This window comes from Sphingomonas arvum, from assembly GCF_026013565.1.
GTDB lineage: Bacteria > Pseudomonadota > Alphaproteobacteria > Sphingomonadales > Sphingomonadaceae > Sphingomicrobium > Sphingomicrobium arvum.
On sequence record NZ_JAPDOB010000002.1, the window covers coordinates 663,998 to 719,502 of the forward strand.

The window sequence follows — 55,505 nt, forward strand, 5'->3', positions numbered from 1 at the left end:
CGCGATGCCGTCGTGCACGTGCGCACGCGCTAGGCAAACAAAAAGGGCGGCCCCGGTAGGAGCCGCCCTTCCTTGTTCGTCGACTAAGAGTCGAAGAAGCTTACTTGAGGTCGACGGTGCCGCCGGCATCCTCGATCTGCTTCTTGATCTTCTCGGCCTCGTCCTTGTTGACGCCTTCCTTGATCGGCTTCGGCGCACCCTCGACGAGGGCCTTCGCCTCACCCAGGCCCAGGCCGGTGATCGCGCGGACTTCCTTGATGACGTTGATCTTCTTGCCACCGTCGCCGGTGAGGATCACGTCAAACTCGGTCTTCTCTTCGGCGGCCGGGGCAGCGGCGCCGGCAGCGGCCGGAGCGGCGGCGACGGCAGCGGCGGCCGAAACGCCCCACTTCTCTTCCAGTGCCTTGGCGAGGTCAGCGGCCTCGAGGACGGTGAGCGCCGACAGCTGGTCGACGATGTTCTGAATGTCAGCCATTTGTTACTCCTGTGCGGGCCAGTCGGCCCGGCTTGATCGTGCGTTGAGGGTAGTGAGTGCTTAAGCCGCTTCGGCGGTGTCCGCCGCGTAAGCGCCGAAGACCCGGGCCAGCATCGCGCCCGGCTCGTTGATGGTGCGGGCGATCTTGCTCGCGGGTGCCTGAATCAGGCCCACGAGGGTCGCACGCAGCTCGTCGAGCGAGGGGAGCGCCGCAAGCGCCTGGATCCCATTCACGTCGAGGACGGTATCGCCCATCGCCCCGCCCAGAACCTCGAACTTGTCGGTGGTCTTGGCGAAATCCACGGCGACCTTGGCGGCCGCAACTGGATCAAGCGAGGTGGCGATTGCAGTGGGGCCCTTCAGCAAGTCGCCGATGGGCTGGTACTGCGTTCCGTCCAGCGCGATGAGAGCCAGCCGGTTCTTCGCAACCTTGAACTGCGCTCCGGCGTCGCGCATCCGCAGGCGCAGATCGGTGGACTGCGCCACCGACAGGCCGAGATTGCGGGTGATCACCACCACGCTGGTCTCGGCGAAGACCTGCTTCAGCTCGGCAACCAGATCCGCCTTTTCATTGCGATCCATGCCAACTCCAAACGTTTCGCCCGAAGACAAGCCTTCGAGCGAGGTTCAACCAACTCCGAAGGGGCAAGCCGCTCCGAAGCACTTCAGTCCGTGGGGTTGGGAGGTGTGCGTCTCAACTCAACGCACGACAGGTCCGCGCAAGCGGCCCTGAAGAAACTCTCTTCCCCGTCTAGGCTGCGGATTAAGGGGCGAGCCCCGGCAGCTGTCTCGGACGGCGTTCCGGCAAGCCGGGACGTGGGCGGGCCTATAGCGAAGTTCGTGCGACAATCAACCTCTTGCCCGCGCCGGTCCGCGCAGCGCTCGCTTGGGCTCGTGCGTTTGGGATGGCGGATCAACGCTTTGAGAGGAGGAGCAGATGGCGGGGTATCGCGGTGATGGATACGGCGTCTACGGCGACCACGGGGACGACGATTTCAGGTTCGGCGACGATCGCGGCCGCGATCGGGATATCCGCGGCGAGCGCGACCGGGGACGTCCCGAGGAGCGCGGCTTCTTCGAGCGCGATCGTGATGATGACGGACCTCGGCAGGGTGCGACGCACGGCAACGTGATGGGCCGGGCGGAGCAAGCCGTGCGCAGCTATGTCGAGGGCGGCGATCATGGCAGCGGGCGTGGCCACCAGTTGTCGGACGACCCCCGGGCGGTTCGGGCCGCGGGCGACTGGAACCGGCAGCATGGCCGCGAAGGATATGAGGGCAGCTATGCCCAGCACCCGGACCCGTACCAGAGCTACCGCGAGCGCCACCTGGCCGAGATGGACCGCGACTATGACGACTGGTGCCGCCAGCGTGAGCAGCAGTTCCACAGTGAGTTCAAAGACTGGCGCTCGCGGCGGCAGATGTCGTCGGGCCAGGTCGGCCAGGTCCAGTCGCAGATGTCGAGCCAGCAGGGCGACATGCCGGCGCTTGAGCTGAGCGACGCCGCCCACGCCACGGCGCCGGACGTCCCGGTTACGGCCGAGCAGCCATCGCGAGCAGGTTCCGGAGCATCGCGTCGCCGTGGGTCGTCAGGATCGACTCCGGATGAAACTGCAGGCCAGACTGGCGGGCAACAGGATCGCTGAAGGCCATCACCATGCCATCGGCCTCCCCGTGCACGGTGAAGCGCCCGGGGAGGTCACGGGTGCACAGCGAATGGTAGCGGGCGATCCGCAGCGGACTTGGGAGGCCGACGAAGGGACCGGCACTGTCGTGCTCCAGCAGCGTCGCCTTGCCGTGCACCGGGTCGGGTGAGCGGGTGACCGTGCCGCCCGCTTCCTCCACGATCGCCTGGTGACCGAGGCAGATCCCGATTACGGGTACAACTCCTTTGGCCTGGCCAATAAGGTCGAGGCAGCATCCGGCGTCCTGCGGCGCGCCAGGCCCAGGCGACAGCATGATGGCGGCACCGGTTCGCTCCGCCTCGGCAATGGCCTCCTCGGCTGCAACCGTGTTGCGCAGCACACGTACTTTGCTGCCGAGGCGCTGCAGGCTCTCCACCAGGTTGAATGTGAAGCTGTCGAGATTGTCGATCAGCAGGACCGGCGTCATGCCGCCACCCGCGTGTCGGCCGGCGCGGCGAGCACGCCAAGCAGCGCGGAGGCCTTGGCCCGGGTCTCGGCCGCTTCGGCCAGGGGATCGCTGTCGTGGACCACGCCTGCGCCTGCCCGGACGAAGGCCGTCCCGTCGATCACCAGCGCCGAGCGGATCACCACCGCCGTGTCCATCAGCCCGGCGCCGTTCACCCATCCGACCGCACCGCCGTAAGGGCCGCGGCGGGTGCCCTCCAGCTCTCGCAGCAGCTGCATGGCGCGGATCTTGGGCGCCCCGGTCAGGGTGCCGACGTTAAGGCAGGCAGCGAGCGCGTCGAAGGCGTCGAGCCCGATACGCAGCTTGCCCGTCACCGACGAGACCAGGTGCATAACCCGCGAGAAACGTTCCACCGTGAGCAGCTTCGCCACCCGCCGCGTGCCTGGCAGCGACACGCGCGCAACATCGTTTCGGGCAAGGTCGACCAGCATCATGTGCTCGGCCAGCTCCTTGCCGTCGAGCCGCATCTCGGCCTCCAGCCGGTCGTCCTCGTCGGGAGTGGCGCCGCGTGGTCGAGTGCCGGCGATCGGCTTCACCTCGACCGTCAGTCCACCTTCCGGACCGCGGAACAGCCGGACCGAGGTCTCTGGGCTGGCACCGAGCAGCGTAAAGCCGACGCCCGCCAGGTAGAAGCGGTAGCTCGAAGGCTCGATGGTGCGGAGACTGCGGTAGGCGCGCAAAGGGCTGGGGCAGGGTGCGGAGAAGGTTCGGGACGGCACGATCTGGTAAACCTGGCCCGCAGCGATCGCTTCCTTGGCCCGGCGAACCACCGCGGCAAAGGCCTGATCGTCCAGGTCGGCCGTGGGAGCCGAAGACGATCCTGCTCTTCCGTCTGCAGACGGCTGGCGATCAAGCGCGGCAGCGGCGCCCAACAGCTGCTCGAGGCGTCGCGCGGCGTCATTGAGCTGGCGCTCATCATGGCCGAAGGCGGGACAGAGGAGCCGGGCGCCGCCACTCGGTTCGACGACCGCGAGGCTCTCCGGTACCCAGAACAGATAGTCGGGAAAGTCGAGCGGGTCGCTGTGCGGCGGCGGTAGGTCCTCACTAAAGCCGGCCTGGTCGAAGCTGCTGACACCCAGGAGCAGGGCGCCGAAGGGATCAGCCTGCGCGCCGGCCGCTGCGAGCAGGTTGCGGAGGGCATGCAGCGGGGCTGGTGCGACCAGCCGCTCTTCCGCGTCGGCACTCTCCGATGGGATGTAGTCCAGCACCAGCGTATGGCTGACCGCCATCCCGGCCCGCCGCGCCACGTCGGCCAGCAGCGCGGCGCCGTTCGCGGTCAGCGCTTCCAGCGTCACCCGGCCAGCCCGCGCGCTGGCGCGCACGGCGGCGGCGGCCATCACCAGCGTCCGACCGTCGTTCGCCTCGAACAGGCCAGTGTCCGGGCGAGCCCCGCCGTCGCTCACCACCTCGTAGAAGGCGAGCGGATCGAGCGGTGTGTCCAGCCGGCGCTGAACCAGCCGGGTCACAGGCTGCGTCCGACCGCCGCCGCCAGCGGCTCCAGCCGCCGCATGAGGTCGGCGAACTGGTCGGGGTAAAGCGACTGAGCGCCGTCGGACAGCGCCTTGGCCGGGTCGCGGTGCACCTCGATCATCAGCCCGTCGGCACCCGCGGCGACGCCGGCCAGCGCCATGGCCGGAACCAGCTCCCGCAGGCCGGTGCCGTGGCTCGGATCGACGATGATCGGCAGGTGGGTGCGCCCTTTCACATAAGGCACGGCGTTGAGGTCGAGCGTATTGCGGGTGGCGGTCTCGAACGTGCGGATGCCGCGTTCGCACAGGACCACCTGGTCGTTGCCAGCGCTTAGGAGATATTCCGCGGCCAGCAGCCATTCCTGGATCGTTGCGCTCAGCCCGCGCTTCAGCACCACCGGGCGTCGGGTCTGGCCGACGGCGCGTAGAAGGGCGAAATTCTGCATGTTGCGGGCGCCGATCTGCAGTGCGTCGGCCTGCTCGGCCACGACGGAGAGGTCGGCGGTGTCCATCACCTCCGTGACCACCGGCATGCCAAGCTCGTCCGCCACCTCGCGCAGGATAGACAGTCCGGCCGGCCCGTGTCCGGAGAAGCCATAGGGGCTGGTCCGCGGCTTGTAGGCGCCGGCGCGAAGCAGGGTCGCGCCGGCCTGCTTGGCCGCCAGCGCGCTGTCGTACAGCTGGTCGCGGTCCTCGACTGCACACGGGCCGGCAATCACCGCCAGTCGTTCGCCGCCGACCGGCACGCCGCCGATGTCGACCACCGTGTCGTGGGGGTGAAGCTCGCGGCTGACCAGCTTGTAGGGTGCTAGAATGGGCTTGACGCTCTCCACTGCCGGGTCGCCGTCAAGGGCGAGCTCGGCCAGTACCCGTTCGTCGCCGAGCGCGCCTAGCACCACCCGCTCGCTGCCCGGCATGTGCAACGGCTTGAGGCCGGCGGACGAGATGCGTTCGAGCAGCCGGTCGGCGCTGTCTGCGGGAGCGTCGGGCTTCAGTACAATGATCATGGGAGAATGGTCCTGCGGTCGGGAGAGGGGAGCGGCAGGCCAAAAAAAACCCGCCAGAGCGGCGGGTCGGATGCGAACTCGTGAAGGAAACGAGTCTAGGCCGGCACGCCGCAATCGGAATGCCAGCGCCACCAACGGGCGATCAGAGTCGGCTGGTGAGTCATCTCCGCCAGCTTAGGCGTGCCCGTCGGCGCGTCAAGCGGGCCGTTGCAACACTGCGCGCTCGAAAGCGTTGTCGGACAAATGGATTTAGCAGCAAAGTATCGGGCCGAGCGCCATCGGCGCGCGGCGGAGGACAGTCTCAAGCTCGCGATGCGGGCCAGCGGCGAGGGCTCGCTGGCCTTGCTCATCGACACGGCAATCGAAAGCCGGCGGCAGGCAAGGGAAAGCGAGCGTGAAGGCTCGAACTTGACGCAGCAATGATCGTCAGGGACGGCCGGGCAGGACGGCCGCCCGCGGCGATGCTCATTGCGCGGAGCCGGCGCTGACGCTGATCGCGGCCACCGCCAAGTTCGCTGTACCTGCCTGAGCATAACGCTCAGCGGTGGCGATCGCCCGCGCCATTTGCGGCCGCGCGCCATCCCAGGCGGTCTCAACGCAGCGCGTGTAGCTGCGCGACAGTGCGCCTTCACGATGCGGGTAGCACACCTTCGCCACGGCGAAATTGACCCGCCGGTTCAGCGACTTCTTGCCCTGCGCTGAGGCGAGCTGAAGATCGCCAATGTAGACGGCAGCGCGCGGCACATCGTCCGACACGGCCGCCCGGACCGTCACGTCTCGTGCCTGTGCAGGGCCCGCCGCGGCCATCACCGCGACACTTGATACGCAAAGCGCGGCTGCGCCCATCAGCAACTTGGTAGCATTCATGGTAACACTCCCTTTCACGTCCCCCGACAGGAGTGGGGTGGGCAAGGAATGCACCGGTGACGGCCGGTGGGCACGTCAAGTTCGCCGGACCCGTGGCCGGTGCTCGGCTGAGCGACGAACGGGCATGTCGGCCATAACGAAGGTGCGCTTGGCTTCGACCGGCGGCGGCGGGGCTGCTGATGGGCGGTGATGAGTCGACGAACGGCGGCGACGGCGGACCAACGCACAAACGAACTCCCCCGCGACCAGGTCGCGGGGGAGCAGGTTGATCAGGCGATGGCGAATCAGAAGCTGGAGGTGCCGCCCCCGCCGGTGCTCATCTCGTTGTGGCGCTGGCCGCCGCCCATCGGGCTCTGGCCGAACTGCCCCATAGACGGGTCGTTGCCCTGCGCCCCGACCGACTCGCCGGACGTATAGGCGCTGCCGCCTTCGCGATCGTTCTGGCTGCCCATCCGCTGCATGCTGTCGTCGTTCATCGAGGACTGGCTGCCGCTCATGGACGAACCGCCGCTGCCGCCCATTGCACTGCCGCCGCTCGAGCCGAACTGGCTGAAGGCACTGCCGCCGCTTGAGCTCGACGTGCCGCCCTGACCACCCTTCATCAGCTGATCGTGGAGCAGCATCTTCGCTTGGTCGGCCAACTGCCGCTGCATCTGCATCGCCTGCTCGAAGAACTGGCGGAGCTGCTGCTCGGTGTTCGCATCGCTCAGATAGGTCTGGCAGGTGTCGGCGCCTTTCAGCGCATGGTAGAGCACGGATACGACGTCATACGTGCTGTCGCGGGTGCCGGTGCTGCTGCTGCTGCTCGAGTTCTGGTCCATGAAAAACTCCTCCTTCGGATGCCCGCGCCTTGGGGAAGGCCCGGTCGGAAGGTTAACGCGCCAGGGGAAGCGAAGGTGCTCGCCCTGGCGCTGATTTTCACGGTCTGACCGGCACTTACTGGCCGGTGAGCGGCAGGCTGTCGGTGCGGCCCGAATCGCCGCCGCCAAGTTCGCCTTCGGGCTCTGGAGCGCCGCTGCCGATGTCCATGCCCGCCCCCGCGCCGATCGCGTCGCCGATGGTGTTGTCCGGGTCGTCGCCGGTGCCTACGCCAGCCGCGTCAGCCAGGCTGCCGTCGGCCGGCCCGAGCGCCGCCATCTCCCGGGCGATCGCCGCATCGGCGGTCCCGGCCAGCTCGCCAGGACTGGCAAGCGGATGCTCGTTGCTGAACTGGACGTCGTCCTTGCCGGACGGGTCGCCCGAGCCGGCGAACGCGTCCTCATTCTCCGCTGCAGCGCCTTGAAGCTGGCGCTCGCCCAAGCCTCCGCCGTGATTGTCGATGTTGCGCTGGTCCATGCTGCTCTCCTTTGGGGCCTCAACGCACGAGCGGGCGGCTTGTGGCGTTCCGGTTAGATCGCTTGCGCGGCGGCCCAGCCGCTGGCCCATGCCCACTGGAAGTTGTAGCCGCCGAGCCAGCCGGTGACGTCCACCGCCTCGCCCACGGCGAACAGGCCCGGAACCTTGCGCGCCGCCATGGTCCGGGAGGACAGGCCATCCGTGGCGATCCCGCCGGCGGTGACCTCGGCTTTGGCGTAGCCTTCGCTGCCACTAGGGTTGAAGCGCCAGTCGGCCAGGCGGCGTTCAGCGTCGGACAGGATGCGGTCTGGCGTATTGGCCAGCTCGGCCGTGAGCCCAATACGCTCGGTTAGGGTCTCGGCAAGGCGCCCGGGTAGTCGGCGGTCGAGTAAGCTGGCGAGGCGCGCACGCGGCTGCTCGCGCTTGGCGGCGAGCAGCCAGCCAGGTGCCTCCTGCGGCAGGAAGTCGACGGCGACCTCGCGCCCGCGCCGCCAGTAGCTCGACACCTGCAGGATCGCTGGGCCGCTCATCCCGCGGTGGGTAAACAGGGCGGCTTCGCGGAAGCCGGCACCAGCGCAGCGCGCCTCGACCGGAGCGGCGACCCCCGACAGGCTGCGGAACAGCGCTTCGTCTCCGCCGAGGGTCAGCGGCACAAGGGCGGGACGGGGTTCGACCACCTTGAGCCCAAACTGGCGGGCGATGTCGTACGCGAAGCCCGTGGCGCCTAGCTTGGGAATGGAGGGGCCGCCCGTGGCGATGACCAGGGCCGGCGCCTCGGCCACGATCTCGCCGGCGGCGACCCGGAAGCGGCCGTCGGCATGGTCCACTGAACTGACGGGCGCGCCGAAGCGGAAGCTCACGTCGCCCTTGGCACATTCGGCCATTAGCATGGCGACGATCTGCCGCGCGGATCCGTCGCAGAACAGCTGGCCGAGCGTCTTCTCGTGCCAGGCGATGCCGTGCGCCTCGACCAGCGCAAGGAAGTCGTGCGCGGTGTAGCGCTTGAGCGCTGACACGGCGAAGTGCGGGTTGGCCGACAGGTAGCGATCGGGCGCGGTGCCGAGGTTGGTGAAGTTGCAGCGCCCGCCGCCGGAAATCAGGATCTTGCGGCCTGGCTCGTCATTGTGGTCGATCACCAGCACACGCCGGCCACGCTGTCCCGCGACACCGGCGCACATCAGGCCGGCGCCGCCGGCGCCGAGCACGATCGCGTCGAAAAAGGAGGGACTGTCCACTTTGTCCACTTCAACAAAAAGGCCGGGGCGTCGCCGCCCCGGCCCTCATGCGGCCAGTGCCGGAAGGCGGCTTACGCCCCAGCAACTTCCTCCAGCGCGACCTTTACGCCCGGGCCCATGCTCGAGCTGACGGCGGCCTTCTTGAGATACTTGCCCTTGGCGCCCGCGGGCTTGGCGCGGACGATGGCGTCGACAAACGCATCGAAGTTCGCGCGCAGGTCGGCGGCGTCGAAGCTGGCCTTGCCGATGCCGGCGTGGATGATGCCCGCCTTCTCGACGCGGAACTCGATCTGGCCGGCCTTGGCGTCCGTCACCGCCTTGGTGACGTCCATGGTGACGGTGCCAAGCTTCGGGTTCGGCATCAGGCCCTTGGGGCCAAGCACCTTACCGAGGCGACCGACGACGCCCATCATGTCGGGGGTGGCGATTACGCGATCGAAGTCGATCTGGCCGCCCTGGATGGTCTCCATTAGGTCCTCGGCCCCGACCACGTCCGCACCGGCGGCAGTGGCTTCGTCGGCCTTCGCGCCTTTGGCGAACACCGCCACGCGGACGGTCTTGCCAGTGCCCTTGGGCAGGTTGACGACGCCACGGACCATCTGGTCGGCGTGACGGGGGTCGACGCCCAGGTTCAGCGCGATTTCGACCGTCTCGTCGAACTTGGAGGTGGCGAGGGTCTTCACCAGGCCCAGCGCCTCGTCGACGCCGTACAGCTTCTCACGGTCGACCGAACCGGCCTGGGACTTCTGCTTCTTGGTCAGCTTGGCCATGTTCAGCCCTCCACAACCTGAAGGCCCATGGCGCGCGCCGAGCCTTCGATGATCTTGGTCGCGGCCTCGACGTCGTTCGCGTTGAGGTCCTTCATCTTGGTTTCCGCGATCTCGGCAAGCTGCGAGCGCTTGATGGTGCCCGCGCTGACCTTGCCCGGCTCCTTCGAGCCCGACTTGAGGCCCGCGGCCTTCTTGATCAGGAAGCTCGCCGGCGGCGTCTTGGTCGCGAAGGAGAAGGAGCGGTCCGCATAGACGGTGATCACCGTCGGGATCGGCATGCCCTTTTCCATCTCCTGCGTGGACGCGTTGAACGCCTTGCAGAATTCCATGATGTTGACGCCGCGCTGACCCAGGGCTGGACCGATCGGCGGGGAGGGGTTGGCGGCGCCGGCCGGCACCTGCAGCTTGATATAGCCGGTAATCTTCTTGGCCATGTCACTCTCGTTTTTGTGGCACCTGGGCTGCAACAGCAGCCAGGCGCGCGCAGTTTAGCGGTTCAGACGAGCACCGAGGCACTCTCCCGCAGGCTTTTCCAGTGCTGTCTGGAAGGGCGCGCCCTTAGCGGACGAGCACGCCGGGCGCAAGCTCAGGCGGGGTCGACGGCGAGCCAGTGCGACAGGTCGCGCCCCAGCAGGCCGCCGAGCTTCGCCACGTCCGCGGCGAAGGCGTCGTGCAGTTCCTGCCGCAACGGACGGCTGACCCGGATCTCGGGCGAAGGCGTGCGGTTCCACTTCAGCAGGCGCTTGCGCACCCGCATCAGCGCGCGGACGGGCGGCGGTGCCGGCTTTTTCGGCTTGGCCGCGACGCGAGTGCGGAATTTCTCGCCAGCCAGAACGGAGGTGGCCACTGGCGGGCGCTTGAGCAGGCGCTGCAGCCACGGCCAGCGGGTACCGGCCGCCTCCCGCTTGGGCTTGAAGTCGGTCCGGCCGTCGTGCGGCAGGCCGAGAAAGGCGAGCAGGTCGGCGTAGACCTGCGGCGGGTCGCGGACGAGGTCGTCGTGCACCACAACGTGGCAGCGCGCGCGTCCAACGGCGGCGAAGAACGCCTCCACCGCATCGCCCAGCCGCCCGGCCATGTCGTAGCGGAGCAGGCGCGGGTCGAGGCAGCTGCGCGGGATATGCCGCCCGGCCGCTCGCTCCGGCACCAGGCGCCAGGCTTCGGCGAAATCGGCCACGTCCTCGTCGCCGGTCACCAGGTAGCGCTGGTGCAGCGAGGGGATCAGCTTCAGCGGATCACGCACGCCGATGATGAACCGCGCGTCCGGCCACAGCCGCAGGATCGCCGCCATCTTCTCCGGCCCATACAGGTAGGAGACGGATCCCTCGGCCAGCCACTCAGCCGAGCGCCAGTGGTCCGGAAAGTAGCGGCCGAGATAGCCGCCCTCGACTGTCGCGCGGAGCTGTTCGTCATCAAGGCCGTCTAGGTCGTGGATGGCGAAATAATGCGGCTCCTTCGGCCGGGAGAAGGTCACGGCCGGATGGCGCGCCAGATAGTCGGCCAGGCTGGTGGTGCCGCAGCGCGGCGCCCCAACGATCACCGCCAGGCGCGGCCAGTCGGTCGGCGGCACGCTCATGCGCCTAGCGGAAGGCGTGCAGGCGCGCGTTGTCGTCCAGGATGTACAGCGTGCTGTTGGCTACCACTGGTGAGAGGTGGACGCCGGCGCCGACATTGGTCTGGCTCTGGAAAGCGCCGGTGGCCGGGTCGACGTTGATCAGCGCACCATTGGAGCCCGCGACGATCAGCCGCTCGCCGGCCAGAATCGGGCCGACATAGGTGATCGCGCCCTTGCGCGACTTGGCGTTACGCCAGGCCGGCAGCTGGTTGATCCAGCGGATCTTGCCCGTGTTGCGGGCGATCGCGACCAGCTTGGCGTCGTCCGTGGTGACAAATACCCAGTCGCCCGCGACCCACGGAGTCGAGATGCCGGCAAGGTTCAGTTCCCAGATGCGCTGACCGGAGAGCAGGTCGATCGCAACCATGCGGCCGCCCTGGCCAACCGCGAACACCTGGCCGTTGTCGATCACCGGTGAGGCGTCGATGTCCGACAGGGTGGCGACAGAGGTCGAAATGGAGGTGCGGGCCAGCGCGTCCTGCCACACGGTGCGGCCATTCTCAGCGCGGTAGGCGTTGAGCTCGCCCGAGCTGAAGCCAGCGACGACCGTTGACTGGGCGATGGCCGGGGCACCGGTGCCGAACACGCCGGCGATCTCCAGCGCGGCCGGGTTGGACCAGTTGGTCGCCCCGTCCGCTGCCTTGAGCGAGAATATCTGGTTGTCCTGGCTCATCACGTAGACCGTGGTGCCATCCACGGACGGAGCGCCGCGCAGCGGGCCGCCGAGGCGGACCTGCCAGCCGATGCCGCCGTTGCCGGTGTCCAGCGCGGCGACGAAGCCGAGCCCGTTGGTGGCGAACACGCGGCCATTGGCCACAGCCACGCCGCCGCCAAACAGCGATGCGCCGTTGCCCTTTTCGGTGCCGAATTGGGTCGCCCACAGCTGGCGACCGCTGGCCGCCTCGAACGCACGCACGGTCGAGGTCGTATCGATGGTGAAGACCTTGCCGTCCGCCACCACTGGAGCCGAGGCGAGCCGCGCCTGAGGCCGGTCACCGGCGCCAATGCTTGCGGTCCAAGCGTTGCCGAGGGTGGCGCCGAGCGCCAAGTGTCCGAGCGACTTGGCGGGGTTGCCGCCTGGTTGGGCCCAGTCCGGATTTGCAGCGACGGCCGGAAGCGAAAAGGGCAGGGCGGCGGTCTCGGGGTCAACCGCGATGTCGAGGTCCTGCGTCAGAACCGACACCCGATTGCCGACCACGGGCGTCTTGGGCCGCGAGCGGTTGAAGGGGTTGCAGGCGCTCAGCAGCGCGGCTGCGATCATCACCCCGGCGATTCGCTTGTTCATTGCTTCGATGTCCTCGAGAAACCTGGCGTTACTGGCCTGCCGGCAGGCCGGCCGTCGCATCCACCCCCAGCGAGCCCGCGATCTGCAGCGCTCGCGCCCGGATCGATCCGGGTACATCCTTGGCGTCGGCGATTCGCCCGAACAGCTGGCCCGCCTGCGCCTTCCGCCCGGCCTTGAGCATGGCCATGGCGGTCAATTCCCCCGCCGTACCGAACCACGGGCTGTCCGGCGTGGCATAGGGCTGCAGCCGGGCAATGACCTGATCGGGGCCGAGTTGGTCGAACTCCAGCGCGGTCTGCCGCATCAGCGCCGCGGTCCGCACGGATTGCGGCTGGTCGTCGTCGTTTGCGACTGCCTGGAAGCTCGTCACCGCCTTGGACCGGTCACCGTTCTGCAAGGCCAGCGCGCCGACGGTGAGCCGGGCGAGGCCGGCCATCTCACCACTCGACTCGGCGGCGATCGCCTGGAGCTTCTGCTCGACGGGCTTGCCGGTGCGGCCGGTCGAGATGTCATTGAGCACCGCCGCGAACTGCTCGCCCTGCGCGGCCGCCCGTGCCCGCTGCCGCTCCTGCCAGTAAAGGTACGCCGCGGTGGCGACCAGAAACAGGACCAGCGCGGCGATCAGCCACTTGCCGAAGCGCTTGAAGAAGTTCTCGGCCTGGCTGCGGCGGAGGTTCTCGTCGACCTCACGAATGAAGGTCTCGTGCGTTTCACCGGGAGCCAAAGCCAAGGAGTACAACCTCTAGTAAGATCGAGCCACAAGCGGCACCCAGCCCTGGTCCATACGGGATGAACGGGAGCTTGGCGCGGTGCGTCTAATGCCTTTTGCCGGCCGCGCAAAGCCTCACGCTTTGGGGCGGTAGGTCTGGTCGGGGGTTGGAAAGCTGCGGTTGCGGACTTCGCCGGCATAGGTCTCGACGGCGCTGCCGATGCGGGTGGCGAGGTCGTCGTAGCGCTTCACGAAGCGCGGCGTGCGCTCGAACAGGCCCAACATGTCCTCCGTGACCAGCACCTGGCCATCGCATTCGGCCGAGGCGCCGATGCCGATCACCGGCGGTTCGACCGCGCCCGCGATCCCGGTTGCGACGTCTTCCAGCACCCCTTCGACCACGATGCAGAAGGCGCCCGCCTGGGCAACCGCGCTGGCGTCCGACTTGATCTTCGCTGCCTCCGCCTGGTTGCGGCCGCGCGCGCCATAGCCGCCCAGCGCGTTGACCGCCTGGGGAGTGAGGCCGACGTGGCCGATCACCGGAATCCCGCGCTCAGACAGGAAGCGGACGGTCGGCGCCATCGCCTCGCCGCCCTCCAGCTTCACCGCCGCACAACCGGTCTCCTTCATGACGCGCGAGGCGCTGGCGAAGGCCTGCTCGGGCGAGCCTTCGTAGCTGCCGAACGGCATGTCCACGGCGACCAGCGCGTGCCAGCTGCCGCGAACCACGGCCGCGCCATGCGCGCACATCATGTCCAGCGTTACCGGCACGGTTGAGGGCAAGCCGTAGATCACCTGCCCCAGGCTGTCGCCGACGAGGAGCAGGTCGCAATGCGGATCCAGCAGCTGGGCCATCCGCATGGTGTAGGCGGTCAGCATGACGATCGGCTGCTCGGTCCGGCCATCGACCTTGCGGCCCTTGAGCCCGGGAACGGTCATGCGCTTGCCCGGCACCGGGGAGGGCGTCGCCCGGCTGGTCGCAGTATCGAGGGTGAAGGTGCTCACGGGCCGGGCGTCCTTGCTGTGGAAGGCGCGGCTATATCGCGGGCAGGCACGGGTGGGAACGGGATCGCAACCATTGGCGTATTATCAGGAGCAAGCAGACGAGTCGGAGAGGAGAATGCGCAAGGGTCTGGTTACTCCGGAACTGCAGCTCCAGCTGGAAGGCTATGGGCTGAGCCTGGTCGAAGTGCACTACTACATGCCCGACCATCCCAGCCTGCTGCAGCTATTTTCGTTCCAGCAGTATGATGTTGCCCCCAGATACCCGGCCCTGCAGCACTTCCTGGATCATTGGCGGCGCGAGATCGAGGCCACCATCCACTCCATCCGGATGAACCATCAGGCGCTGATCGGCGCGGGCGAATGGCGGCCGGTGGATACGGAGTGGCTGATTAACTGAGCGGATGATTAGCCGCCCTGTTGCAATAGCTTAACCCAGGTGAGCGCGCGTCTTCGACTTGTCATGGAATGTGCCGACAGTCGAAACAAGGAGGCGCTACCGGGGCACTATGACGGACGACATTGCCTACCATCGCAATCGGGCTTCCCGTGAACTGAACCTCGGCCTGGCCTGCGGGTCGCTGGCCGCCGCGCGAGCGCACCTGCGGCTCAGTTCCCTGCACTTCCAGAAAGCGCGCGACCTGGAGAGCCCGCGGCAAGCCGAACGGCCGCCGTTCGTCCTCTAGTCGGCGGTCAGCCCTCGATCACGACCTTGGTGCCAATCTTGGTCAGGCCGTAGAGCTTCTGCGCGAACTTGAGCGGCAAGCGCACGCAGCCGTGGCTCGCCGGAAAGCCGGGCAGGGCGCCGGCGTGAAACGCGATGCCCTTTTCATCATACATCTGCATGTAGGGCATCGGCGCATTGTCGTAGCGGCGGGAGAAGCCCTTCACCTGCTTGCGGAAGACGGTCCAGAAGCCCAGCGGCGTCTCGCGGCCCTTTTTGCCGCTGGAGATGGTCGACACGCCGACCAGTTGCTCACCACGATAGACGTAGAAGGCCTGGGTGAGAAGGTCGATGACCACCTTGGCGTCACCCTCCGGGATGGCCGGGGTCCAACGGAAGTCGCCCGGTCGCAAGGCAAGCGGACCGAAGGCGGCCAGTGCATCCTTGTGCGCCTGCGCGGCGAAGCCGTTGGTCCACTTGTACGGCAGCTCGGCGGCTTTGGGCGGTGGCGGCGGCGGCGCGAGCGGCTGCCGCGGGGCGGTGGAGCAGCTGGCGAGGAGGAACCCGGCGGCGAGCAGGCCGGACCTGAGGATCGTGCGCATGGCCGCCGGATGCAGCCGACCCGCAGGCGTTCGTCAATCCCTTGGTTAACAGCAGGTTAGCGTTAAACCGCGGACTAATGAAGCATATGGAAGTTGCGGAAGATGAGGATGCCGAGATCGGCCAGGAAGGCGAGCACGACGAAGCCGTGGAAGCGGGCGCTCCGGCTCTGCATGGCGACGATCATCAGGACCGAGCGGACCAGCACGGAGACGAAGTACAGCCAGCCGAGCCCGACCAGATGGCTCCAGCCCTTGAACGCGCTGTCGAGCAGGTCGAACAGGCTGAAGGCGAGCAGCAGGCCGAACAGCCAGCGTCGGCGGGAGAAATAATAAGCGCGGTAATCCGCATAGTTGCGCAGCGTGGACGGCACCAGCACGGCGCAGATTAGGTAGAGCAGCACCGCGAAGCTGATCACGAAAAGGTAGAACTCGAACGTCCAGCCGGGCCGCCGCGACAGACTGAACTGCCACCACCACCAGAACAGGGCATTCAGGAACATCAGCCCGATCCAGGTGCAATGCACCCAGTAGAGCCGCGGCCGGTCGGGATCCTGGATCAGCTTGGCGACGCCCTGCAGCAGGTGAGTCACCGCCAACCCGATGATCACCGAGGCGAGCACCATCACATAGTTGAAGAAGTCCATGCCCCGCCCCCCGCCCGCAGCTTGGGGCAGGGTGCGGCCGAGTTCAACCGATCGGAAGCGTCAGAACCGGTAGGCGACGCCGACCGCGGCCTCGACGTCGGGAGTGTCGCGGGTGAGGCCAAGGTCGACCTCGGCGTCGAACTGGAGGTTGTCGGTGGACGGCGGTGCCCAGGCGAGGGACAGGTCGGCGCTGGCCTCACTGCGGTGCCCGGCCGGGTCGCGGTCGAGGCTGGCCCAGAGCTCGGCCGAACCTTCAACTCCGCCGCCCAGGTCATGGCTGAGGCTGGCAACGCCGATCCACGCGAGGTGGTGCCCGCGGCCGTCCTCGTCGCCGCGCCAGTCCACTTCCGGGTCGACGGTCATGCTGAGCGCGGCCGGCAGCTCGAAGGAAACCGGAACGATCAGCCCGCCTTCCCACGCACCGCTGCCGATCCCGTCCTTGCCGAGCGGAGCGCTGACGAACAGCTGGGCCGCCACGGAGGTGCCGTCGCCGGCGGGATTGAGGAAATTGTACTTGTAGGCGGCGGTAAGGTCGCCTGCGCCGCGCACCGTGCCCCGCTCGCCGGTGGTCCCGTCACGGTCGTGCAGGATGGTGTAGGGCGCGAAGCCCAGTTGCACTTCGCTCCGATCGGTCACCCCCACTCGCACCAGGGTGTCGGCGATGCTGTAGCTGATCGTCCGGTCCGCGCCGTCCTTGTCCCGGCTGTACGCCACCGCGCCAACTTCGACCACCGCGTGGCCGACATCGGCGATGCACGGCGGCGTATCCTTGCCGGGCCGGTCGACGCACAATTCGCGCAGTTCCTCGGCGGAAGCCGGCGCGGCGCACAGCAGCGACGCAGTCGCCAGGGACAGGACGCCCCAGCGGAGCAGGATCATTCCCACTCGATCGTCCCCGGCGGCTTGCTGGTATAATCATAGACCACGCGATTGATGCCGGCGACCTCGTTCACAATGCGAGTGGCCACCCGGCTGAGGAATTCGGCAGAGAAGGGGTAGACGTCCGCGGTCATGCCATCGACGCTGGTGACCGCGCGCAGCGCGCAGACGCTGTCGTAGGTCCGGGCGTCGCCCATGACGCCGACGGTGCGCACCGGCAGGAGAACGGCAAACGCTTGCCAGATCGCGTCGTACAGACCGGCGTTGCGGATCTCCTCCAGGTAGATCGCGTCTGCTTTGCGCAGGATGTCGCAGCGTTCCTTGGTGATTTCGCCCGGAATGCGGATGGCGAGGCCAGGGCCCGGGAAGGGGTGGCGGCCGACGAACGCCTCCGGAAGGCCGAGCTCGCGGCCGAGTTCGCGCACCTCATCCTTGAACAGCTCGCGCAAAGGTTCGACCAACGCCATGTTCATGCGCTCGGGCAGGCCGCCGACATTATGGTGGCTCTTGATGGTCACGGACGGGCCGCCGACGAACGACACGCTTTCGATCACATCGGGGTAGAGCGTGCCCTGCGCCAGGAAGGCGGCGCCGCCGATCTTGTTCGCCTCGGCCTCGAACACGTCGATGAACGTCTTGCCGATGAATTTACGCTTCGCCTCGGGGTCGGAGACGCCGGCCAGGCCGCCGAGGAACAGCTCTTCCGCTTCAACATGGATCAGCGGGATGTTGTAGCTGTTCCGGAACAGCGACACGACCTGCTCCGCCTCGGCCGAGCGCATCAGGCCATGGTCGACGAACACGCAGGTCAGCTGCTCGCCAATTGCCTCGTGAATCAGCACGGCCGCGACCGCCGAGTCGACGCCACCCGACAGGCCGCAGATCACCTTGCCAGAGCCGACCTGAGCGCGGATGTCGGCGATCTTGGCGTGGCGGTAGGCCTCCATGCTCCACTCGCCCGAACAGCCGCAGATGTGGCGGGCGAAGTTGGCGAGCAGCTTGCCGCCGTCGGGCGTGTGCACCACCTCCGGGTGGAACATCAGGCTGTAGCGCTTAAGCGTTTCGTTGGTGGCGATGGCGAACGGCGCGCCCTCGGACGCCGCGACGACCGAAAAGCCCTCGGCCAGGCTCTCCACCCGGTCGCCGTGGCTCATCCACACCTGGTGGCGCTCGCCGACCTGCCACAGCCCGTCGAACAGGGCGGAGGGCGCGACCACTTCGATGAATGCGCGCCCGAATTCCTTGCTGTCGTGGGTCACGACCTTGCCGCCCAGCTGCTGGTGCAGCGTCTGCTGCCCGTAGCAGATACCGAGCAGGGGCAGCCCGCTGTCGAACAGCACCTGCGGCGCGCGCGGGCTGTTCTCCCAGGTGACCGAGGAGGGGCCGCCGGAAAAGATGATGCCCTTGGGCGCCAGCCGCTCGAACGCTTCCTCGGCGGCGTTGAAGGGGGCGATCTCGCAGTAGACGCCGGCCTCGCGCACCCGGCGGGCGATCAGCTGCGTGACCTGACTCCCGAAGTCGACGATCAGGATGGTTTCGGCCGGCTGCACGGTCACGTTGGCCCTCTCGCGCGCAAAGAAAAAGTGCGCGGACCCCTACGGCCCGCGCACTCCCTTTGTCTACGTGTCAGGACCGCTTAGTAGCGGCGGTAACCGTAGTTGCCGTTGATCCGGTCCAGATCGATGTCCGTGATCCGGCCGCTCGACCGGCTCACCTTGCAGCTGAACCGGTAGGCCGGGACGCCCTGCTGGTTATACCCATAGCCGCCGTAAGGGGCATTGTAGCCGCCGTAGCCACCATAGTTGCCGCGGTAGTAGGCGCTGGTGACCAGGCCGTAGACGCGGAAGTTCAGGTTGCGGGTCCGCTCCACCCGGTCGATCTGGGCGACGCGCAGGCCGGCGTTGTTATAACCGTAACCGCCATAGCCTCCGTCGTAGTAGCCGCCATTCACGCGCTGCTCGGTAGCACGGGCGCACTGGTCGACTGCCCAGCGCTCGTTGGCGTAATCATACCCGCCATTGTAGCCACCGTAGCCGCCGTTGTAGCCGCCACGCAGGATGTTGTTGAGGATGGCGCCGACGAGAACGTCGCCGCCGCCACCGGGGTAATATTGCGCAGCGGCGGGAGCCGCGATCGCCACGCTCGCCGCAGCCGCAGCCGCGCCGCCGAGGAGGAACTTGTGAACAGCCTTCATGGCCACTCTCCTTCTAAGTTCTGGCGGGCTCTCCCGCCGACGATGGCCTGTTTGCCCGATTCGGGCTGCACCTGGACTGAAGGCTCTGTTGCCTTTCGTTCAGCCCGTGCAACGACATGCCGACTGCTGCTAAAGTCCGTTCGAACCCGTTTCGGTTCCGACCGTTGTGGGGGTGGAACGGAACTCCGGGGAGCTGCCGATGCGAGCGTCCTTGCTGTTGAGCGGACTTGCGATCGTCTGGAGCGGGCCGGCGCTGGCCCAGGCCGGCCGGCTGGTCGCCGCCGACCCGGTGGCGAACACGCCCGCCGGCACCCAGGCGTGGAAGGTGCGCTATCTCACCACCGACGATCGCGGCCACCAGCGCGAGGTCAGCGGCATGGTGGTCGCCCCGCGCGAGGCGGTGCCGGCCCGGCCGCGACCGGTGATCGCCTGGGCACACGGGACCTGGGGCACGGCGACGAGCTGCGCGCCCTCGCTGAGCCCGCGCTTCTTTGAGCTGACGCCGGCAATTGCGGCGGTGCAGCAAGGCTATGTGGTGGTAGCGCCGGACTATCCGGGGCTCGGCAGTGCCGGGCCGCATCCCTATCTGGTCGGCACGGCAACCGGTCGCTCGGTGCTGGATGCGGTGAGGGCCGCGCGGAATATCCCTGGCGCGGCGGCAGGCAAGCGCTTCGCCGTGTGGGGCGAAAGCCAGGGCGGTCATGCGGCGCTGTGGACCGGCCAGTTGGCGGGGGTCGATGGAGCGGGTCTGCAACTCGTCGGGGTCGCGGCGGGAGCGCCGCCGACCAACCTCGCCGCCAATTTCCGCCAGGCGAGCGACGCCAATGCCCGCGCCTTCCTCACCGCGCTCGCGACCGACAGCTGGTCGCGATACTATGGCGTGCCGTTGCGCATCGGGGCGCGGCGCACGCCATGGATCATCCAGCGAATGGCGCGCAATTGCGTGACGGTCGACTCGACGCCCAGACTCGGCACGTTGCTCGGCATTCTGGCGCTGCGGCAGGACCTGCGGCGGGTGGACCTGGCCACCACGCCGCCCTGGGCCAGTTACGTCCGCGCCAACAGCCTCACGCCCCTGCAGCGCGCGCCCGTGCTGATCGCTCAGACGCGGGCCGATCCGCTGGTCGCGCCGGCGGTTACGCGGACCTTTGCGCGGCGGCTGTGCGCCAACCGGGTGCGGGTGCGGTGGATCGACCTGCCGGGCAAGGACCATGCGACCACCGCACGGCAGAGCGCCGCCGCCACCATCCAGTGGATCAGCGACCGCTTCGCGGGTACCCGCGCGCCGAGCGATTGCGGGCGCATCTGAAAAGGAGAAGAGCGATGATCCGGACTGTCTTGGCCTTGTCAGTGACCCTGGCCGCAAGCGCTGCTACCGCGTCGACGCCGGAGGCCTGGGCGCAGATGAACAAGCGGGCCGCCCGAGCTTGCGTCGCCGAATCGGGGCTGGCGCGGCCGCAGCTGCTCGCCGCCCGGCTGAGCTACACGGACGAGGTACCAGTCGAAGTGCGGCTGATCCGCGGTAACGACCGGCAGGGTCGGATGCAGCGACTGGTCTGCGTCTATGACCGCCGGACCGGCCGGGCGCAGGTGCAGCCCGCCCCCAATTGGAACGCGCCGACGACCCGACCTTAGCGGCGGAGCGAGTCGCGGATCTCGCGCAGCAGCAGGATTTCCTCGGCAGTCGCGTCGGCTTCCTCGCGGCGGCCGATCATCCGGTTGGCGGCTTTCACCAGCAGGAAGATGATGAAGGCTAGGATCAGAAACTTGATCACGGCGGTGACGAACGCGCCGTAGCCCAGCAGCGGCACGCCGGCCTTCTTGAGCGCGGCATAGTCGGTCGGCGAACCGGCGTAGTTCGCGGGGATCTCGCCTAAGCGCACGAAGTAGCTGGAGAAGTCGAGCCCGCCGAGCACCCGGCCCAGCACCGGCATGATGAGGTCGTCGGTCAGCGAACTGACGATGGCGGCGAAGGCGGCGCCGATGATCACTGCCACCGCCAAGTCGAGAACGTTGCCGCGGGCGATGAACGCCCGAAATTCGCTCAGCATGGTGCCCTCCCGTTCCGTGCGACGGGCCCTTTGTCACGGCCGCGGCGCGGAACGGAAGAGGGGCCTTATGCCTACTTCACCGCCAGGCCGGTGTGCTGCGCGAGGAAGGCGTAAACATCGCTCGCCTCCTCGATGATCTTGTCCGTCGGCTTGCCCGAGCCGTGGCCGGCGCGGGTCTCGATGCGGATCAGGTGCGGCTGGCCGTTCGGGTCGGCCTGCTGCAGCGCCGAGATATACTTGAAGCTGTGGCCCGGAACGACGCGGTCGTCGGTATCGGCAGTGGTCACCAGCATCGCCGGATAGCGCACGCCCGCCTTGATGTTGTGATAGGGCGAATAGGCCAGCAGGGTTTTAAAGTCGGCTTCCTTGTTGGGGTAGCCGTAATCGTCGACCCAGTAGCGCCCGGCGGTGAACCGGTCGAAGCGCAGCATGTCCATCACGCCGACCGCCGCATTGGCGGCGGCGAACAGGTCGGGCCGCTGATTGACCACCGCGCCGACCAGCAGGCCGCCATTCGACCCGCCCTGGACGGCCAGGCCGTTCTTGGGCGTGACCCCGTTGGCGATGAGGTATTCGCCGGCGCCGATGAAGTCGTCGAAAACGTTCTGCTTGTTGGCGAGGCGGCCGGCGTCGTGCCATGCCTTGCCATATTCGCCGCCGCCGCGGATGTTGGCCTGCGCCCACACGCCCCCATTCTCCAGCCAGGCCAGACGCGTGGCCGAAAAGGCCGGGGTGAGCGAGACGTTGAACCCGCCATAGCCGTAGAGCAGGGTCGGCGCCGGGCCCGTGGTCCCCTTCTTGCGGACGATGAACAGCGGCACGCGGGTGCCGTCCTTGGACGCGTAGAAGCGCTGCTCGACGCTATAATCGTCAGGGTTGAAGCTGACCTTGGGCGCCCACCATTGGCTGCTCTGGCCGGCCCGCGTGTCGTAACGGTAGATGGTGGTCGGCCGGTTGAAGCTGGTGAAAGCGAAGAAGGTTTCCGGATCGTCATAGTCGCCGCCGAAGCCCGAGGCGGTGCCGAGGCCCGGCAGCTCGATCACCCGTTCGCGCGCGCCCGCTGGCGAGAAGACGCGCACCTCGGTGCTAGCGTCCTTGAGGTAGGAGGCGACCAGCTTGCCGCCGACCAGGCTGGCGCCGTCGAGCGTCGCCGCGTCTTCCGCCACGATCGTGCGCGGAGTCGGCTTGGCCTGCGCGATGTCCATCGCGACGATCTTGAGCCGCGGCGCGCCTTCGTTCGTGATGAAGTAAAAGGTCGAGCCGCGGTTGCCGACGTAGCTGTAGTTGTTGGTAAAGCCGGGGATCAGCACCCGCGGCTTGGCGCCGCGCTTCTGCCGGTCGACCAGCACCACTTCGTAGCGATCATCCGTGCCGCTGGACGAGGTCACCACCACCCAGCGGCCGTCATCGCTGACCTGCGCTCCATGGTTCAATTCCGGCCGGTCCGGCGTCGCATAGGCCAGGCTGTCCGCCGCCTGAGCCGTGCCAAGCTTGTGGAAGAATACCTGATGGTTGTTGTTCAGCTGCTGGAAGGTCTCACCGGCCTTGGGCTCCGGATAGCGCGAGTAATAGAAGCCGCTGCCGTCCTTGGCCCAGCTCAGCCCCGAAAACTTGACCCACTTGATCTCTTCGGCCGTCGGCTGACCTGTGGCGACGTCGAGTACCCGGACCGTGCGCCAGTCGGTACCGCCGTCTTGGATCGAGTAGAGCAGGTGCTTGCCGTCCTCGCTCGGCACCCATTCGGCGAGCGCGGTCGCGCCGTCCTGGCTCCACTTGTTCGGATCGATCAACAGCCGCTCGGCGCCGTTCAGGCTGTCGCGGACGTAGAGCGGCGACTGGTTCTGGAGCCCTGAGTTGCGGGCGTAGAAGTAGCGCCCGCCCTTCTTCACCGGCACGCCGGTACGCTCGTAATTGTACAGTTCTGTCATGCGCGCCTTCAGCGCGTCGCGGCCGGGCAGGGTAGCAAGGTAGGCGTTGGTGACCTGGTTCTGCGCGGTCACCCACGACCGGACCTCCGGTGCGTTGCGCACGTCGGTCTCCAGCCAGCGGTAGGGGTCCGCCACCCGCTGACTGAACAGATTGTCGACCACGTCGCCGCGGCGGGTGTCCGGGTAGGTCAGCGATGCTGCCCCCTTCGCTGCCGGCAGTTCCTCCGAGGTGATGAGATTGCCAGCCGTGGGAACCTCCGTGGTCGGCGACGTGGTGGAACAGGCGGCAACGATCGGAAGGCTCATCAGGACCAGGCTCTTGCGCATGATTTCCCCATTGGACGGGTAAGGATGGCGCCGTGCTAGCAGGGCAGGCGGTCGCCCCTCAAGCGTCCAGGCGGGGGAAAGCCGTGACTCGGCGCGCCTCCCGCCGCTAGAGGAGCGCCATGCCCCATCCCACCGTCGCCATCGTCGGCCGTCCCAACGTCGGCAAGTCCACGCTGTTCAACCGCCTGGTCGGCAAGCGCCTGGCACTGGTCGATGACCGGCCCGGTGTCACGCGCGACCGGCGCGAGGGCGACGGCAAGCTGCTCGACCTGGAGTTCCGGGTGATCGACACTGCCGGCTTCGAGGACGAGGACCCAGCCAGCCTGCCGGGCCGAATGCGCCAGCAGACCGAAGCGGCCGTGCGGGAGGCGGACGTCGCCCTGTTCCTTATCGACGCGCGCGAGGGCGTCACGCCCCTGGACGAGGAGATCGCCAACTGGCTGCGCGCCGAGGATGCGCCGGTGGTGATCGCGGTCAACAAGGCCGAAGGGCGGCAGGGCGAGACCGGCCGGCTTGAGGCCTTTTCGCTCGGCCTGGGCGAACCGATCGCCATCTCGGCCGAACATGGCGAGGGGGTGGTCGACCTGTTCGAATCGCTGCGCCCGTTCATCGAGCGCGAAGAAGTGGAGGAGCCGGAGGAGGACGAGGAAAGTCCGGACCGGCCGCTCCACATTGCCATCGTCGGCCGCCCGAATGCGGGGAAGTCGACGCTGGTCAACAAGATGCTGGGCGAGGAACGCATGATCACCGGTCCCGAGGCCGGCATCACCCGCGACAGTATCGCGCTGGACTGGGAGTGGCCCAGCCCTGACGGGACTCTCAAGAAGGTGCGCCTGGTCGACACCGCGGGCCTGCGCAAGCGGGCCAAGGTCGAGGACAAGCTCGAGCGGCTGAGCGCCATGGATACCCGCCGCTCGATCGACATGGCCGAGGTCGTCGTGCTGCTGCTCGACGCCACTCGCGGCTTGGAGGCGCAGGACCTCCGCATCGCCGACCAGGTGATCGAGGAAGGCCGCGCGCTGGTCATCGCCTTGAACAAGTGGGACGTGGCGGAACATGCCTCGTCGCTGTTCAACGGGGTCAAGGCTGCGCTGGAAGAGGGCCTGTCGCAGCTGAAGGGCGTACCGGTGCTGACCGTATCGGCGATCACGGGCAAGGGCATCGACCAGCTGCTCGGCGCCGCCTTCGAGCTGCGCGCCTCGTGGAGCCGGCGCGTCACCACTGGCGAACTCAACCGCTGGTTCGAGCGCGCGGTCGAGCAGAACCCGCCGCCCGCGCCCGGCGGCAAGCGGATCAAGCTGCGTTACATCACTCAGGTGAAGACCCGGCCGCCCAGCTTCGTGGTGTTTGGGACCCGGGTCGACCAGCTGCCGGAAAGCTACCGCCGCTACCTGCTGAACAGCATGCGACGCGACTTGGAACTGGGTCCGGTGCCGCTGCGCATGACCATGCGCGCACCGAAGAATCCGTTCGACCGCTAACCGGCCTTTTACCCTTTCATCCTACAAGGTGTCGGTGGACAGTAGCGACAACCCTGGCCGTGACGCGGATGCCGGCGGCATCGTCGACTGGGCACATTTCGAGAAGAGCCGGGCCGAGCTGGGCCCGGGGTTCATCCGCATCCTCGGCTATTTCCGCGAGGATGGGGTGAAGTCGGTCGCGCAGATCGAGCAGGCCATGCACGCGCAGGATGCGGCGGCGCTGGTGCGCCCGGCCCATACCATCAAGGGCGAGGCGCGTCAGTTCGGGGCCGAGCCGCTGGCGTCCATCGCCGAGCTGATCGAAAGCACCGCGCGCCTGTGCGTCGAGACCCGGCGTTTCCCGGACGAGCTAGTGCCACAGGTGGTAGAGCTGCGCCGCCTGTTCTCCGAGACGGTGACGCTGTTCGACAAGGCCACCAACCCGCTGCTCAGCCGACGGGCGAGCCCGGGCGGCTTCGGGCGCAAGGCGACCAACCAGGGCTTCGGCCGGCTCTAGGTCGGCAGCGGCTTGCGCATCGGCTGCAGCTGCAGCCGGCTGAGCGTCCGCCACGCCCATTCGAACGGACCATAGCGGAAGCGTTCGAGCCATGGCATGGACCAGAGGAGCATGGCCAGCCACACCAGCGGTACCAGCAGCCATGCCTCGAACCGCGAAACATGGCCGTACAAGCCTAGGCCCCAGCCATAGAAGACGAACGCCGCGACAATGCTCGTGCCGAGATAGTTGGAGAAGGCGCAGCGACCCGCGGCCGCAACGCGCTGCGACCAGGGTCCCATGCGCCGCGACAACAGGATGATCAGCGCCGCGTAGCCAAACGCCATCGCCACGCGGAACGGCCCGGTGGCGACCAGGAAGCCGCCGAACAGCGTCGGGACATAGAACCGGCTGGCGAGGTCGGCAGCCGCTAGTGCCGAAAAGGCCAGCGCGCCGACCCCCAGGCACCAGCCGGCCACCTTGCGGTAGCTGCGGTCGTCCCAGCTGCCGTTCAGGAAGCCACTCTTGTACGCCGCCATGCCGAGCAGCATCAGGCCGAGCGTCTCCCAGCCGAAGAACAACGTCCCCCTGATCGGCTCCGTCAGCCTGACGGTGACCATCTCGTGCAGGCGTCCGCCGAAGCTCCCGCGGTAGAGCGCCAGGTCCTTCGCGACATCGGTGGGAAAGGGGTAGAACATGCGCCCGAAGTCGTTCCAGCCGCGGACCTGCTCAGCGGTGGCGCCGGTGGCGTGGGCAGCGTGGTCGAGCTGGATCATGTGGCTCACCAGCAGGCTGAACAGCACCATGTTGAGAACGATGAACAGGCAGCCGAGCACGAACAACTGGTGGGCCGGGCGGCGGCGGAAGAGAAAGGCGACCAGCCCCACCAGCGCGTAGCCGACTAGGATGTCACCGAACCAGACCAGGTAGTAGTGGGCAAGGCCGAACAGCAGCAGCACTGCCATGCGCCGAATATGGGTCGCTGCCCCGGGAATGCTGCTCGCCTCCGCTCGCTCAATCACCAGCAGGGTGGAGGCGCCGAACAGCATGGAAAACAGGCTGCGCATCTTGCCGTCGACCAGCACCAGGTTCGCCGCCCACAGGAAAAGGTCGGCACCGGTGTGCCCGCCGTAAGCGCCGGGGTTGAAGTAGGCGCCCTCGAACATCGCAAAGGCGATCACGTTGACCGAGAAGATGCCCATCACGGCCACGCCCCGGATCACGTCCAGGGTGAAGATGCGCTCGCTCGTCGTGCTCGCCACGCGTCCCCCCTTGCCCGCGCCGGCGCTCAGGCTTCGGCCGCCTCGCTCTGCAGCTGGATGTAGTTGGGCAGGCCCATGCGCTCGATCATCTCGAACTGGGTCTCGAGATGGTCGACATGGCTTTCCTCGTCGCGCAGCACTTCGGCGAACAGGTCGCGGCTGACATAGTCGCGGACGCCTTCACAGTAGGCCACCGCCTCGCGGTACATGCTCACCGCCTCGACCTCGGCGTCTAGGTCGGCGCGGAGTATCTCCTCAACCGTCTCGCCAATCCGCAGGCGGCCGAGCAGCTGGAAATTGGGCAGGCCGTCGAGGAACAGGATGCGCTCGGCAAAGCGGTCGGCATGCTTCATCTCGTCGATGGACTCGTGCCGCTCATACTGGGCCAGCTTGGCGATGCCCCAATGCTCCAGCAGCCGGTAGTGCAGCCAATATTGGTTGATCGCGGTCAGCTCAGCCTTGAGCGCCTCGTTCAACAATTCGATGACCTTCGGGTCGCCCTTCATGCCCATGTCCCCTTTGAGCGGCCTCTTACCGCAAGTCGGCCGCGGAACGAAGGGCCGGCGCTCAGGCGGCGTTGGCGGCCGGCAGCTGCTCGGTGCGGGCGCGCTCGTCCTCAATGATCTGGCGGGCGAACGGCAGGCAGGTGCCGCACTTGGCCTTGCAGCCGAGCCGCGCGTAGGCCGAGCCCGGCGAGCGCGCACCCTGCCGGGTGGCGGCCCGCAGCTGCTCTTCGCGAATCGCATTGCAGACGCAGACGATCATGCGGAGCAGAATGCCCGCACTGCGAATGATTTGCAATAGCGAGTAGTTCAGGCCGCCAGCTCGCCGTTCATCAGCCTGGGGAAGAAGCCTTCGTGCGCGGTGCGGAGTTCGGCCAGCGAGACCTCCGACAGGCCGTCGAAGCGATCGGCCTCCCATTCCTTCACATCGACGAACTTGATGCTGTCGCCGCCAACTGCGCCGATGATGGCGCATTGCACGCCCGCTGCATCGCACGCTTCTTCCAGCGCCGTGAGGGCGGACATCTGCTCATCATCGGCGACGGTGACGATGTAGAGCCCTTGGTCCTCGCCAAAGGCATCGGCGGTAAACGGCTCCCACAGCAGCACCTCGGCGCCAAGGTTGCCGGCCAGCGCCATTTCCGTAAGCGCGACCGCCGAACCGCCGTCCGACACGTCGTGAACGGCGGTGACCATGCCTTGGTCGATCAGGTCGCGGACCAGCGCTCCAACGACCAGCTCATGATCGAGATCGACTTCCGGCGGAGCGCCGGCCTGCTGCCCGGCGATCTCCCGCAGCCACAGCGACTGGCCGAGGTGACCATTGCCGTCGTTGCGTCGGCCGCCGACGAGGCAGATGGTGTCGCCTTCGTTCTTGAAGGCAATGGTCGCGCTCTTGCGCCAGTCAGGCATCAGGCCGACCGCACCGATCGCCGGCGTCGGCAGGATGGCGCTTCCGCCGCCAGTCGCCTTGCTCTCGTTGTACAGGCTGACGTTGCCGCTCACGATCGGAAAGTCGAGCGCGCGGCAGGCCTCGCTCATACCCTCCAGGCAGCCGACGATCTGGGCCATGATCTCCGGCCGCTGGGGGTTGGCGAAGTTGAGGCAATTGGTCACGGCGAGCGGCGTCGCGCCCACGGCCGACAGGTTGCGATAGGTCTCCGCGATGGCCTGCTTGCCGCCCTCGACGGGGTCGGCATAGCAATAGCGCGGCGTGCAGTCGGTGGTCATCGCCAGCGCCTTGTCCGACCCGTGCACCCGGACCACCGCCGCGTCGCCGCCCGGCCGCTGCACCGTGTCGCCGCCAACCTGCGTGTCGTACTGCTCCCAGATCCAACGCCGGCTGGCGAGGTGGGGTGAGCCCATGAGCTTGAGGAGGTCGCCGGCAATGTCCGTGCTCTCCGGCAACTCGCCCAGCGGCTTCACCTGCGCCCAGGCTTTGTATTCCTCCTGGGTGAGGTGCGGCCGGTCGTAGAGCGGCGCTTCGTCCGCCAGCGGCCCCAGTGGAATGTCAGCAACGGTCTCGCCCCGCCAGACCAGCTCCATGCGGCCAGTGTCGGTGACTTCGCCGATAACCGCGAAGTCCAGCTCCCATTTGCGGAAGATCGCTTCTGCCTCCGCCTCCCGGCCGGGCTTCAGCACCATCAGCATGCGCTCCTGGCTCTCGGAGAGCATCATCTCGTAGGGCGTCATGCCCTCTTCGCGGCAGGGCACCTGGTCCATCACCAGCTTGATGCCGACGCCGCCCTTCGATGCCATCTCGACGCTCGAGGAGGTGAGCCCGGCCGCGCCCATGTCCTGGATGGCGACGATCGCGTCGGACGCCATCAGCTCCAGGCAGGCCTCAATCAGCAGCTTTTCCGTGAACGGGTCGCCGACCTGCACGGTGGGGCGCTTCTCCTCGCTGTCCTCGCCGAAGTCGGCGCTAGCCATGGTCGCGCCATGGATGCCGTCGCGGCCCGTCTTGCTGCCGACGTACACGACAGGGTTCCCGACCCCGGCGGCGGCCGAGTAGAAGATCTTGTCGGTCTTAGCGACACCGACGGTCATGGCGTTGACCAGGATGTTGCCGTCGTAGGCGGGGTCGAAGCTCACCTCGCCGCCGACCGTCGGCACGCCAACGCAATTGCCGTAGCCGCCGATGCCGTGGACCACGCCGCTGATCAGGTGGCGCATCTTGGGATGGTCGGGCCGGCCGAAGCGGAGCGCGTTAAGGTTGGCGACCGGCCGCGCACCCATGGTGAACACGTCGCGGAGGATGCCGCCAACGCCCGTCGCCGCGCCTTGGTAGGGCTCGATGTAGCTCGGGTGGTTGTGCGACTCCATCTTGAAGATGGCGGCGTCCCCGTCGCCGATGTCGATCACGCCAGCATTCTCGCCTGGGCCGCAGATCACCCACGGCGCCTCAGTCGGCAATTTTTTCAGGTGAATGCGGGAGGATTTGTAGGAGCAATGCTCCGACCACATGACCGAGAAGATGCCGAGCTCGGTCAGGTTCGGCTCGCGGCCCAGCGCGTGGAGCAACCGCTCATATTCTTCCGGGGACAGGCCGTGCTCGGCGACGATCTCGGGCGTGATCTCTGGCATGAGCGGCGGATAGACGGGCCACGGGCAAAGAAAAACCCCCGGCCGTCGGGCCGAGGGTTCGTGGAAGCTGGTGATGCGGTGCGCTTAAGCCTTGCAGCTCTGCGATCCCTTGCCGGGGCGCTCCAGCGTGATGCTGGACGCCGCGGAGGTGCCGGCAAGGCTGTAGCCGCCAGCGGCGGTGAACGGCGCCTTGCCGTCGGCGCCCGGCAGCAGCTGGGTCGGCGTGCCGGTCCTCTCGGTGCGGAAATTCGCGCCAGCCGGCTGGCCGTTCTTCTCAAGCCAGTCGAGGTAGACAAGGCTGTTGTCCTTGCAGCGGTAAATCTTGCTGGCAGCGATCGACGGCGGCAATTCCACCGGCGGAGCGTTCTTCAGCTCATTGGCCATCGGGTCGGCGGGGCCGTTCTGCACGATGGTATGATCGTCGTTGTTGCAGGCCGCAAGCGCGAGGGCGGCGGCGACCGGGAGGAGGAGAAGGGTACGGTTCATGGCGGGCGCTTTCGCGGTTGCGAGATGAACGGTCAATGGCTGATCGGGCCCCGAGTTTGCATTGCACCAAAGAGGGGCATAGTCTGCCAATGCTTCGGGGGCGGAGGGCAACAGCGGCTTTGGATAACATGCAGCGTATCCGCTACGGCCTGACCGGGCTCGCCCTGGTGTTTCTGATCGTCCTGCTGGGCACGGCCATCATCCGCAGTAGCGGCGCGGCCGACGACTCCAACGCGGTCAACGCCGCGCAGCCCAGCGATCCGCTCGGCGAGCTGGGGGTCGCCCCCGGTCAGAGCGACGGCGAGAACGCGGCCGCCAACGGCGCACAGTGAGGTCGGGCGTGGCGGCGCTGGCCGCGCTGCTACTGCTGTCCTGCCAACGCCAGGAACACCGACAGACCCGCCATGGAGAGGCCGTTCCCCAGCCGCAGCTCGCCCTCCTGACCGGATTGCCGCTGGTGTTTGGGGAGGGGTTCAGCCTCGAAGCGGCCAAGCACCCGGTGATTGCCCGCCTCGAGCGCGACTACCAAGTCCGGCTGGTCGACGGTCCCGAGCAGCTCGGGACCGCGCGGCTGCTGCTGGCCGCGCAGCCGCGGGCGCTGACGGCCGGGCGGTTGGTTGCGCTCGATGAATGGGTGAGGGCCGGCGGCCGGCTCGTGCTGCTGGCGGACCCGCTGCTAAGCTGGCCGACCGACCTGCCGCTGGGCGATCCGCAGCGCCCTCCCTATGAATATGCCGACACTGGGCTGCTGGCGCACTGGGGCCTCAGGCTCGAACGCCCTGACAGCTCCCGAGCGGCAATGCTGACGCTGGCCGGGCAGGCCGTTGCTACGCCATCCCCGGGCACGCTGAACGGAACTGGGGGTAAGTGCCGGATCTCGCCGGACCGTCACAGCGCAGCCTGTGGACTGGGCAAGGGACGGGCGGTCGTGGTCGCGGATGCCGATTTCCTGAGGTCGGCCGCGGGTCCGGAGGCGCTGGCCGAGCAGCTCGAGCAGCTCAAGCGCTAGGCATTCCCGAGTCTTTCCGCACAGGCTTATCCACAGGAGTTAACAAACCGTGCACAGCTGTGCGGAACCGTCCTGTTGTGCTCCGGAAGCCGCAGAAATCCGCGAAAACGCACGATAGCCCATCAAATCCCATCAAATCCCATTGTCACCCATGCCCACCCGAGTTACACACATGGCAGCGCGGGGCTGACCTAGAATCGGTCACACAGCGCCGGGAGCACGGCTAACCCCGTGATTCCGGCGAACGGGGTCCTTTGCCTGCGCGCGGCGGGAGTGGTTCGCGGTGGCATTGGAGCACCTGTTTCAAGGCAGTGCGCTCAACGCGGTGGACGCCAAGGGGCGCGTCTCCGTGCCCGCCTTCCTGCGCACGGTGATCGAGCGCCGCGGTGATGCCCGCACCATCGTTCTTGCCAAGCACAGCCAGTTCGCCTGCCTCGACGCGTATGATCCCGCCTACGCGGCGCTGAAGCACGCCAAGCTGGAGCGACTGCTGGAGAAGCAGGAAGAGAATGCAGACGCGCAGCTGGTCTACCAGCAGCGCAACCTGATGGCGTTCGCGGCGACCGAAGAGGTGCCGTACGACAGTTCCGGCCGAGTGCTGCTGCCGCCGATGATGCGCCGCAAGGGTGGCATCGCCGACCTCGCCCTGTTCCTGGGCACGGGGGAGACCTTTCAGATCTGGAACCCGCAAACGCTCCTTGGGGACCACAACATCCCCGAGGATCTCAAGGACATCTGCCGTTACCGGCTCGAAGAGCGGGGAATCAGCGCGTGAGCACTGTCCCCAGCCCCGCTCAGGCCCACGTGCCGGTACTGGTCGATGAAGTCGTCGCGGCGCTCGCCATTGTTCCGGGCGAGACGCATGTCGACGGCACGTTCGGGGCTGGCGGCTATACGCGCGCCATGCTCGGGGCGGGGGCGGGACGAGTGATTGGCCTGGATCGCGACCCCTCGGCGATCATGAACGGGCCGTCACTCGTCCCAGACCCCCGGCTGACCCTGATCCACGATCGCTTCAGCCGCATGGCCGAGGTGCTCGCCGAGCACGGCCTGCTGCCAGTTGACGGCGTCACGCTCGACATCGGCGTATCTTCCATGCAGCTGGACCAGGCGGAGCGCGGTTTTTCTTTCGGGAAGGACGGCCCGCTCGACATGCGGATGAGCCAGGACGGCCAGACCGCCGCCGACTTCCTCAACGGGGCGGACGAAGCCGAGATCGCGCGCGTGGTCCGCGAATATGGCGAGGAGCCGCGGGCCCGCACGATTGCCCGCGCCATCGTGGCGGCCCGGCCACTGACCCGCACCGGCGAGCTCGCCGCCGTCGTGCGCAAGGCGCTGGGCCACCACTCGGGCATGAAGACCGACCCGGCGACCCGCACCTTCCAGGCCATCCGCATCCACCTCAACGCCGAGCTCGACGAGCTGGAGCAGGGCTTGCGGGCCGCGGAGCGCGCGCTCCGCCCCGGCGGGCGGCTGGCCGTGGTCACCTTTCACTCCCTCGAGGACCGTATCGTGAAGCGTTTTCTGCGAGACCGCAGCGGGGCGGCGCCGGCCGGCTCGCGGCATCGTCCTGATGCCGCGGCCGGCCCGGCAGCCACCTTCACCGCCGTTGCCAAGCCGGTTGCGCCGGGCGAGGCCGAGCTTCTCGCCAACCCACGCGCGCGCTCCGCCCGGCTGCGCAGCGCCGTCCGAACCGACGCCCCCGCCTGGCAGGAGATGGCCGCATGAGCGCGAAGAGCTTCCGGTCCGTCGGCTGGGTGGCCGGCATCGCCGCCACTGCGCTCGGCTGCTACATGGTAAACCTCAAGGTCGCGTCCGAGCGTGCCCAGCTTGAGGATGTCGAGACCCGCATCGTGCTGGCCCAGCGCGACATCCGCCTGCTGCAGACGGAGATCGGCACCCGCGGCCGCCTCGCCCAGTTGGAGCAGTGGAACGTAAAGGTGCTGGCCCTGTCCGCGCCCAAAGCTAACCAGTTCCTGGAAGGCAGCTTCCAGCTCGCCACCCTGACCGCGCCCAAGAAGGTCATCGATCCCTCGGCGCCGGTCGTGCTGGCCTCTGCACCCGCGCCTGTTCGCAGTCAGCCGATAGTGGACCAGGACGGTCCGACGCTCCCCGCGCCCGCACTGGCGACAGCGCCTGTCCAGCCGCGCTCGACTTCGCCGACGGACCTGATGCATGTCGCCAGTCTTAAGCGTGACCTGCCGGACCCTACGCCGCAGAAAGTTGTGGAAAAGCCGCTCGTTCGGCGGATCGTCACTCCCGCGCCCGCGCCTCGGACTGCTAGCCTGTCGGGCGACTCGAAGGGCAAGGCGACGGCCACCGTCGTCCCGGCCGTGAAGGTCACGCCCAAGCCGAAGACGGCGGCGGCGCCGACGACGCTCAAGCCTAAGGTGGCTCCGACCGCCGCGCCCAAGCCGAAGCTCGCCAGCGCCACGCCGACCAAGCCCAAGCCACCCCTACCTTCGACCAAGACCAAGGAAGCCGGCACCAAACGATGAACGCGCCGACGCCCGCTCTCGTCCCCCGGCCCGAGCGGCTCCGCCTGGTCGGCCAGCGCCGTCAGACCCTGGCCGTCATGCACCAGCGGCTGATGTTCGGCATGCTGCTGTTCGCGGGCATCATCGCGGTCATTATGCTGCGCTTGTTCTACCTGGCGGCATTTGGCGATCATGCCGGACGCAAGACGCTGGTCACGAACCTGGTCCCGCCGCGCGGCGACATTGTCGATCGCGACGGGCAGCCGCTCGCCCGCACCATCGATGCGTGGACCGTGGCGTTGCAGCCGGCCAAGGTGATCGGCGACAAGCTGGAACTCGCCCGCAAGCTGGCGGCGCTGATGCCGGAGCATGACGAGGCGGCGTGGCTGCAGCTGCTCCGGTCGGACAAGAGCTTCATCTATCTGCGCCGTCGCGCTTCGCCGAGCCTGGTCGAGCAGATCAATGCGCTGGGCGAGCCTGGCCTGGCGCTCAGCCGCGAGCCCGACCGGCTGTACCCGCAGACCGACCTCGCGGCGCACGTGCTGGGCTTCACGGACATCGACGGCCATGGCGCCGCCGGCGTCGAGCGCGCCTTTGACGAGCAGCTGACCAACCCGGCCACCCGCGGGCAGGCGCTGACCCTGTCGATCAGCAGCGGGGTCCAGCAGGCGCTCGAGCATGAGCTGCTGGAAGCGAAGACGCACTTCTCGGCGCTGGGCGCGGCCGGCGTGGTGATCGACATCAACACGGGCGAGGTGCTGGCGCTGACCTCCTTGCCGCAGCTTAACCCGAATGTCGCCGGCAACTCCGACCCGGACGCCCGCTTCAACCGCGCGACCCAGGGCGTGTGGGAGCTGGGTTCGACCTTCAAGCCGTTTACCGTCGCCATGGCGCTCGATACCGGCAAGGTCCGTTCCATGGGCCAGATCTATTCCTGTCCGTTGGCGCTCAAGGCCTATGGCCGGACCATCACCGACACCCATCCGTTCGGCCGCAACTGCTCGGTCGCCGAGATCATGATGGAAAGCTCCAACATCGGCACGGCGCAGATCGCCGCACAGGTTGGCGCCACCGACCAGAAGCGTTTTCTGAAGGCGATGGGTTTTCTCGATCCCATCAGCGTCGAACTGAAGGAACGTGGCCGCGCGCTCTACCCGCGCGAATGGAGCCCGCTCGACGTGATGACCGTTGGCTTCGGCCACTCCATCGCCGTCACCCCGCTGCACCTCGCCACTGGCTATGCGACGCTGTTCAACGGCGGTCTTTATCGCCCCGCCACCCTGCTGAAGGTCGGCCCCGGCCACGGCGTTGCGCCCGGCCGCCGGGTGTTCAGCGAGGAGACCAGCTACAAGATGCGCTCGCTGCTGCGCCTGGTCGTAACCAGGGGCACGGGCAAGAAGGCCGACGCGCCCGGATACCGCGTCGGGGGCAAGACGGGCACGGCCGAGAAGATCATCAACGGCCGATATTCCAAGGCGGGCCTGAACGTCACCAGTTTCGCGGGCGTCTTCCCGATGGACCAGCCGCGCTATGCCATGGTGGTGATGCTGGACGAGCCAAAAGCCACGGCCGAGACCTTCGGTTTCAAGACTGCCGGCTGGAACTCGGCGCCGACCTTCGGCAAGATTGTCGCCCGGATCGCCCCCATGCTGGGCGTGCGGCCGGACCTCAAGCGTGAGCCCAACATGGCGGAAGTGCTGCCCTTCGTTCACGAAAAGAAGTGAGCCCGGTGCGACTGGAGGAACTGGCCGGCACCGGCACGGGCGAGGTAACCGGATTCGCCATAGACCACCGCATGGTCGAGATTGGCAACGTCTTTGGCGCCTTCCGCGGCAGCGTGCGCAACGGCGAGGACTTCATCCCGGCCGCCGTTGAGCGCGGCGCGGTGGCGGTGATCGCTCGGCCCGAGGCACGCGTCGAGGGCGCGTTGCACATCGCTGACGCCGAGCCGCGCCGGCGCTTCGCCGAACTCGCCGCACGTTTCTTCGCGCCTTACCCTGAGGTCACGGTCGCGGTTACCGGCACTAACGGCAAGACCTCCACGGTCGAGATGACCCGGCAGCTGTGGCGCATGGCTGGGCACCGCTCGGCGTCGGTTGGGACGCTGGGCGTGACCACCGCCGACGACCAGGTGAAGACGGGCCTCACAACCCCCGACATCGTCACCTTCCTGCACAACATGGCGGGCCTGAAGAAGCTCGGCGTCAGCCACGTCGCCTACGAAGCCTCGAGCCACGGCCTCGACCAGTATCGCACCGAAGGCCTGCCAGTCCGCGCCGCCGCCTTCACCAACTTCTCGCGCGACCACCTCGATTACCACGGCACGATGGAGGCCTACTTCGAGGCCAAGCTGGCGCTGTTCGAGCGCGTCGTGGACGCCGACGGCGCGGCCGTGGTCTGGAGCGGCGACCCGAAGAGCGCCGAAGTCGCCGAGCGCGCTCGGCGCCGTGGCCTCCGCGTGGAGACGGTCGGTCCGGGCGGCAGCCTCATCGAACTCGTCAGCCAAATTCCCAGTCCGCTCGGCCAGACCCTGCAGCTCACCCATGCCGGTAAGTCCCACACCCTTAAGCTGCCGCTGATCGGCGCGTACCAGGCGGCGAACGTCCTGACCGCCGCCGGCCTCGTGCTGGTCACCGGCGGCGAGTGGGCCGCGACCTTCGCCGGCATGGGCCGCCTCGCCCCCGTCCGCGGGCGGCTGGAGCGAGCGGTGATCACCCGCGCCGGCGCGCCGGTCTATGTCGACTATGCCCACACGCCCGACGCGATCGAGGCGGCCATCGCCGCGCTCCGCCCGCATGTCGAAGGCCGCCTCATCACCCTGTTCGGGGCCGGCGGCGACCGCGACGAGGGCAAGCGCCCGGAAATGGGCGCGGTTGCGGCACGGCTCAGCGACCTTGTTATTGTCACGGACGACAATCCGCGCAGCGAGGATCCCGCCGCGATCCGCGCGGAGGTGCTCGCCGGCGCCCCTGGCGCGCGGGAGATCGGCGGCCGGCGTGATGCGATTGCGGCGGCCATCGCCGAAGCTCGCGGCGGCGATATCATCCTGCTGGCCGGCAAGGGACATGAAACGGTGCAGATCATCGGGGAGCAGACCCTGCCGTTCGACGACGCCCAGGTCGCGCGCGAGTGCGCGGCGTGAACCAACCGCTGTGGACCTCCGCCGAGATCGAGGCGGCCACCGGCGGTCGCGCCTCGGCCTTGTTCGAGGCGACTGGCATCACCTTCGACAGCCGCGAGGTCGAGCCCGGCTGGCTGTTCGTCGCCATGCCCGGCACCGTCGCCGACGGCCATGACTTCGTCCCCGGCGCGTTCGCAGCGGGCGCTTCCGGAGCGCTGGTCAGCCGGCCGGTCGACGGCCCGCACGTCCTGGTAGACGACGTCCCTGCAGCGCTCACCGCGCTGGCGGTCGCCGCACGCGCCCGGATGAGCGGCAAGGTGCTGGGCGTTACCGGTTCGGTCGGCAAGACCAGCACCAAGGAAGCGCTCGCCGCCGCACTCGAGCGCCGCCACCGCGGCCAGGTCCACCGCTCCTTGAAGAGCTACAACAATCACACCGGTGTGCCGTTGAGCCTCGCCCGGATGCCGCGCGACAGCGTTTATGGCGTGTTCGAGATGGGCATGAACAACCCGGGGGAGATCCGCGCGCTCACCGCGCTCGTTCGTCCGCATGTCGTCCTGATCACCGCCATCGCGCCCGCGCACATCGAGAATCTCGGCTCCATGGAGGCGATCGCGGACGCCAAGGCGGAGATCGCCGAAGGGCTGGAGCCCGGCGGCATTGCCATCATCCCCAACGATACGCCTTACCGCGACCGGCTGGTCGAGGCCGCCCGCCGCCGTGCCGAGCGGGTGGTGACCTTCGGCAGCGGCGATGCGGACGTGGTCGCTATTCATGCCGTCAGGGCGAACGGCGGCGGCAGTCTGGTCACCGCACGGCTGACCGGCAGCGACCTCACCTACACGATTGCCCAGCCTGGTGAGCATTGGGTGTCGAACAGCCTGGCCGTGCTGGCCGCGGTCGAGGCGGTCGGGGCCGACGTCGCCGCGGCCGGGCTGGCGCTCGGCGATCTTGGCGGGCTCAAGGGTCGGGGCGAGCGCCACCGGGTGACGGTAGATGGGGGCGAGGCGCTGCTGATCGACGAGAGCTACAATGCCAATCCGGCGAGCATGGCGGCGACGCTCAAGAACCTGGCGGCCGAGCCGGTCGACGGCCGCCGCCTGGCCGTGCTCGGCACCATGCTGGAGTTGGGCGCGCACAGCGACGCCGAACATGCCGCCCTCGCGCCGCACGTGCTCGCCAGCAAGGTCGACGAACTGATCCTTGTCGGCGAAGCCACCGCTCCGCTCGAACAGGTGCTAACCGGCGAGCTGCCCGTGACCCGCGTCCCCGATGCAGCCACCGCGACCGACGTCCTGCTTGCCACGCTCCGCCCCGGCGATGCCGTGCTGGTCAAGGCGTCGAATGGCGTGGGGCTTGCGAAACTGGTTGAGCGGATGGCAGGGGCCGCAGCCGGAAAGGGGTTCCAGCCCTAATGCTCTACATTCTGGCCGAGGCGCTCGGCTTTCCCGGCCTCCTCAACCTCATTCGCTACATCAGCTTCCGCGCCGGCGCCGCCACTGCGACGGCGCTGGCAATCGGCCTGTTCCTAGGCCCGTGGTTCATCAACTATCTCCGGGTCCGCCAGGGCAAGGGCCAACCGATCCGCGCCGACGGGCCGCAGACCCACCTTGCCAAGCGCGGCACACCGACCATGGGCGGCCTGCTGATCCTCGTCAGCGTTACCATCTCCGTCCTCCTATGGATGGACCTGACGAACCCCTATGTCTGGGCGTGCCTGGCGGTGACGCTCGGGTTCGGCGCGATCGGGTTCCTCGACGACTATGACAAGGTCAAGAAGGCCCACCACGCCGGCATCCCCGGCAAGGTCCGCCTGGCGCTCGAATTCCTGATCGCCGGCTTCGCCACCTGGCTGATGGTCCGCTATTCGGGCACCAACCTCTACCTGCCGTTCGTGCAGGGGTCGGTCGGTGACATCAGCTGGTTGTACGTGATCTTCGGCGCCTTCGTGATCGTGGCGTTCGGCAACGCGGTGAACCTGACCGACGGGCTCGACGGCCTGGCCACCATGCCGGTGGTGATCGCGTCGCTGGCCTTCGTGCTGATCGCCTACCTGGTCGGCAACGCGCGCTACGCCACCTACCTCGGCATCCCGCACGTGCTCGGCACAGGTGACCTTACCGTGCTGCTGCTCGCCATCGTCGGCGCCTGCCTCGCCTTTCTGTGGTTCAACGCGCCGCCGGCGGCCGTTTTCATGGGCGACACCGGCAGCCTGGCGCTCGGCGGCGGCCTCGGGGCGGTCGCTGTCGCCACCCACCACGAGTTCGTGCTGGCCGTGATCGGTGGCCTGTTCGTGGTCGAGGCCTTGAGCGTCATCATCCAGGTGTTCGTCTACAAGCGCACGGGAAAACGCGTCTTCCTGATGGCTCCAATCCACCACCATTTCGAGCACAAGGGCTGGAGCGAGCCGACCGTCGTGATCCGCTTCTGGATCATCGCCTTCGTCCTCGCGCTCGCCGGCCTCAGCACCCTCAAGCTGCGGTGATCACGGCTCGGGCCTGGGCCGGAAAGCACTACGCAGTCTACGGCCTGGCCCGCTCCGGACTGGCGACGGTCCGCGCGCTGGTTGCAAGTGGTGCCAAGGTTACGGCCTGGGACGAGCGGGAGGAGGCAAGGGCGCAAGCGGGAGGCGCCGAGCTACTCGACTTGAACGCGGCCGACCTGAGCCGGTTCGACTCCTTGGTCGTGTCGCCGGGCGTGCCCCTCAACACCCACCCGCTCGCCGCCCGCGCGCGTGGGACGGGTGTCGAGATCATCGGCGACGTCGAACTCTTCGCCCGCGCCCGCCCCGAACTGCCGCCGCACAAGGTGGTCGGGATCACCGGCACCAACGGCAAGAGCACCACGACCGCGCTGGTCCATCACATCCTTGCAACCGCCGGCGTTCCGACCACCATGGGCGGCAACATCGGCTTGCCGATCCTCGCGCAGGACCCGTTGCCCGACGGCGGCGTCTACGTGCTGGAGCTATCGAGCTATCAGATCGACCTGACCCAGAGCCTCGATTGCGACGTGGCGGTGCTGCTCAACATCACGCCCGACCATCTCGACCGGTACGAGAGCTTCGAAGCTTATGCCGCCAGCAAGGCGCGCTTATTCACAATGCAGTCTTCGGATCAGACGGCACTGGTCGATTGGAAGACGTACGAACGAGGCCTCGTCGACCCCGTAGCAGGGTTCAACGGGCTGGCGCTGCCGGAATGGATCGAGCGAGCCGACTGGCCCGCGCTCCAAGGGCCGCACAATGTTGAGAATGCCGCTGCGGCGATCGAGGCCGCCGCGTGGCTTGGCGTGTCCTCGACTATGATCGTCAGCGCTCTCTACAGCTACCCCGGCCTGGCTCACCGTATGGAGCGCGTGCGCGAGCGCGACGGTGTCATGTTCGTCAACGACAGCAAGGCCACGAACGCCGAAGCCGCTGCCCCCGCGCTCGCCGCTTACCCGCGCATCCGGTGGATCGTCGGCGGCCAGGCTAAGACCAAGGAGCTGGGCGACACCGCCCGCCACCTCGACCACGTCGTCCATGCCTACACCATCGGTGAGGCCGGCCCGATGTTCGCCCGGCTGCTCCGTGACCGTGGCGTCCAGGTCACCGAAGCGGAAACGCTTGAAAATGCGGTGAAAGGCGCCGCGGCGGATTCACAAGCCGGGGAGGTTGTTCTACTCTCCCCGGCGTGCGCGTCGTTTGACCAGTTCCGGGACTTCGAAGCACGCGGGGACGCCTTCAAAAGGCTGGTGGGGGACTTATGAGCACAACGCTGGCAGGCAAGCTGAAAGCGGCGCCGTTTATGGACGCAAGCCGCTATGGCCGCTCCGACCGCTCGACGGCCGGCCGCTGGTTCTGGGAGATCGACCGGGTGCTGCTGCTGCTGGTCACCGTGCTGATCGGCATCGGCCTGATCGCCGTGGCCGCTGCTTCGCCCGCCGCCGGGCAGCGCTACTCGGGCGGCACCGTCACCTTCGCGCCGCTCCACTATTTCTACCGCCAGATCATCTGGATCGGCGTCTCAGTCCCGGTGATGATCGCCATCTCGATGATGCCGCGCGAGCGGGCGAAGAAGATGAGCCTGATCGGCGCCGGGCTCTGCATTGTCGCACTGATCTTCGTGCCGCTGGTCGGGCCCGAGGTGAACGGCGCCCGCCGCTGGCTCGGCGTCGGCTTCGCCCAGGTCCAGCCATCCGAGTTCCTCAAGCCCTTCTTCATCGTCGCCTCCGCCTGGCTGCTCAGCCTCAAGGACAAGGACAAGGGCCTGCCCGTGTTCTGGATTAGCGGCGGGCTTACGGGCCTCGTCGCCGCGCTGCTGATGATGCAGCCGGACTTCGGTTCGACCATCATCTTCGGCTCGGTGTGGATCGCCATGCTCGCGCTGGCCGGCCTCAACCTCCGCATCCTTGGCGTCCTAAGCGTGGCGGCAGTGGTCGGCGTGGTGCTGGCCTACTTCTTCTACCCCGTCGCGACCGTCCGCATCGACGGCTTCCTGTTCGGCGAAGGGGACAATTTCCAGGTCGAGAACGCCATGCGGACGCTCACCGCGGGCGGTCTGTTCGGCATGGGCCCGGGCGGCGGCACCCGCAAGTTCGGCCTGCCCGAGCCGCACACCGACTACATCTTCTCGGTCATCGGCGAGGAGTTCGGCCTCATTGCCTGCATCGCCATCGCGGCCATCTATCTGGCGATCGTCGTCCGCGTGTTGATCAAGCTGCTCGACGAGGAGGACAGCTTCGCCCTGCTCGCCGCTGCCGGCCTCGCCGCCCAGTTCGGTTTGCAGGCGCTGATCAACATGGCGGTCAACGTCCAGCTCGCCCCCTCCAAGGGGATGACCTTGCCGTTTATCAGCTACGGCGGCAGCTCGATGCTCGCCTTGTCCATCGGCATGGGACTGTTGCTCGCCTTTACGCGGCGGAACCCGTATCTGAAGCGCTCGCCCTACGTCGTGAAATGGAGCGGGGACCGCTAGACGCCATGCAGTTCGTTCTCGCCGCCGGGGGTACCGGCGGCCACATGATCCCGGCCTACGCGCTTGCCGCCGAGCTCCGCTCGCGCGGCCATGGCGTGCTGCTGATCACCGACGAGCGGGGCAAGCGCTATCCCGGCCTGTTCGAGGGCATGCCGGTCGAGGTGCTGCAGGCGGGACGCATCACCAAGAACCCGATCAACCTGCTGAAGGGCGTCGCCAGCATTCTGGCCGGCCGCCGCGCGGCCCGCGCCTTGTACCGCCGCGGCCGGCCGGACGCGGTGATCGGCTTCGGCGGCTATCCCGCCTTTCCGGCGCTGCTCGCCGCCGCCTCGATGGACATCCCGACCGTCCTGCACGAGCAGAATGCCGTGCTCGGCCGGGTCAACCGGCTGCTCGCCGGTGGGGCCAGCGCGATCGCCACCGCCTATGAGCGGATCGAGCGGCTGAAGCCCGCGCACCAGGGCAAGTGCGTGCTGGTCGGCAATCCGGTCCGGGAAGCGGTGGTGCGCCTGGGTGAGCAGCCGTTCCCGCCGTTCGACGAATTCTCGCCGCTCAAGATCCTGATCACCGGCGGCAGCCAGGGCGCGACCGTGCTCGGTCGCGTGGTGCCGCGCGGCTTCGCTGCGCTGGAGCCATCGCTTCGTCACCGCCTGCAGATCGTGCAGCAATGCCGCCCCGACGACATCGAGCTGGTGCGCGAGGCCTACCGTCAGCTCGGCATCCCGGCCGAGCTCACCACCTATATCGAGGACATGCCGGCCAAGCTGGGCGACGCCCACCTGGTGATCGGCCGGGCAGGCGCCTCGACCATTGCCGAGCTGACTGCAGCCGGCCGGCCGGCCATCCTGATTCCGCTGCCGATCGCTACCGACGACCACCAGACGGCGAACGCGCGGGAGATGGCGCGGGCTGGCGGTGCGCGGATGATCCCGCAGGGCCAGTTCCGGCCCGACACGCTGGCCCGTCAGATCGAGGCGCTCGCGGCCGATCCTGAAGCCCTGTCCAACGCGGCCGCTCGCGCCCTGTCCGTAGGCCGCCCGCGTGCCGCGCAGGACCTCGCCGATTTGGTCGAACGCATTGCCAACAAGCAGGCCCCGTTGATCGTCGGCCCCGCCGCCAGTCCGGCGTCCGTCCGCCTGGCCCCCGCCGGAGCCGCCGCGTGAAGGCGTTTGGCACCGACATCGGTACCATCCACTTCGTGGGCATCGGCGGTATCGGCATGTCCGGCATCGCCGAGGTCATGCACCAGCTCGGCTACACGGTGCAGGGCTCGGACGCGGCCGACAGCTATGTGACGGAAGGCCTGCGCAAGGCCGGCATCCCCGTGATGATCGGGCAGACCGCCGACAACCTAGGCGACGCAACGGTCGTGGTCTGCTCCACCGCGATTCGGGCCGACAATCCGGAGGTCCAGGCTGCCGCCGAACGCCGCCTGCCGCGGGTCAAGCGGGCCGAGATGCTGGCCGAACTGATGCGCATGCAGCAGACCATCGCGGTCGCTGGCACGCACGGGAAAACGACCACGACGTCGATGATCGCCGCCATGCTCGACGCCGGCGGGATCGACCCAACGGTGATCAACGGCGGGATCATCAACAGCTACGGTTCGAACGCGCGGCTGGGCAAGTCCGACTGGATGGTGGTCGAGGCGGACGAAAGCGACGGCAGCTTCCTGCGTCTGGACGGCACCATTGCGGTCGTCACGAACATAGATCCCGAGCACCTCGATCATTACGGCAGCTTCGACGCGGTCAAGGACGCGTTCGTCGAGTTCGTCGAGAACGTGCCCTTCTACGGGCTAGCCGTGATGTGCATCGACCATCCGGTCGTCCAGTCGATCCTCAGCCGCATTCGGGACCGCCGCGTCGTCACCTACGGCTTTTCCGCCAGCGCCGACCTGCGCGCCGAGAACGTGATTGCGGCCGACGGCGGCTCGCGCTTCGACGCCCATGTGCTGGAGCGCTCAGGCGACCGGCGCGTGATCGAAGGGGTGCGCCTGCCCATGCCCGGCCGCCACAATGTCCAGAACGCGCTTGCCGCCATCGCCGTCGGACTCGAGCTCGGCATGAGCGACGAGGCGATCCGCCGCGGGTTCGAGAAGTTCGGCGGCGTGAAGCGCCGCTTTACCCGGGTCGGCGAGGTCGACGGCGCGATCGTCATCGACGATTATGCCCATCACCCGGTCGAGATCCGCGCTGTCCTGTCCGCCGCCCGCGAAAGCGCGGAAGGCCGGGTGATCGCGGTGGTCCAGCCGCACCGCTACACCCGCCTGCGCGACCTGCTGGAAGAATTTTCGGCCGCGTTCAACGACGCCGACGTGGTGCTGGTGGCGCCGGTCTATGCCGCGGGCGAGCAGCCGATCGACGGCGTCGATGCCGCGGCGCTGGCCGACGACATTCGCGCGCGCGGCCACCGCATGGTTCGCACCGTCGCGGATCTCGACGACCTCTGCCATGCGCTCCGCGACCTTGCCGCTCCGGGCGACATGGTGATCTGCATGGGGGCGGGAGACATCACCAAATGGGCCGCGAAGCTCGCGGACGGTCTCTGCGCGGCGAGGGCGGCCAAGTGAGCGTCGCCGAGCTGCCCAGGGTCCGCGGCAAGCTGAAGCCGCACGCGCCACTCGCGCCGCTGGTCTGGTTCAAGTCCGGGGGTGCGGCCGAATGGCTGTTCGAGCCGGCGGACGCCGCCGACCTTCAGCAGTTCCTGCGCGACCTGCCCGCCGACGTTCCGGTCATGGCGCTTGGCCTCGGCTCCAACCTGATCGTCCGCGATGGCGGCGTGCCCGGCGTGGTGGTCCGCCTCGGTAAGCCGTTCGCCACCGTCGAGCGGCTGGACGACCTGACCATTCGCTGCGGGGGAGGGGCGTCCGGCATCCTCGTCAGCTCGGCCGCGCGCGACGCCGGCATCGCTGGCGTGGAATTCCTCCGTTCCATCCCGGGCACCGTCGGCGGCTTCGTGCGGATGAACGGCGGCGCCTACGGCCGCGAGGTCAAGGACGTGCTGGTCGAGGCCGACGTCGTCCTCCGCTCCGGCGAACCGGTGACGCTGAGCAACACGGACCTCGGCTACACCTATCGCCATTCCGAGCTGCCCGACCAAGCGGTCGTCGTGTCCGCTACCTTTCGCGGCCAGCCCGGCGAGCCCGCGGCGATCCAGGCCGAGATGGACCGCATCGCCGCGAGCCGCGAAGCGTCGCAGCCGCTGCGCAGCCGAACCGGCGGCTCGACCTTCAAGAATCCGCTGCCAAGCAAGGCTTGGGAAGTGATCGACGCCGCCGGCTGCCGCGGTCTGACCCGCGGCGAGGCGCAGGTTTCCGAAAAGCATTGCAACTTCCTGTTAAATCTCGGTAGCGCCACCAGTGCCGAGATCGAGCAGTTGGGGGAGGACGTACGCACCCGCGTGCGCGCCCACAGCGGCGTCGAGCTCGAATGGGAAATCCAGCGGGTGGGGCAGCCGAAGTGACCGAATCGCCGAACCGCGACCTTCATGTGGTCGTCCTCATGGGTGGCTGGTCCAGCGAACGTGAAGTGTCGCTGATGAGTGGGAAGGGAGTTGCTGATGCTCTCCGCCAGCAGGGCTGGAGCCGCGTCTCCGAACTCGACATGGGCCGCGACGTCGCCGAGCGGCTGAACGAGCTCAAGCCCGACGTCGTGTTCAACGCCCTTCACGGTCATCCGGGCGAGGACGGCACCGTGCAGGGCATGCTCGAGCTGATGGGCGTGCCATACACCCATTCGGGCGTGACCACCTCGGCCATCGCCATCGACAAGGAGCTGACCAAGCTGCTGCTCGTACCGGCGGGCGTGCGAATGCCCCGGGGCACGATGGTCCGCAGCGAGACCCTGTACGAGCGCGACCCGCTGCCGCGTCCCTATGTGCTGAAGCCGGTGAATGAGGGCTCGTCCGTGGGAGTCGCGATCGTGACCGCCGACAGCAACTACGGCAGCCCGATCGGCCGCGACGTGAGCGGTCCCTGGCAGGAATTCTACGAGCTGCTCGCCGAGCCGTTCATCGCCGGGCACGAATTGACGGTGGCCGTCCTCGGCGACGAGGCGCTGTGCGTTACGGAATTGAAGCCCAAGGTCGGCTTCTACGATTTCGACAGCAAGTATACCGACGGGCTGACCGAGCACATCTGTCCGGCCCGCATCCCGGATGAGATCGCGCAGTCGATGCTCGACATGGCGCTGACCGCCCACCGGGCGCTCGGCTGCCGCGGCGCGTCACGCTCCGACTTCCGCTGGGACGACGCGCAAGGCGAAGCCGGCGTCTACCTGCTGGAGGTTAACACCCAGCCGGGCATGACTCCGCTGAGCCTGGTCCCCGAACAGGCGCGCCAGCGCGGCATTTCCTATGGCGAGCTGGTGGAGCAGCTGATCGCGGAGGCGCTCCGGTGAATGCGCAGACGGTCCGCCGTGGCAGTGCCGGCACCCGCAAGGGCGGCCGGAAGCCTGCTGGCCGGTCCGCCGCCCTCAGCACCAGCCGTGGCGTCAACAAGCTGGCCCGCTGGGCGATCGGCGTGTTTATCGTTGCCATCCTGGCGGTGGCGATCGTCGCCCTCGACCTACCCGTCAAGGCTGGCCGCGCGCTTGGCGCCGCCACCGGCCAGGCCGGCTTCGCCGTCGACGGCTACCAGATCGTCGGGCTGAAACACATGGACCGCGGCACGGTGGACGACGTGGTCACCACCGAACTTCACCGCGCCGCCGAACAGTCGGCGGCCGACGACAAGCCCGCCCAGGCGCTGGTCAGCGCCACCGCGATCCGCGACGCGCTGCTGCAATATGGGTGGGTCAAGGACGCGCGCGTGTCCCGGCGGCTGCCGGACCAACTGGTCATCGACATCGTGGAGCGCAAGCCGGCGGCCGTGTGGCAGCACAAGGGCCAGCTCAGCCTGATCGACGGCGATGGAGTGGTGCTGGCGCCCGTGCCGCTCGACAAGATGCCGGACCTGCCGTTGCTGATCGGGCAGGGCGCGAACGCCCATGCGGTGGCTTTGAGCAAGCTCATGGCCGGCGTTCCGACCCTCAAACCCCAGCTCGCCTCGGCCAGCTGGGTCGGCGGCCGCCGCTGGGACCTGGCGTTCAGCTCGGGCGAGGTGGTGGCGCTGCCCGAGGGCGACGCCACTGCGGCAACGGTCCTCAAGCGCTTCGCCAAGCACGACCGCGACCAGGGCCTGCTCGGCCGCGGGGTCAAGAGATACGATCTGCGAGTGCCCGGCAAGATGACCGTGCGCCTGCCCGAGCCCCTGCCGCCACCCGAAGCGGCCGCGGAGAACCCGAGCTGATGGCGGCACCGCAGCAGCAGCCGCTGATCGGCGCTCTCGATATCGGCTCGTCCAAGGTCTCCGCGCTGATCTGCGCGACCGATCCGGACGGGCGCCTGCGCGTCCTCGGCACCGGGCAGCGCGAAAGCCGCGGCGTGAAGCGCGGCTTCATCACCGACATGGAGGCGAGCGAGGTCGCCGTCCGGGAGGCGGTCGAGCAGGCCGAGCGCATGGCCGGGCAGTCGATCGACGACGTCTGGGCCAGCTTCGGCGCGGGCGGGCTGACCAGTGAGCTTGCTACCGTGGAAGTGGAGCTCGGCGGCCATCAGGTCGAGCAGTCCGACGTCGAGGAATTGCTTGCGGCCGGGCGCTCGGCCATCGACCGCAAGGGCCAGGTGGTCCTCCACGCCAACCCCGCGCTCTACTCGCTCGACAATGTCCAGGGCGTGGTGCAGCCGGTCGGCCTCCATGCCGAGCGGCTGGGCGTCGACATCCACGTCATCGCGGCAGACTCGGGTCCGCTGCGCAACATCGACCTGACAATCCGCCAAGCGCACCTCGGCGTGCGTGCCATTGTCGCGTCGCCGATCGCCGCATCCTTGTCGACGCTCAGCCAGGAGGAGCGCGACCTGGGCGTTGCACTGGTCGAACTGGGTGCGGAGGTGACCAACGTCTCGCTCCATGCCGGCGGCATGCTGGTCGGGCTGCGCTCCATTCCGCTGGGCGCGCGCGACATCACCGATGACATTGCCTGCGCGTTCGGGGTCACTCGGCGCGATGCCGAGCGGATGAAATGCTTTCACGGCTCGGCCATGACGTCCCCGCGCGACAACCACGAGATGGTGGAAGCGCGCGGCCACGGCTCGGACGATGGCGCAGAGCCGATGCGCATCAGCCGCGCGCAGTTGATGACCGTCATTCGCCAGCGGATCGAGGAAATCACCGGCGAGGTCGAGGGCAGCCTCAAGGCACTGGGCTTCACCGGTCCGGTCGGTCGCCAGGTCGTGCTGACCGGCGGCGGCGCCGAGCTCAAGAACATCGCGGACTATATGCAAGGCGTGCTCGGCCGCGCCGTCCGCGTCGGCCGGCCGAGGCAGATCACCGGCTTGCCCGACGCACACTCGGGTCCTGGCTTTGCGACCCTGGTCGGCCTGGCCATGCTCGGCCACGGCGGCAACCGCGACATCCGCGACATCGCGCTCGGCACCATCTCGGAGAAGCGCAAGCCTGCTGGCGGGATGATGGGCCGCCTGATTGCCGCCATGCGCGGTGCGTGATCGCCGCTTCCTGGGCGGCGCCCTCCTGGTCGTGCTGCTGCCGTTGCTGTCCCTGGTGCTGGCAGCGATGTGCCTCGATCGCTGGGGCTATCCCACGCCGCCCGAACGCTGCGCCAACTATCGGCCGGCACCCGGTCCGCTGATCGCCCATGCCGGTGGCGGGCTGCCGGACCGCATCTACTCCAATGAACTTGCAGCCATGAAGCTTGCGCGGGCGCATGGCTTTCGCTGGATCGAGCTCGACTTCGTGGAGGAGGGCGGCGCAATCCGGCTCGGCCACGATCCCTGGCGCATGAGCGGCACCACGGTGGCGCAATTGCTGGCCTGGCTGCAGAGCGAACCGTCGGTCCGGATCGTGACCGACTTTAAGACTCCGAACGTCAGCGGCCTGGCTGCGCTGCGTCGGGCGGCCGGGCCGCTGCAGGATCGTTTCATCCCGCAGATCTACTCACCGTCGGAGTACCACCCCGTGCGGCGACTTGGCTATGGTGCGCCGATCCTGACCGCCTACCGGCTCGGCTGGCTCGGCTGGCAGCGGGCCGCCAACCGGCTCCCGCTGCTGGCCGTCACGCTGCCCTACAATCGGCGGTTCCTCGCGCCGCTGCTGCGCCACCCGATATTCCTTCATACGGTCAACGAACCGGTTCCGGGCGTGGGCCTCTATACCGATTGCCTGGTGCCGCTGTCCCGTTCTGAATCAGGTTGAGTCCGATCGGCCACGCTCCGCCCCCTTTTCGTCGCAACGGTTAACATTTCCGCTTGCTCGCCGGACTCGGGCGATTCATAGATTCATGTCGAGGGTTCAACGCGCTAGGGCGCGCTACTGGGGGAAGTCGTCAATGAGCATCGATTTCATTCGTCCGGCCGTGGATGAGCTTCGCCCGCGCATCAGCGTGATCGGCGTCGGCGGCGCGGGCGGCAACGCCATCGCCAACATGATCCGCCGCGACGTCCAGGGGGTCGACTTCCTGGTCGCCAACACTGACGCGCAGGCGCTCAATCACAGCCTGGCAGATCGCCGGGTCCAGCTCGGACCGAAGATCACGCAGGGGCTGGGCGCCGGCTCGCGTCCGGAGATCGGCCGCGCGGCCGCCGAAGAGACGATCGAGGAACTGGAGCGCACGCTGGAAGGCGCGCACATGTGCTTCATCGCAGCCGGCATGGGCGGCGGTACCGGCACCGGTGCGGCCCCGGTGATCGCCAAGGCTGCCCGCGACAAGGGTATTCTGACCGTCGGCGTAGTAACCAAGCCGTTCGCGTTCGAGGGCGCCCGCCGGGCCCGTGCGGCCGATGCCGGCATTGCCGAGCTGCAGTCGCACGTCGACACGCTGATCGTCATCCCCAACCAGAACCTGTTCCGCCTCGCCAACGCCGACACGACCTTCAAGGAAGCGTTCGAGATGGCGGACGAGGTCCTGCAGCAGGGCGTTCGCGGGATCACCGACCTGATGGTCATGCCAGGCCTCATCAACCTCGACTTCGCCGACGTTCGCGCCGTGATGGGCGAGATGGGCAAGGCGATGATGGGCACCGGCGAGGCCTCGGGCGAGAACCGGGCCATCGAAGCGGCCGAGAAGGCGATCTCGAACCCGCTGCTCGACGGCGTCTCCATGCGCGGCGCCAAGGGCGTGATCGTCTCCATCGTCGGAGGCGAGGACATGCGCCTGATGGAAGTCGACGAAGCGGCCAGCCACATCAAGGAACTGGTCGATCCCGACGCCAACATCATCTGGGGCTCGGCCTTCAACAACGAGCTGGAAGGCCGCATCCGAGTCTCGGTCGTCGCGACAGGCATCGAAGCGGAGGAGGCCGCCAAGCCGACCTCGACCGCAGCAACCACCAGCTCGGCTGCGCCGACCAAGGTTTTCACCTTCCCGGGCGCCCGCGCCAACGCCGCGCCGTCGGCTCCGACAGCCGCCGCACCCGTTGCGCCCCAGCCGCGCGCCGAAGCGCCGACCGTCGGCAATGACGACGAGGGCAGCGATGAGCTGCTGCTAGACAGCGACGACATCCTGACCTCGCCGGTAGGGGCGCCGCCGGTGCCCCCGCCCGTTGCCGAGCAGGAAGCGGCGCCGGTTGCTGCGCCAGTCGTCGCCAAGCAGCCACGCGACTCTGGTACGCTGTTCGAACGGATGAGCAACATCGCTCGCGGCGCCGGCAAGGTGGAGAGCGAGGCGACCCCGACCATCCGCCGGGAACCGCTGGACATCCCGCGCTTCCTCAATCGGCAGAATAACCAGTAAGCTTGCTGCTCACTCACGATGCTTCATGGGACCCCGGCCTCGCGCCGGGGTCCTTCGTTTCGGCTCGCCTCCCGCGGATCACGGCCCGTCGCGCAGGGCCTCGCGGCAAGCTCCGGTCAAGCTAACAGCTGGCATGGGGATGGGGATGCTTCGACAATTGGCGTTCAGCCTGTGCGCGGCGGCGATACTGCCGGCGTCGGCGCACGCGCAATATATCGGCGGTAACGCGCCGCCCCCGCCGCTCGCGCCGCCGCCCGGTGTTGCGGAAAGCCCGTCGGCGGCGCTCGCCCGGCATATTCGCACGCTTGCCGGCTCGCCGCGCGACTACAATGCGCTGCTCGGCGCCGGCAAGGCAGCGCTCGACACGGGCGACGCTGAAGCGGCCATCGGATTCTACGGCCGCGCCGGCGAGGTGAACCCCGCTAGCTGGGTGCCCAAGATCGGGCAGGGCGCGGCGTTGGTCCAGCTGCTCGACCCAGGTTCAGCCATGCAGGCGTTCGACACCGCGCAGCGGCTCGGCGCCCGGCCGTTGTCCTTCGCGCTTGATCGGGGACTCGCCTACGACCTTTTGGGCGACCAGGCCCGGGCGCAGGCCGACTACCGCATCGCGCTGGGCGGCACCGACCCGAACGAGGCGCGGCGCCGCCTGGCGCTCAGCTTGGCGGTCAGCGGCCGCCGGGCCGAAGCGCTGACGGCGCTCGACCCTTTGCTCGCCCGCCGCGATCCGGGCGCGCTCCGCGCTCGCGCCTTCGTGCTGGCGCTCACGGGCGATCCTGACGGCGCCCGCAGCGCGGTCAACGTCGCGTTGCCTGGGCTCGCGGGGAGCATGGACCCGTTCCTGCGCCGGCTGGCGACGCTACGGCCGGCGGAAAAGGTGGCCGCGGTCCACTTCGGCGTCATTCCGGGCAGCGGCCAAGCACTCGCCTCGGCCACGCCGCGGACCGTCGGAGACCGGCTCGGCAACCTCGACCAACTGCTCCGATCGGGCGAGCCGCAGCCGCCTCCAGCGCCCGTACCAGCTCCGGTGATCGCCGCGACGCCGTACGCGCGCCCGGTCTACCCCCGGCCTTCGGGTCCCCCGGCCGCCAGCGCGGTGCCCGCGTCGCGGCCCCGCATCTGGCTGCAGCTCGCCAGCGGCGATCCCGCCACGCTGCCGGCTCAATTTCGGCGCCTCAAGGACCGCAACCGCGATCTGCTGAGCGGTATCGACGGCTATCTGGTGCAGGAGGCGGGCCGCGCTCGCCTGCTGATCGGACCCTTTCGCAACGCGGCCGACGCGCGCACTTTTGCCGACGATCTCGGCAGTGCGGACATCGCCGCGTCGAGCTGGACCAACGCGCCGGGCCAGCAGGTCACCAAGCTTCCGCCGCAATGACCCTGCCCGCAGCGCTGGCCGCACATCCATCGCGCTCGCGCGGCCGTCTGTTTGCCGAGCGCGACGCCGGTCCGCGCGGGCCCCGCGACGCCTTCCAGCGCGACCGCGACCGGATCGTCCACTCAGTCTCTTTCCGTCGCCTGCGCCACAAAACCCAAGTGTTCGTCGCGCCCGACGGGGACCACTATCGCGTGCGCCTGACCCACTCGATCGAGGTCGCACAGATCGGCCGCACCGTGGCTCGCGTGCTTGGCCTCAACGAGGACCTCACCGAGGCGCTTTGCCTGGCCCATGACCTCGGCCACCCGCCATTCGGGCACGCCGGGGAGGACGCGCTGGACGCCGCCTTGTCGGATTGGGGCGGGTTCGATCACAACGGTCACACGCTTCGGCTCGTCACCGAGCTGGAGGCGCCGTATCCAGAGTTCGACGGGCTCAATCTCAGTTGGGAAACGCTGGAGGGCCTGGCCAAGCACAACGGCCCGGTAGCGCGGCCCAAGTGGGCACTGGCCGAGGCCGACGCGGCGCTCGACCTCGAACTCGGCAGCTGGCCCAGCCTGGAGGCGCAGGTCGCGGCGCTGGCGGACGACATCGCTTATGACAATCACGACATCGACGACGGCTTGCGCGCCGGCATCCTGCAGTTGGATGCGCTGCTCGAGTCGCCCTTCGTCCGGCGGCATTGGGACGCGATCGGCCGCCGCCACCCTGACCTGGCGCTCGACCGCAAGCTGAAGGCGCTGGTCCGCGACCAGATCGGCACCATGGTCGGCGACCTGCTCGCCGAGACCCGCCGGCGGGTCGCCGAAAGCGGCGCCGCGACCGTGGACGAGGTGCGCGCGGCTGGGCGGGCGCTGGCCGGCTTTTCCGACGAGCTCGCCGGCGAAGAGCGAAAGCTCAAGTCCTTCCTCTACGCCAGCCTCTACAACGCGCCGCCGCTGCAGCCCGTCCGGCGCGAGGCGCAGCGAGTGGTCGCGAACCTCGCCGCGGCCTACCTGGGCGAGCCGCGCCTCCTGCCCGACGCCTGGCACCGCGGAGACGACGCGACCGCGCGCGCCCGCAATGTCGCCGATTACGTTGCCGGCATGACCGATCCCTTCGCCATCCGCCGGCACGAGGAACTGGTCGGGCCGGTCACACTGCCCGAGAAGTTCTGAGCGGAGTGACATTCGCGCACTCGCCAAGGCGTGACGCCTCCGCCATGCTGCGCTAGGGGCCACCGCTCCACGACGAGCAGCGGACACGAGATTTTGAGCCTTTACGCGCGTTTTTCCGACCAGCTGAACCATGTGCTCGACCAGCTCGTCGCCGCCGGCACGCTGCCGGCCGAGCTGAACCGGGGCGCGGTCGCCGTGGAGCCGCCGCGCGACCCGGCGCATGGCGACCTCGCGACCAATGCCGCGATGGTTTTGGCCAAGGCCGCGAAGACCAATCCGCGTGCACTGGCGGCCGAGCTGGCACCGCGGCTGGAGCAATTGCCCGGAGTGACCGCGGTCGAGATCGCCGGTCCCGGCTTCATCAACCTGCGCCTGGCGCCCGATATCTGGCGCGAAGAATTGGCCGCCATCCTGCGCGAAGGGGAGGGCTATGGCCGCCGCGACCTCGGCCGGGGCACGCGCGTCAACGTTGAATATGTCTCGGCCAACCCGACCGGGCCGATGCACATGGGCCATTGCCGCGGGGCAGTGGTCGGCGACGCGCTTGCCAGCCTGCTGGAGGCGGCGGGTTTCCAGGTCACCCGCGAATATTACGTCAACGATGCGGGCAGCCAGGTCGACACGCTCGCCCGCTCGGCGCACCTGCGCTACCGCGAGGCGCTGGGCGAGGACATCGGCGAGGTCCCGGCAGGGCTCTACCCGGGCGATTATCTCAAGCCGGTCGGGGTGCTGCTGGCGGCCGAGTATGGCGATCGCTTCGTCGCCGCGCCCGAGGCGGAGTGGCTGGCGCTGTTCAAGCACAAGACCGTGGCCGCGATGATGGACCTGATCCGCCACGACCTCGCCCTGCTTGGCATCCACCACGACCGGTTCAGTTCCGAAGCCGAGGTGGTGGCGTCAGGCGCTGCGGACCGGGCGGTCGCCGAACTACGCGCCAAGGACCTGGTCTACGAAGGCGTGCTGGAAGCGCCCAAGGGGAAGGTGGTCGAGGACTGGGAGCCGGTGGAGCTGACCCTGTTCCGCTCCACCCGGTTCGGCGACGACCAGGACCGGCCGATGAAGAAGTCGGACGGCAGCTGGACCTATTTCGGCGTCGATGCCGCCTATCACCTTCAGAAGCTGGAACGCTCGGACGAGCTGATCAACATCTGGGGCGCGGACCATTCAGGTACGGTGAAGCGCACCCAGGCGGCGGTCGCCGCGCTCGCCGGGCGTAACGCGCTGGACGTCAAGCTGGTACAGATGGTGCAGCTGCTCCGCGCCGGCGAGCCGGTGAAGATGAGCAAGCGGTCGGGCAGCTTTGTGACCCTGGCCGACGTGGTGCGGGAAGTCGGCAAGGACGTCGTCCGCTTCATGATGTTGACCAAGCGTGCCGACACGCCGTTGGACTTTGACTTCGCCAAGGTAGTGGAGGCGTCCAAGGACAATCCGGTGTTCTATGTCCAGTACGCCCACGCGCGGATCGCGTCGCTGGGGCGCAAGGCGGCCGAAGCGGGGATCACGCTCGACCGGCCGGCCGATCTTGCGCTGCTGGACGAAGAAGAACTGGCGTTGGTCAAGCTGACGGCGCAATATCCGCGGGTGATCGAGGGAGGCGCGCTGGCCCATGAACCGCATCGGATCGCCTTCTACCTGTACGATCTGGCGGCGGCCTTCCATGCGCTCTGGAATCGCGGCAACGACGACCCGTCGCGCCGCTTCCTCCTGGAGGACCAGCCCGACCTCGGGCGCGCGCGGCTGGAGCTGGCGCGGGGCGTGCAGCGCATCATCCGCTCGGGCCTCGCGCTGATGGGCGTGGAAGCGGCGGAGGAGATGCGCTGAGGTGGCCGAGCGGTTGCGCGATACGTCGGACGACCGCCTGCCGTGGCTCACGGAAGTGCCCAAGGCTGCGCCGGCACCGGCGCCCGCGCCGGTCCGCAAGCGCTCGCTGCCGCTGCTCACTTTCCTGCTTGGCGCACTGTTCGCCCTAATCGGCGTTGGCGCCTACTGGCTCGGCAACCGCTCGGGGGTGAGCGACGTGGTGAGCGAGGAACGGCCCGGCATGGCGGCACAGGCGGAAACCTCTGCCCAGGCGGAGGCGGAAGGCGAACTCGCGGAGGCCGAGCCGCTGCCGCTCGACACGCCCGAAGCGCTGTTCGAAAACCTGGCACAGCCGGCCAGTCCCGTGCCGCCATCTGCCCAGCAGATCAGGCAGGGCAGCACCGGGCCCACACCTAAGACCGCACCGGCACGGCCTCGCCGGGTGGTCCCGCGCGAGCAGGCCGAGGCCGCTGCGGAGCCGGAGACCCCTGAGCAACCGGTGGTTCGCGGTCGAATCGTCCAAACGGGAGCCTTCGTGTCTCGTCAGCAGGCGCAGGCTTCCTGGGAGCAGATGGTGCGCAAGTGGCCTTACCTTGCGACCAAGCCGCTGCTGATTTCACCCCTGGACGTGCGGTCGACCGACGGCAAGGAAACCCGCATGTACCGGGTCTTGCTCGCCACCGCCTCTCAAGCCCAATCCGAAGTCATCTGCCAGCGGCTGCAATCGGCCCGGCAAAGTTGCGTGGTAGTGTACTGACATGGCGACCCAAGAACAGAATTTTCCGTGGCTTGAACCGGTCGAGGACGAGGACGATGCGCCG

General features: G+C 68.1%; 60 protein-coding genes (2 of these 60 running past the window's edge). 33 read left to right on the forward strand and 27 right to left on the reverse strand.

Annotated elements, in window-relative coordinates; genetic code table 11:
• Positions 1-33, forward strand: the end of a protein-coding gene (locus tag OMW55_RS10780) for a hypothetical protein (protein ID WP_264883066.1). 1,386 nt of this gene lie to the left of the window's left edge; the window shows 33 of its 1,419 coding nt (coding positions 1,387-1,419); the start codon falls outside the window, past its left edge; the stop codon is at positions 31-33.
• A 67-nt stretch (positions 34-100) separates the two neighbouring features.
• Here the strand turns inward: OMW55_RS10780 and rplL are convergent, their stop codons facing one another.
• Both rplL and rplJ read right to left on the reverse strand, forming a co-directional pair.
• Complete coding sequence (gene rplL, locus OMW55_RS10785) at positions 101-475, reverse strand: 50S ribosomal protein L7/L12 (RefSeq protein WP_264883067.1); 375 nt, start codon at positions 473-475, stop codon at positions 101-103.
• A 60-nt stretch (positions 476-535) separates the two neighbouring features.
• Positions 536-1,057, reverse strand: coding sequence for a 50S ribosomal protein L10 (gene rplJ, locus OMW55_RS10790; RefSeq protein WP_264883068.1), 522 nt, complete (start codon positions 1,055-1,057; stop codon positions 536-538).
• Between the two features lie 355 nt (positions 1,058-1,412).
• On the opposite strand from rplJ, the gene OMW55_RS10795 reads away from it, so the two are divergent.
• A complete protein-coding gene (locus OMW55_RS10795) occupies positions 1,413-2,120 on the forward strand; it encodes a hypothetical protein (protein WP_264883069.1) in 708 nt (235 codons plus the stop codon).
• On the opposite strand, the gene OMW55_RS10800 is transcribed toward OMW55_RS10795, so the two are convergent.
• The 3 genes from OMW55_RS10800 to aroF are packed head-to-tail and all read right to left on the reverse strand — an operon-like array spanning position 2,008 to position 5,101.
• Positions 2,008-2,586 (reverse strand): anthranilate synthase component II, encoded by a 579-nt coding sequence (locus tag OMW55_RS10800; RefSeq protein WP_264883071.1) that lies wholly within the window; start codon positions 2,584-2,586, stop codon positions 2,008-2,010. The genes OMW55_RS10795 and OMW55_RS10800 overlap by 113 nt on opposite strands.
• Positions 2,583-4,091 (reverse strand): chorismate-binding protein, encoded by a 1,509-nt coding sequence (locus tag OMW55_RS10805; RefSeq protein ID WP_264883073.1) that lies wholly within the window; start codon positions 4,089-4,091, stop codon positions 2,583-2,585. The genes OMW55_RS10800 and OMW55_RS10805 overlap by 4 nt, the downstream gene beginning before the upstream one ends.
• A complete protein-coding gene (gene aroF, locus OMW55_RS10810) occupies positions 4,088-5,101 on the reverse strand; it encodes a 3-deoxy-7-phosphoheptulonate synthase (RefSeq protein WP_264883075.1) in 1,014 nt (337 codons plus the stop codon). The genes OMW55_RS10805 and aroF overlap by 4 nt, the downstream gene beginning before the upstream one ends.
• Before the next feature lie 243 nt (positions 5,102-5,344).
• Between aroF and OMW55_RS10815 the strand changes: the two genes are divergently transcribed.
• Positions 5,345-5,524: a hypothetical protein gene (locus OMW55_RS10815; protein WP_264883077.1), complete on the forward strand. Its 180-nt coding sequence runs from the start codon at positions 5,345-5,347 to the stop codon at positions 5,522-5,524.
• A 42-nt stretch (positions 5,525-5,566) separates the two neighbouring features.
• On the opposite strand, the gene OMW55_RS10820 is transcribed toward OMW55_RS10815, so the two are convergent.
• From OMW55_RS10820 to panB, 10 genes are all read right to left on the reverse strand, one after another.
• Complete coding sequence (locus tag OMW55_RS10820) at positions 5,567-5,968, reverse strand: UrcA family protein (protein WP_264883079.1); 402 nt, start codon at positions 5,966-5,968, stop codon at positions 5,567-5,569.
• 284 nt (positions 5,969-6,252) lie between these two features.
• Positions 6,253-6,789 (reverse strand): hypothetical protein, encoded by a 537-nt coding sequence (locus OMW55_RS10825; RefSeq protein WP_264883081.1) that lies wholly within the window; start codon positions 6,787-6,789, stop codon positions 6,253-6,255.
• Positions 6,790-6,904: 115 nt separating this feature from the next.
• Positions 6,905-7,303 carry a hypothetical protein gene (locus OMW55_RS10830; RefSeq protein WP_264883083.1) on the reverse strand — a complete coding sequence of 133 codons (399 nt, stop codon included), beginning with the start codon at positions 7,301-7,303 and terminating at the stop codon, positions 6,905-6,907.
• A gap of 53 nt (positions 7,304-7,356) precedes the next feature.
• Positions 7,357-8,538: a BaiN/RdsA family NAD(P)/FAD-dependent oxidoreductase gene (locus tag OMW55_RS10835; protein WP_264883085.1), complete on the reverse strand. Its 1,182-nt coding sequence runs from the start codon at positions 8,536-8,538 to the stop codon at positions 7,357-7,359.
• Positions 8,539-8,609: 71 nt separating this feature from the next.
• Positions 8,610-9,308: a 50S ribosomal protein L1 gene (rplA, locus tag OMW55_RS10840; RefSeq protein ID WP_264883087.1), complete on the reverse strand. Its 699-nt coding sequence runs from the start codon at positions 9,306-9,308 to the stop codon at positions 8,610-8,612.
• A gap of 2 nt (positions 9,309-9,310) precedes the next feature.
• Positions 9,311-9,742 carry a 50S ribosomal protein L11 gene (gene rplK, locus OMW55_RS10845; protein WP_264883088.1) on the reverse strand — a complete coding sequence of 144 codons (432 nt, stop codon included), beginning with the start codon at positions 9,740-9,742 and terminating at the stop codon, positions 9,311-9,313.
• Positions 9,743-9,894: 152 nt separating this feature from the next.
• Complete coding sequence (locus tag OMW55_RS10850; RefSeq protein WP_264883089.1) at positions 9,895-10,881, reverse strand: sulfotransferase family protein; 987 nt, start codon at positions 10,879-10,881, stop codon at positions 9,895-9,897.
• A 4-nt stretch (positions 10,882-10,885) separates the two neighbouring features.
• The gene (locus tag OMW55_RS10855; protein WP_264883092.1) at positions 10,886-12,205 is read right to left on the reverse strand and encodes an outer membrane protein assembly factor BamB family protein; all 1,320 of its coding nucleotides are present in this window, start codon (positions 12,203-12,205) and stop codon (positions 10,886-10,888) included.
• Positions 12,206-12,233: 28 nt separating this feature from the next.
• Positions 12,234-12,935 carry a tetratricopeptide repeat protein gene (locus OMW55_RS10860; protein WP_264883094.1) on the reverse strand — a complete coding sequence of 234 codons (702 nt, stop codon included), beginning with the start codon at positions 12,933-12,935 and terminating at the stop codon, positions 12,234-12,236.
• Between the two features lie 114 nt (positions 12,936-13,049).
• Positions 13,050-13,919, reverse strand: a complete 870-nt coding sequence (gene panB, locus OMW55_RS10865) for a 3-methyl-2-oxobutanoate hydroxymethyltransferase (RefSeq protein WP_264883095.1) — start codon at positions 13,917-13,919, stop codon at positions 13,050-13,052.
• A gap of 115 nt (positions 13,920-14,034) precedes the next feature.
• Between panB and OMW55_RS10870 the strand changes: the two genes are divergently transcribed.
• Together OMW55_RS10870 and OMW55_RS10875 are read left to right on the forward strand one after the other, a co-directional pair.
• Entirely contained in the window at positions 14,035-14,316 is a 282-nt protein-coding gene (locus tag OMW55_RS10870; RefSeq protein WP_264883096.1) for an usg protein, read from the forward strand.
• A gap of 109 nt (positions 14,317-14,425) precedes the next feature.
• Positions 14,426-14,602, forward strand: coding sequence for a hypothetical protein (locus OMW55_RS10875; protein ID WP_264883098.1), 177 nt, complete (start codon positions 14,426-14,428; stop codon positions 14,600-14,602).
• A gap of 7 nt (positions 14,603-14,609) precedes the next feature.
• Here the strand turns inward: OMW55_RS10875 and OMW55_RS10880 are convergent, their stop codons facing one another.
• The 5 genes from OMW55_RS10880 to OMW55_RS10900 form a co-directional block, all read right to left on the reverse strand.
• Positions 14,610-15,182, reverse strand: a complete 573-nt coding sequence (locus OMW55_RS10880) for a L,D-transpeptidase family protein (protein ID WP_264883099.1) — start codon at positions 15,180-15,182, stop codon at positions 14,610-14,612.
• 74 nt (positions 15,183-15,256) lie between these two features.
• The gene (locus OMW55_RS10885) at positions 15,257-15,826 is read right to left on the reverse strand and encodes a hypothetical protein (protein WP_264883101.1); all 570 of its coding nucleotides are present in this window, start codon (positions 15,824-15,826) and stop codon (positions 15,257-15,259) included.
• A 60-nt stretch (positions 15,827-15,886) separates the two neighbouring features.
• Positions 15,887-16,705: a transporter gene (locus tag OMW55_RS10890; protein WP_264883102.1), complete on the reverse strand. Its 819-nt coding sequence runs from the start codon at positions 16,703-16,705 to the stop codon at positions 15,887-15,889.
• Positions 16,702-18,261, reverse strand: a complete 1,560-nt coding sequence (gene guaA / locus OMW55_RS10895; protein ID WP_264883103.1) for a glutamine-hydrolyzing GMP synthase — start codon at positions 18,259-18,261, stop codon at positions 16,702-16,704. Before guaA ends, OMW55_RS10890 begins: the two co-directional genes overlap by 4 nt.
• Positions 18,262-18,341: 80 nt before the next feature.
• Positions 18,342-18,899: a hypothetical protein gene (locus OMW55_RS10900; protein ID WP_264883105.1), complete on the reverse strand. Its 558-nt coding sequence runs from the start codon at positions 18,897-18,899 to the stop codon at positions 18,342-18,344.
• 199 nt (positions 18,900-19,098) lie between these two features.
• Between OMW55_RS10900 and OMW55_RS10905 the strand changes: the two genes are divergently transcribed.
• Positions 19,099-20,208: a lipase family protein gene (locus OMW55_RS10905; RefSeq protein WP_264883106.1), complete on the forward strand. Its 1,110-nt coding sequence runs from the start codon at positions 19,099-19,101 to the stop codon at positions 20,206-20,208.
• Positions 20,209-20,222: 14 nt separating this feature from the next.
• A complete protein-coding gene (locus tag OMW55_RS10910; protein WP_264883108.1) occupies positions 20,223-20,534 on the forward strand; it encodes a hypothetical protein in 312 nt (103 codons plus the stop codon).
• Here the strand turns inward: OMW55_RS10910 and mscL are convergent.
• Positions 20,531-20,950, reverse strand: coding sequence for a large conductance mechanosensitive channel protein MscL (gene mscL / locus OMW55_RS10915; RefSeq protein ID WP_264883109.1), 420 nt, complete (start codon positions 20,948-20,950; stop codon positions 20,531-20,533). The two genes, OMW55_RS10910 and mscL, sit on opposite strands and share 4 nt — an antisense overlap.
• A 71-nt stretch (positions 20,951-21,021) precedes the next feature.
• Positions 21,022-23,205, reverse strand: coding sequence for a prolyl oligopeptidase family serine peptidase (locus tag OMW55_RS10920; RefSeq protein ID WP_264883111.1), 2,184 nt, complete (start codon positions 23,203-23,205; stop codon positions 21,022-21,024).
• 119 nt (positions 23,206-23,324) lie between these two features.
• Here OMW55_RS10920 and der point away from each other — a divergent pair, with 119 nt between their 5' ends.
• Together der and OMW55_RS10930 are read left to right on the forward strand one after the other, a co-directional pair.
• A complete protein-coding gene (gene der / locus OMW55_RS10925) occupies positions 23,325-24,686 on the forward strand; it encodes a ribosome biogenesis GTPase Der (RefSeq protein WP_264883112.1) in 1,362 nt (453 codons plus the stop codon).
• Positions 24,687-24,720: 34 nt separating this feature from the next.
• Positions 24,721-25,182: an Hpt domain-containing protein gene (locus tag OMW55_RS10930; RefSeq protein ID WP_264883114.1), complete on the forward strand. Its 462-nt coding sequence runs from the start codon at positions 24,721-24,723 to the stop codon at positions 25,180-25,182.
• Here the strand turns inward: OMW55_RS10930 and OMW55_RS10935 are convergent.
• The 5 genes from OMW55_RS10935 to OMW55_RS10955 form a co-directional block, all read right to left on the reverse strand.
• Positions 25,179-26,423, reverse strand: coding sequence for a DUF418 domain-containing protein (locus OMW55_RS10935; RefSeq protein ID WP_264883115.1), 1,245 nt, complete (start codon positions 26,421-26,423; stop codon positions 25,179-25,181). The two genes, OMW55_RS10930 and OMW55_RS10935, sit on opposite strands and share 4 nt — an antisense overlap.
• A gap of 26 nt (positions 26,424-26,449) precedes the next feature.
• Entirely contained in the window at positions 26,450-26,929 is a 480-nt protein-coding gene (gene bfr, locus OMW55_RS10940; protein WP_264883116.1) for a bacterioferritin, read from the reverse strand.
• Between the two features lie 61 nt (positions 26,930-26,990).
• Positions 26,991-27,188, reverse strand: coding sequence for a (2Fe-2S)-binding protein (locus OMW55_RS10945; RefSeq protein ID WP_264883987.1), 198 nt, complete (start codon positions 27,186-27,188; stop codon positions 26,991-26,993).
• A 47-nt stretch (positions 27,189-27,235) separates the two neighbouring features.
• Positions 27,236-29,512 carry a phosphoribosylformylglycinamidine synthase subunit PurL gene (gene purL, locus OMW55_RS10950; RefSeq protein ID WP_264883117.1) on the reverse strand — a complete coding sequence of 759 codons (2,277 nt, stop codon included), beginning with the start codon at positions 29,510-29,512 and terminating at the stop codon, positions 27,236-27,238.
• Positions 29,513-29,596: 84 nt separating this feature from the next.
• Positions 29,597-29,998 (reverse strand): hypothetical protein, encoded by a 402-nt coding sequence (locus OMW55_RS10955; protein WP_264883119.1) that lies wholly within the window; start codon positions 29,996-29,998, stop codon positions 29,597-29,599.
• 128 nt (positions 29,999-30,126) lie between these two features.
• Here OMW55_RS10955 and OMW55_RS10960 point away from each other — a divergent pair, with 128 nt between their 5' ends.
• From OMW55_RS10960 to OMW55_RS11075, 24 genes are all read left to right on the forward strand, one after another.
• Positions 30,127-30,330, forward strand: coding sequence for a hypothetical protein (locus OMW55_RS10960; RefSeq protein ID WP_264883120.1), 204 nt, complete (start codon positions 30,127-30,129; stop codon positions 30,328-30,330).
• Between the two features lie 8 nt (positions 30,331-30,338).
• On the forward strand, positions 30,339-31,007 hold the full coding sequence (locus OMW55_RS10965) for a GldG family protein (protein ID WP_264883122.1): 669 nt from the start codon (positions 30,339-30,341) through the stop codon (positions 31,005-31,007).
• Positions 31,008-31,290: 283 nt separating this feature from the next.
• The gene (locus tag OMW55_RS10970) at positions 31,291-31,782 is read left to right on the forward strand and encodes a division/cell wall cluster transcriptional repressor MraZ (protein ID WP_264883124.1); all 492 of its coding nucleotides are present in this window, start codon (positions 31,291-31,293) and stop codon (positions 31,780-31,782) included.
• Positions 31,779-32,735, forward strand: a complete 957-nt coding sequence (gene rsmH, locus OMW55_RS10975; RefSeq protein ID WP_264883125.1) for a 16S rRNA (cytosine(1402)-N(4))-methyltransferase RsmH — start codon at positions 31,779-31,781, stop codon at positions 32,733-32,735. The genes OMW55_RS10970 and rsmH overlap by 4 nt, the downstream gene beginning before the upstream one ends.
• Positions 32,732-33,505, forward strand: coding sequence for a hypothetical protein (locus OMW55_RS10980; protein WP_264883127.1), 774 nt, complete (start codon positions 32,732-32,734; stop codon positions 33,503-33,505). The genes rsmH and OMW55_RS10980 overlap by 4 nt, the downstream gene beginning before the upstream one ends.
• A complete protein-coding gene (locus OMW55_RS10985; RefSeq protein WP_264883129.1) occupies positions 33,502-35,208 on the forward strand; it encodes a peptidoglycan D,D-transpeptidase FtsI family protein in 1,707 nt (568 codons plus the stop codon). The genes OMW55_RS10980 and OMW55_RS10985 overlap by 4 nt, the downstream gene beginning before the upstream one ends.
• Positions 35,209-35,213: 5 nt before the next feature.
• On the forward strand, positions 35,214-36,626 hold the full coding sequence (locus tag OMW55_RS10990) for a UDP-N-acetylmuramoyl-L-alanyl-D-glutamate--2,6-diaminopimelate ligase (RefSeq protein WP_264883988.1): 1,413 nt from the start codon (positions 35,214-35,216) through the stop codon (positions 36,624-36,626).
• Positions 36,623-38,020, forward strand: a complete 1,398-nt coding sequence (locus OMW55_RS10995) for a UDP-N-acetylmuramoyl-tripeptide--D-alanyl-D-alanine ligase (RefSeq protein ID WP_264883130.1) — start codon at positions 36,623-36,625, stop codon at positions 38,018-38,020. The genes OMW55_RS10990 and OMW55_RS10995 overlap by 4 nt, the downstream gene beginning before the upstream one ends.
• Positions 38,020-39,090, forward strand: coding sequence for a phospho-N-acetylmuramoyl-pentapeptide-transferase (mraY, locus tag OMW55_RS11000; RefSeq protein WP_264883132.1), 1,071 nt, complete (start codon positions 38,020-38,022; stop codon positions 39,088-39,090). The genes OMW55_RS10995 and mraY overlap by 1 nt, the downstream gene beginning before the upstream one ends.
• Positions 39,087-40,355, forward strand: a complete 1,269-nt coding sequence (locus OMW55_RS11005; RefSeq protein WP_264883134.1) for a Mur ligase family protein — start codon at positions 39,087-39,089, stop codon at positions 40,353-40,355. The genes mraY and OMW55_RS11005 overlap by 4 nt, the downstream gene beginning before the upstream one ends.
• On the forward strand, positions 40,352-41,563 hold the full coding sequence (locus tag OMW55_RS11010; RefSeq protein WP_264883135.1) for an FtsW/RodA/SpoVE family cell cycle protein: 1,212 nt from the start codon (positions 40,352-40,354) through the stop codon (positions 41,561-41,563). Before OMW55_RS11005 ends, OMW55_RS11010 begins: the two co-directional genes overlap by 4 nt.
• Before the next feature lie 5 nt (positions 41,564-41,568).
• Positions 41,569-42,726: an undecaprenyldiphospho-muramoylpentapeptide beta-N-acetylglucosaminyltransferase gene (murG, locus tag OMW55_RS11015; protein ID WP_264883136.1), complete on the forward strand. Its 1,158-nt coding sequence runs from the start codon at positions 41,569-41,571 to the stop codon at positions 42,724-42,726.
• The gene (gene murC / locus OMW55_RS11020; RefSeq protein ID WP_264883137.1) at positions 42,723-44,135 is read left to right on the forward strand and encodes a UDP-N-acetylmuramate--L-alanine ligase; all 1,413 of its coding nucleotides are present in this window, start codon (positions 42,723-42,725) and stop codon (positions 44,133-44,135) included. Before murG ends, murC begins: the two co-directional genes overlap by 4 nt.
• Positions 44,132-45,028, forward strand: coding sequence for a UDP-N-acetylmuramate dehydrogenase (gene murB, locus OMW55_RS11025; RefSeq protein ID WP_264883138.1), 897 nt, complete (start codon positions 44,132-44,134; stop codon positions 45,026-45,028). The genes murC and murB overlap by 4 nt, the downstream gene beginning before the upstream one ends.
• Positions 45,025-45,963 carry a D-alanine--D-alanine ligase gene (locus OMW55_RS11030; protein ID WP_264883139.1) on the forward strand — a complete coding sequence of 313 codons (939 nt, stop codon included), beginning with the start codon at positions 45,025-45,027 and terminating at the stop codon, positions 45,961-45,963. The genes murB and OMW55_RS11030 overlap by 4 nt, the downstream gene beginning before the upstream one ends.
• On the forward strand, positions 45,960-46,853 hold the full coding sequence (locus OMW55_RS11035; protein WP_264883140.1) for a cell division protein FtsQ/DivIB: 894 nt from the start codon (positions 45,960-45,962) through the stop codon (positions 46,851-46,853). Before OMW55_RS11030 ends, OMW55_RS11035 begins: the two co-directional genes overlap by 4 nt.
• On the forward strand, positions 46,853-48,109 hold the full coding sequence (gene ftsA, locus OMW55_RS11040; RefSeq protein WP_264883141.1) for a cell division protein FtsA: 1,257 nt from the start codon (positions 46,853-46,855) through the stop codon (positions 48,107-48,109). Before OMW55_RS11035 ends, ftsA begins: the two co-directional genes overlap by 1 nt.
• Positions 48,102-48,815 carry a PI-PLC domain-containing protein gene (locus OMW55_RS11045; RefSeq protein ID WP_264883142.1) on the forward strand — a complete coding sequence of 238 codons (714 nt, stop codon included), beginning with the start codon at positions 48,102-48,104 and terminating at the stop codon, positions 48,813-48,815. The genes ftsA and OMW55_RS11045 overlap by 8 nt, the downstream gene beginning before the upstream one ends.
• Positions 48,816-48,948: 133 nt before the next feature.
• Positions 48,949-50,352 (forward strand): cell division protein FtsZ, encoded by a 1,404-nt coding sequence (ftsZ, locus tag OMW55_RS11050; RefSeq protein ID WP_264883144.1) that lies wholly within the window; start codon positions 48,949-48,951, stop codon positions 50,350-50,352.
• A gap of 145 nt (positions 50,353-50,497) precedes the next feature.
• Complete coding sequence (locus OMW55_RS11055; protein WP_264883145.1) at positions 50,498-51,727, forward strand: tetratricopeptide repeat protein; 1,230 nt, start codon at positions 50,498-50,500, stop codon at positions 51,725-51,727.
• Entirely contained in the window at positions 51,724-52,884 is a 1,161-nt protein-coding gene (locus OMW55_RS11060; RefSeq protein WP_264883147.1) for a deoxyguanosinetriphosphate triphosphohydrolase, read from the forward strand. The genes OMW55_RS11055 and OMW55_RS11060 overlap by 4 nt, the downstream gene beginning before the upstream one ends.
• 93 nt (positions 52,885-52,977) lie before the next feature.
• Positions 52,978-54,705, forward strand: coding sequence for an arginine--tRNA ligase (argS, locus tag OMW55_RS11065; RefSeq protein ID WP_264883149.1), 1,728 nt, complete (start codon positions 52,978-52,980; stop codon positions 54,703-54,705).
• Position 54,706: 1 nt separating this feature from the next.
• Complete coding sequence (locus OMW55_RS11070; protein WP_264883151.1) at positions 54,707-55,441, forward strand: SPOR domain-containing protein; 735 nt, start codon at positions 54,707-54,709, stop codon at positions 55,439-55,441.
• A 1-nt stretch (position 55,442) separates the two neighbouring features.
• Positions 55,443-55,505, forward strand: partial view of an SPOR domain-containing protein gene (locus OMW55_RS11075; RefSeq protein WP_264883152.1) — the 5' portion only. The gene runs 579 nt beyond the window's last position; only the first 63 of its 642 coding nucleotides appear in the window; it begins with the start codon at positions 55,443-55,445; its stop codon lies beyond the right edge, outside the window.

Coding starts and splice junctions, on each gene's coding strand:
- OMW55_RS10985 (WP_264883129.1), top strand. CDS start 33,502: ATGAACGCGCCGACGCCCGCTCTCGTCCCCCGGCCCGAGCGGCTCCGC.
- OMW55_RS10885 (WP_264883101.1), bottom strand. CDS start 15,826: ATGGACTTCTTCAACTATGTGATGGTGCTCGCCTCGGTGATCATCGGG.
- OMW55_RS10870 (WP_264883096.1), top strand. CDS start 14,035: ATGCGCAAGGGTCTGGTTACTCCGGAACTGCAGCTCCAGCTGGAAGGC.
- OMW55_RS11010 (WP_264883135.1), top strand. CDS start 40,352: ATGAGCACAACGCTGGCAGGCAAGCTGAAAGCGGCGCCGTTTATGGAC.
- rplL (WP_264883067.1), bottom strand. CDS start 475: ATGGCTGACATTCAGAACATCGTCGACCAGCTGTCGGCGCTCACCGTC.
- ftsZ (WP_264883144.1), top strand. CDS start 48,949: ATGAGCATCGATTTCATTCGTCCGGCCGTGGATGAGCTTCGCCCGCGC.
- OMW55_RS10910 (WP_264883108.1), top strand. CDS start 20,223: ATGATCCGGACTGTCTTGGCCTTGTCAGTGACCCTGGCCGCAAGCGCT.
- OMW55_RS10900 (WP_264883105.1), bottom strand. CDS start 18,899: ATGAAGGCTGTTCACAAGTTCCTCCTCGGCGGCGCGGCTGCGGCTGCG.
- bfr (WP_264883116.1), bottom strand. CDS start 26,929: ATGAAGGGCGACCCGAAGGTCATCGAATTGTTGAACGAGGCGCTCAAG.
- OMW55_RS10945 (WP_264883987.1), bottom strand. CDS start 27,188: ATGATCGTCTGCGTCTGCAATGCGATTCGCGAAGAGCAGCTGCGGGCC.
- purL (WP_264883117.1), bottom strand. CDS start 29,512: ATGCCAGAGATCACGCCCGAGATCGTCGCCGAGCACGGCCTGTCCCCG.
- OMW55_RS10955 (WP_264883119.1), bottom strand. CDS start 29,998: ATGAACCGTACCCTTCTCCTCCTCCCGGTCGCCGCCGCCCTCGCGCTT.
- der (WP_264883112.1), top strand. CDS start 23,325: ATGCCCCATCCCACCGTCGCCATCGTCGGCCGTCCCAACGTCGGCAAG.
- OMW55_RS10795 (WP_264883069.1), top strand. CDS start 1,413: ATGGCGGGGTATCGCGGTGATGGATACGGCGTCTACGGCGACCACGGG.
- OMW55_RS10875 (WP_264883098.1), top strand. CDS start 14,426: ATGACGGACGACATTGCCTACCATCGCAATCGGGCTTCCCGTGAACTG.
- mraY (WP_264883132.1), top strand. CDS start 38,020: ATGCTCTACATTCTGGCCGAGGCGCTCGGCTTTCCCGGCCTCCTCAAC.
- OMW55_RS10890 (WP_264883102.1), bottom strand. CDS start 16,705: ATGATCCTGCTCCGCTGGGGCGTCCTGTCCCTGGCGACTGCGTCGCTG.
- OMW55_RS10980 (WP_264883127.1), top strand. CDS start 32,732: ATGAGCGCGAAGAGCTTCCGGTCCGTCGGCTGGGTGGCCGGCATCGCC.
- ftsA (WP_264883141.1), top strand. CDS start 46,853: ATGGCGGCACCGCAGCAGCAGCCGCTGATCGGCGCTCTCGATATCGGC.
- OMW55_RS10850 (WP_264883089.1), bottom strand. CDS start 10,881: ATGAGCGTGCCGCCGACCGACTGGCCGCGCCTGGCGGTGATCGTTGGG.
- OMW55_RS10830 (WP_264883083.1), bottom strand. CDS start 7,303: ATGGACCAGCGCAACATCGACAATCACGGCGGAGGCTTGGGCGAGCGC.
- murG (WP_264883136.1), top strand. CDS start 41,569: ATGCAGTTCGTTCTCGCCGCCGGGGGTACCGGCGGCCACATGATCCCG.
- aroF (WP_264883075.1), bottom strand. CDS start 5,101: ATGATCATTGTACTGAAGCCCGACGCTCCCGCAGACAGCGCCGACCGG.
- OMW55_RS10960 (WP_264883120.1), top strand. CDS start 30,127: ATGCAGCGTATCCGCTACGGCCTGACCGGGCTCGCCCTGGTGTTTCTG.
- OMW55_RS10880 (WP_264883099.1), bottom strand. CDS start 15,182: ATGCGCACGATCCTCAGGTCCGGCCTGCTCGCCGCCGGGTTCCTCCTC.
- OMW55_RS10905 (WP_264883106.1), top strand. CDS start 19,099: ATGCGAGCGTCCTTGCTGTTGAGCGGACTTGCGATCGTCTGGAGCGGG.
- OMW55_RS11060 (WP_264883147.1), top strand. CDS start 51,724: ATGACCCTGCCCGCAGCGCTGGCCGCACATCCATCGCGCTCGCGCGGC.
- OMW55_RS10825 (WP_264883081.1), bottom strand. CDS start 6,789: ATGGACCAGAACTCGAGCAGCAGCAGCAGCACCGGCACCCGCGACAGC.
- rplJ (WP_264883068.1), bottom strand. CDS start 1,057: ATGGATCGCAATGAAAAGGCGGATCTGGTTGCCGAGCTGAAGCAGGTC.
- OMW55_RS10920 (WP_264883111.1), bottom strand. CDS start 23,205: ATGCGCAAGAGCCTGGTCCTGATGAGCCTTCCGATCGTTGCCGCCTGT.
- OMW55_RS10815 (WP_264883077.1), top strand. CDS start 5,345: ATGGATTTAGCAGCAAAGTATCGGGCCGAGCGCCATCGGCGCGCGGCG.
- rplA (WP_264883087.1), bottom strand. CDS start 9,308: ATGGCCAAGCTGACCAAGAAGCAGAAGTCCCAGGCCGGTTCGGTCGAC.
- mscL (WP_264883109.1), bottom strand. CDS start 20,950: ATGCTGAGCGAATTTCGGGCGTTCATCGCCCGCGGCAACGTTCTCGAC.
- OMW55_RS10855 (WP_264883092.1), bottom strand. CDS start 12,205: ATGAACAAGCGAATCGCCGGGGTGATGATCGCAGCCGCGCTGCTGAGC.
- OMW55_RS11055 (WP_264883145.1), top strand. CDS start 50,498: ATGCTTCGACAATTGGCGTTCAGCCTGTGCGCGGCGGCGATACTGCCG.
- OMW55_RS10820 (WP_264883079.1), bottom strand. CDS start 5,968: ATGAATGCTACCAAGTTGCTGATGGGCGCAGCCGCGCTTTGCGTATCA.
- rplK (WP_264883088.1), bottom strand. CDS start 9,742: ATGGCCAAGAAGATTACCGGCTATATCAAGCTGCAGGTGCCGGCCGGC.
- OMW55_RS10800 (WP_264883071.1), bottom strand. CDS start 2,586: ATGACGCCGGTCCTGCTGATCGACAATCTCGACAGCTTCACATTCAAC.